This window comes from Phenylobacterium deserti, assembly GCF_003254705.1.
Classification (GTDB): Bacteria; Pseudomonadota; Alphaproteobacteria; order Caulobacterales; family Caulobacteraceae; genus Phenylobacterium; species Phenylobacterium deserti.
In genome coordinates this window covers 1,151,650-1,206,769 of sequence record NZ_QFYR01000001.1, presented here as the reverse complement: position 1 = coordinate 1,206,769, position 55,120 = coordinate 1,151,650, and the positions used below count along the sequence as shown (strand labels likewise).

Genomic DNA, 55,120 nt, shown 5'->3' with positions numbered 1-55,120 from the left:
GCACTTGGGCACGCGCGGCTGCCAAGCCGAGTTGCTGCTCGACTTCATTCGCCAAGTTGAGTGCGACAAACTGTATCTGGTCGGCGACATCGTCGACGGCTGGAAGATGAAGAGCGGCTGGTACTGGCCGCAGAGCCACAATGACGTGGTTCAGAAGATCCTGCGCCTGGCGCGCAAGGGCGTGGAGGTGATCTACGTCCCCGGCAACCACGACGACCGGATCCGCGACTTCATCGGCGTTCACTTCGGCGGGGTGGTGGTCGCGCGCGACGCGATCCACGAAACCGCTGACGGCCGGCGCTTCCTGGTCACGCACGGCGACGAATTCGACGGCGTGGTGCAGCACGCCAAGTGGCTGGCGTTCGTCGGCGACTGGTCCTACCGCGCGATCCTGTCCGCCAACACCTTGGTCAACCGCCTGCGCCGGCGACTGGGTTTCGGCTACTGGAGCTTCTCGGCCTTCCTGAAGACCCGCGTGAAGAACGCCCTGCACTTTATCGAGAACTTCGAGCAGGCGGTGGCCGACGAAGCCAGACGCCGCGGGGTGGACGGGGTGATCTGTGGCCACATCCACAAGGCCGAGATGCGGGACATTGACGGCATCGTCTACGTGAACGACGGCGACTGGGTGGAAAGCTGCACTGCGCTGGTCGAGCACTCGGACGGGCGGCTGGAGATCCTGGAGTGGGCCAAGCTCCGCTCGTGGTCCGTGATCGACCGCGCCGTTGAAGAGGTCCAAGCGCTGCCGCAGCCGCTCGCCGCCTGAGCCGCAAGCGTGGCGAGCCGCCCCGTTCGTTGACAGGCGTGGCTAATTGTTGACAGTGCCCCTGCCATGAAACCGCCCTCGGCCTCGTCTTCCACCGCACGCGACCGCCAGCGGGAAGAAACCCGCGAGCAGATCCTGCGCGCCGTCTCCCGCCAGCTCGAGCGGGGCCAGATGGAGGACGTCAGCTTCGCCGAGGTGGCCAAGGACGCCGGACTGGGCGAGCGAACCGTCTATCGCTACTTCCCGACCAAAGAAGCGCTGCTGGGCGCCTTCTGGTCCTGGATGCAGAGCCAGGCGGTGACGCCGGCCGAGAAGGCGCAGACCGACCGCCCCGCTCTGGATCGTCCGCGGCCCGCCCGCGCCCTGCCCCGCATCCGCGAAGCGATCAACGCCCCCCGCGACGTGCACCGCCCGATGCGCATCCTGCTGGCCACAGACGCCTGGGAGCCACAGGTCAACGGGGTGGTCCGCACCCTGACGCGTGTCGTAAAGGAGCTGGGGGAGATGGGCCACACGGTGGAGGTGATCCACCCCGGCCAGTTCAAGACCTTCCCGCTGCCGACTTACTCCGAGATCAAGGTCGCGATCGGCGTCTACGAGCCGGTGCAGGAGCGGTTCAAGGGGTTCGAGCCGGAAGCCATCCACATCGCCACCGAAGGGCCGATCGGCCTGGCCGCCCGTCGCATCTGCGTGGAATGGAAGCTGCCTTTCACGACCAGCTACCACACCCGCTTCCCGGAATATGTCTCGGCCCGCCTGCCGCTGCCGCTGGCGGCCGGCTACGCCTATATGAAGTGGTTCCACAAGCCGTCCGGCCGGCTGATGGTCGCCACGCCCACCATGCGGGACGAGCTGACCCAGCACGGCTTCCGCAACATCAGCGCCTGGTCGCGCGGCGTCGACACCGAGGTGTTCCATCCGCGGCGCGAGGACGAGCCGGACATCTTCGAGGGCTTGCCCCGGCCGATCTTCCTCTACGTCGGGCGCGTGGCTGTGGAGAAGAACATTGAGGCGTTCCTGGGCCTGGACCTGCCCGGGACCAAGGTGGTGGTCGGCCCCGGCCCGCAGTTCGACGAACTGAAGGCCAAGTATCCCAAGGCGGTGTTCACGGGCGCCAAATCGGGCGCGGACCTGTCGGCCGCCTATCAGTGCGCCGACGTCTTCGTGTTCCCCTCCCTCACCGACACCTTCGGCCTGGTGATCCTGGAAGCCATGGCGTCGGGGACACCGGTGGCGGCCTATCCCGCGCCCGGTCCCATCGACATCATCCCGAACTCCGGCGCCGGCGTCCTGGCGGCCAGCGCCACCGAGGGACTGCGGGAGGCCTGCCTGGAGTGCCTGAAGCTCGATCGAAAAGCCGTGCGGACCTTCGCTGAGCGCTTCTCCTGGCGAGCCTGCGCCGAGGATTTCGTGCGCAACCTTCAGCCGTATCCGGAGCCGGAAAAGACCCGCTTCTGGCGTCGGCTGCGCCGGCTGGCCCGGGTTCGCCGCCGCAGGCCCGAGGCCGCCTGACGCCGCTCTCGTATCGCGGGAATGTGGATGTCTGCCACCATAGATCCTGCGACAGTACGCCCGCCTACAGCTTAACCATTGCCGCGCCCTGACGCTGTACGAGGAGTGCAGCAACGGGAGAGAACATGGGCTGGCGGATCGGCAATGCCGGGTGGATCGGACGCCATTGGCGCACCGCCTGCGGTGTCGGCGCAGCTCTGGTCTCCGCCGCCACCATCGCCCTAGTCGGCGTCGCCGTGCAGCAGCGCGCCTATGACGCGCAGATCCGCGAAAGCATCCAGCAGTCCTACATCCTGCGCGCGGACATGCAGCGGACCTTCTCCCTGCTTCAGGACGTGGAGACCGGAGTCCGCGGCTATCTGATCAGCGGCAATCCGATCTTCCTGGAGCCTTTCGACGAAGCGCGCAGCGAACTGCCGGCGCAGCTGATGACCCTACGCGGCGGGGCGGTCACGCCGAGCGAGTGGGCCGCGTTCGATCGGCTGGCGCAGCTGAGCGGCGAGAAGCTGGCGTTCTCCGAGCGGCTGGTCGAACTGCGGCGCGAGGGCCGGACCGCCGAGGCACAGGCCCTTGTCCGAACGGGGCACGGCAAGCAGGTGATGGACCGGCTGCGCAAGGGACTGCGCGAGTGGGACCGGCAGGAAGCGGAAGAGCTTGCGGTTCTGCTGCAGCGCTCCAGCGCCTCATCTGCGCGCCTGAACCAGACCCTGGCCGCGCTGCTGGCCTGCCTGGCCGGGCTGCTCTGCGCCGGTGCGGCGGGCGCAGTCCTGCTGATCCGGGCGAGCACCCGGGCCGCAGCCGCCCTGGCCCGCAGCCGCGACGAGGCGCACGCCGCCAATGACGCCAAGTCCGGCTTCCTGGCCATGATGAGCCATGAGTTGCGCACCCCGCTCAACGGCGTGCTGGGCATGGCGCACGTTCTGGGCGCCACCGGATTGGACGAGCGTCAGCGGGGCTATGTGCAGGTGATCGACACCTCGGGGCGCAGCCTGCTCACCATCCTCAACGACATTTTGGACCTATCGAAGATCGAGGCCGGCAAGCTTGAAGTGGAAACCATCGCCTTCCCGCTGCGCGAGCTTCTGGAAAGCGTTGTGGCGCTGTGGTCGGCCCCGGCGGCCGAGAAGGGCCTGGACCTGACTCTGGTCGTCGCGGAAGCGACGCCGAACTGGGCCCTCGGCGATCCGACACGGCTGCGCCAGGTGTTCACCAACCTGCTGTCGAATGCGGTGAAGTTCACAGGCCAGGGCGGGGTTCGGCTGCTGATCAGCTACGCCGAGGGGCGGCTCAGCTTTCAGGTGAGCGACACCGGGGCGGGCATGACGAGCGCGCAGCAGAGCCGGCTCTTCGAAGACTTCGCCCAGGCCGACGCGTCTACCACCCGGCGTTTCGGAGGAACGGGCCTGGGGCTCTCGATCTCGCGGCGGCTGTGCCGGCTGATGGGCGGGAACCTGGAAGCCCGCAGCGAGGCGGGGTTGGGGTCGACCTTCTTCGGTTCGGTCCGCCTGCAACCTGCCGAGGCGCCGGCGGCGCCTGAGGAGCCGGCGGTGGTCGAGGCGCCCGCGCTTCGGGTGCTGGCGGTCGACGACAACGCCAGCAACCGGGCGGTGATCGAGGCCCTGCTCACGGCCATCGGCGCCTCAGTGCTGCTGGCCAACGACGGGCGCGAGGCGCTGGCCATGCTGCGCGCCTCGCAGGTGGATCTCGTGCTGATGGACGTGAACATGCCCGTGATGGGCGGCCTGGAGGCTCTGGCGGCCATCCGCGCCGGCCAGGCCGGAGATCCGAAGGTGCGGGTGGTGGCGCTCACGGCCGACGCCATGGCGGGCGATCGCGAGCGCTTCATCGCCCGCGGCTTTGACGATCACCTGGCGAAGCCGATCCGCCCGAACGCCCTGCTGCAGATCCTGACCGCGTCGGCCCTCAGCGCTGCAGCCTGAAGGCGGTCAGCCTTCCATGGTCTCGAGCTTGGGGCGGGCGGTCAGCTGCTCGCCGGTGATCTCGTAGTGGACGATCTCGGCGATGTTGGTGGCGTGGTCGCCGATGCGCTCGAGGTTCTTGGCCACGAACAGCAGGTGGGTGCAGGGCGCGATCGTGCGCGCATCGCCCATCATGTAGGTGAGCAGTTCGCGGAACAGGCTCTCGTAGTGCTCGTCGACCTCTCGGTCGTTGCTCCAGACTTCCTGGGCGAGCACGAGGTCGTCGCGGCTGTGGGCGTCCAGGGCGTCGCGAAGGCGGCGCAGCACCAGCCGGCCCATTCGCTCGATTGGGCGCATCAGCGGCGCCATCGGCTCGGTCTCGGACACGATCAGCGCCCGCTTGGCGATGTTCTTGGCGAGGTCGCCGCAGCGCTCGAGATTGGCCGAGAGCTTCAGGGCCGCGACCGCGCGGCGCAGGTCGATGGCGACCGGCTGGCGCAGGGCCATGAGGCGCGTGGCGCGATCCTCGATCTGCAGCTCCAGCTGATCGAGCTTCACGTCGCGCTCGACCACTTGCTGGGCCAGGCGGGGGTCGCGGGTGATCAACGAAGCCAAAGCGTCGGAGACTTCCGCCTCGGCCAGACCGCCCAGGCGAGACAGTTCGGCCTTCAGCAGGGCCAGCTCTTCGTCGAAGGCGCGAAGGGTGTGTTCCATGGCGGGTCCTAGCCGAAGCGGCCGGTGATGTAGTCGCTCGTCCGCTTGACGGCCGGGCGGGTGAACAGGTTGCCCGTGGGTCCGAACTCGATCAGCTCGCCCAGGAACATGAAGCCGGTGTAGTCCGACACCCGCGCCGCCTGACCCAGGTTGTGGGTGACGATGACGATGGTGTGGTCCGCCTTGAGCTGGGTCACGGTCTCCTCCAGTCGGGCGCTGGAGATGGGATCGAGGGCGGAGGTGGGCTCGTCGAGCAGCAGGACCTCGGGACGCACGGCCACGCCGCGGGCCACGCACAGGCGCTGCTGCTGGCCGCCGGAAAGGCCCAGGCCCGATTCCTTCAGCTTGTCCTTCACCTCGTCCCACAGGGCCGCACGGCGCAGGGCCTCCTCCACGCGGTTGTCCATGTCGGGCTTGGAGAGCGGCTCGTAGAGGCGGACGCCGAACGCCACGTTCTCGTAGATCGACATGGGGAACGGGGTGGGCTTCTGGAACACCATGCCGACGCGGGCGCGCAGCTGCGAGACGTCCACCTTCCGGTCCAGGATGTTCTGGCCGTCGAGCAGGATCTCGCCCGTCGCCTTCTGCCCCGGATAAAGGGCGTACATGCGGTTCAGCGTGCGCAGCAGGGTGGACTTGCCGCAACCGGACGGGCCGATCAGGGCGGTGACCTTGTTGCGAGCGAAGGGGATCGACACCGACTTCAGGGCCTTGGTCTGACCGTAGAAGAAGTCGAGGTTGCGGGTCGCCAGCTTCACCTGCGCCGGAGGGATGTCGGTGATGCTGGTCTCGAACGCCTCGGTGGGATTGAGGGTGTTCATCGGCGGGAAGGCTCCTTGGCCAGCAGGCGCGCCAGGATCGTGACGCCGAGCACGGCGGCGGCGATCAGAAGGGCGCCCGCCCAGGCGAGGCGGCGCCAGTCGTCATAGGCGCTGAGGGCGTACTGGAAGATCACCGTCGGCAGGTTGGCCGTCGGGTGGGACAGGTCGAGACTGAAGAACTGGTTGTTCAGGGCGGTGAACAGCAGGGGCGCTGTCTCGCCGCTGATGCGGGCGAAGGCCAGCAGGCCGCCGGTCAGGATGCCGCCGCGGGCCGAACGCCACAGGATCTCGCGGATCACCAGGGACAGCGGCGCGCCGAGCGCCACGCCGGCTTCGCGCAAGGTGGCGGCCTGCAACTTCAGCACGTCCTCGGTCGTGCGTGTGATCACAGGGGCCGCCAGCAGGGCCAGAGCCACGGCGCCCGCAAAGCCCGAGAAGCCGCCGAACGGGGCGACCAGGATCTCGTAGACGAACAGGCCGACCAGGATCGAAGGCGCGGACAGCAGAACGTCGTTGATGAACCGCACAGCCACGCCGTAGCGGCTGGAGCCGGCATACTCGGCGAGCCAGGTGCCGGCGAGCACGCCCACCACCGTGGCCAGGATCATGGCCAGCACGCACATCATGATCGAGCCGACGATGGCGTTGGCCAGGCCGCCTCGCGAGCCCGGCGCGGGGGTGGAGAGGGTGAAGACGTCGAGGTTCAGGCCTCCGAGCCCCTGGCTCAGCAGCGACCATAGGATGGCCGCCAGCGCCAACAGGGCGACGGCGGTCACGGCGAAGCAGAAGCCGGTAAAGGCGTAGTTGGCGATCTTGCGGCGGGCGATGCGCGCCGACCGGGCGGGATTGGCGAGGCTCACAGGCGGCTCTCCTGCCGGCGCAGCAGCAGGCGCGCCAGCGCCAGCACGGCGAAGGTGATCACGAACAGCACCAGGCCCAGGGCGATCAGGGCGGAGGTGTGCACCGGGCTGGTGGCCTCGGTGAACTCGTTGGCGATGGTAGAGGCGATGGTCGAGCCGGAGTCGAACAGCGAGGCCGGCAGGCCGTGCGCGTTGCCGATGATGAAGGTCACCGCCATGGTCTCGCCCAGGGCGCGGCCCAGCCCCAGCATCACCGCCCCGATTGCGCCGCCGCGGACGTAAGGCAGGGTCACCTTCATCACCACTTCGCCGGTGGTGGCGCCCAGGCCGTAGGCGCTCTCGCGCACCGCCGACGGCACCGTCAGCAGCAGCTCGCGCAGGGTCGCGGCCATGAACGGCAGGATCATGATGGCGAGGATGATGGAGGCGGACAGGATGCCCGAACCGTTGGGGATGCCGGTGGTGAGCTTCTCCAGCAGAGAGCCTGGCGGCGCGCTCATCATCAGCGGCATCTGGACGTACTTGGCGAACAGCGGGGCGAAGACGAACAGGCCCCACATCCCGTAGACGATGGAGGGGATGCCGGCGAGCAGCTCCACCGCGGTGCCGATCGGGCGACGCAGCGGGGCGGGGCAAAGCTCGGTCAGGAAGAAGGCGACGCCGCCAGCCACCGGCAGCGCCAGCAGCAGGGCCAAAAACGCCGTCACCAGCGTGCCGACGATCGGCCCCGCCGCGCCGTAGACATCGGTGACCGGGTTCCAGCTCGAGGTGACGAAGAACTTCAGGCCGAAGGTGCTGAGCGCCGGCCAGCCGCCAATGAACAGCGACACCAGCAGGCCAGCCAGGGTGGCCAGAAGCGCTGTTGCGGCGGCGAAGCAGAGGCCTTCAAAGATCCGGCCCACGAACGCGCCGCGGGGCTGGGTTCGCGGGCGACCCAAGAACGTCGTTGTAGCGGCGTCCGTCATAGTTGCTCGGCGGAGGCCCGAGGGGACGCGGGCGGGACTGCGATGGCTTGGATGCGCACCCCATGGCGCTTCCTCCGCGCCTTTAGCCCGCTTGTTTATCAGTTTCGTGACAGTCGTCCGTTCACGGACAACTGTCAGCCGCCCTCACGCCGCGGACGCAGCGGGGGAAACCCGGACGAAGAAGCGTCGTGCGCCTAGAGAAGACGGCTGCGCATGGCCTGCGAAAGCAGGTCGATCAGCGACACCGCCACGACGATCACCACCACGATGGCGGCGAGCTCGCCGTACTGGAAGCCGTTCAGGCTTTCGAACAGCACCTGGCCGATGCCGCCAGCCCCGATCAGGCCCAGAACGGTGGCCGAGCGCGAGTTCGATTCGAACCGGTACAGCGCGTAGGAGGTCCACAGGGGCGCGACCTGCGGGATGACGCCCCAGACCACTTCCTGCAGCTTGGTGGCGCCGGTGGCGCGCACGCCCTCCACAGGACCCTTGTCGATGGACTCGACAGCTTCGGAGAAGAGCTTGGCCAGAACGCCGCCCGTGTTGATGGCCAGCGCCAGGACGCCGGCGAACGGGCCAAGGCCCACGGCCACGATGAACAGGGTGCCGATCACCAGGTCGGGGATCGAGCGCAGCAGGTTCATCAGCAGGCGCATCGGCTGCTGAAGCCACACCGGCGAGACGTTGCGTGAACAGGCCAGACCGAAGGGTACGGCGAGCACCACCGCCAGGGCGGTGCCCCAAAGGGCGATCTGGATCGTCAGCCACATCTGCTGGACGTAGATGCGCCAGTGGGTGAAGTCCGGCTTCAGAAGCTCGGCGCCGTACTGGCGCATGTTCTCCGAATTGGCGAACAGGCGGCCGAGGTTCGACATCTCGACGGGCTTGAAGCTGATCAGCAGCAGCAGGATCACGCCGCCCCAGACCAGAAGGTCGGGCGCGCGTTGGGCCATGGTGCGCTGCGGGGCCGACGGGACCCCGGGGCTCGGATCGGCGAGGCTCATCAGACGTCCGGATTGACCGCGCGGCGCTGGGCGGCGGCGGCGTGGATCTTGTCGAACTCTTCCTGGGCGGCCTTGATGCGGGCGGCGTCGCCGCTGCGGCGCGCTTCGGCCAGGGTCTGGGAGGACTCCATCTCGCGGATGGGATCCAGGTAGCTGTCATCCGCCGGCTTAAAGCCGCCGTACTCCAGGTCCTTCAGCACCTTGCGCTGACGTTCGGCTTCAGGCCCTTCGCCCGTGCCGTAGGTCAGGAAGAACTGACGGAGCTTCTCCTTGACCGCCGGGTCGAGATCCTTGCGGGCGACGATGGAGGATTCCGGGATCGGCGGGGAGCGCCAGATCACTTCCACCTTCTCGGCGATCGCGGGGTTTTCCTTGGCCGCGAACACCAGGCCCACGGTGTTGTTGGTCGCTACGTCCAACACACCGTTGGCGACGGAGAACACATTGGCCTGGTGGCTGGCCGAGCGGACGGCCTTGAAGCACTTGGCCGGTTCGATGTTCCGGGGCGTGAACAGATAGGCCATGGGCGCCAGGGTGCCGGTGGTCGACTTGGCGTCGCCCAGGCCGAACGAGAACCGCCGGTCGCACTTCACCACGTCTTCGAGCGTGATGTTGCTGCCTTTGCGGGCGATCAGCACCGACTGGTAGGAACCCTCGCCGGTGGCGTCGACTACGCGGCCCAGCACCTCGCCGTCGGCGCGGCGCACGGCTTCCAGCGCCGGCAGGGCCGAGAACCAGCCCACCTGCACCTGGTTGAAGCGCATGGCCTCGATCAGGCTGGTGTAGTTGGTGGCGAAGTAGGGCTTCACCTTCACGCCGATCTGCTTGGACATGTCGTCCAGCAGCGGCTGCCACAGCGGGCCCATGTTCTGTTGGCTTTCCGCCGACAGGATGGAGAAGGTCAGTTCCTTGGGCGCGTCCCCGCTTTGGGACGGCTTGTCGCTGCAGCCGGAAAGGGCGCCCGCGGACATCAGGACGGCGGCGAGGCCGAAGCCCGCCAGCAGGCGGCGACGGATCATTGCGGAGCTCCTTCCCAGAAGACGTCTTCGAATTCGGGGCCGTAGATTTCGATCAGCTTGGGACGGTCCAGGCCCGTGGCCGGACCGTCGTAGACCATCTTGCCGCCCTTCAGGGCGACCACGCGGTCGCAGTAGCGCAGGGCGTAGTCCACCTGATGGAGGGTGACGACCACGGTCAGCCCGTCCTTGGCGTTCAACTCGCGCAGGATGTCCATCACGCGGCGGGCGGACACGGGATCGAGACTGGCTACCGGCTCGTCCGCCAGGATCACCTTGGCCTTCTGCACGAGCGCGCGGGCGATGGCGCCGCGCTGCTGCTGGCCGCCGGACAGGGTGTTGGCGCGCTGGGCGGCGTAGTCGGACACGCCGACCCGTTGCAGGGCCGCCATGGCGGCCTGCCGGGTCTCGGCCGGCCAGCGGCCGAACAGGCCGCGCGCGCGATCGATGCGGCCGAGGGAGCCCAGGGCCACGTTGGTGAAGAGGCTGAGCCGACCCACGAGGTTGAACTGCTGGAAGATCATGCCGATGCGGGTGCGCGCCTCACGCACCTTGCCGCTGATCCGGCCATTCTCCTGCACCGGCGCACCGAAGGCCTCGATACGGCCAGCGCCGCCGTCGATGGTCTGGAGGGCGCTGATGGAGCGAAGCAGAGTCGACTTGCCCGAGCCCGACGGGCCGATCAGGGCGATCATCTCGCCCTTGGCCACATCGAGGGACACCGAATCCAGGGCTCGGCGCGAGCCAAAACTCTTTGAGACGTTCCGTATGGACAGAACGGCGGCGTCAGACATGGAAGTCGGAAAGTCCCCGTGAGCACGCGCAAGCGGGCGCAACCGCCTGGATCGCCGCCTCTTGCGATGGCTTCATGGCACGCCGGGGATGCGCAGGTCCAGCCGACTCCGTCGGCGCGGAGCGGCCGCGCGGTCGCACCGCTCGCCTTTAAGGCAAGCCCAGCAGCGTTGCCGCCACCTGGACGTGCGACCCGCCGGAGAGAGAGGCGAATTTTTGCCTTGGACGCAGAGCGTTGCGCAAGCACCGGCTGCGATTCCTTGCCGCAGCGGGCAGCTTCACCCCGGAAGCCTGACGCTCGTCGACGCAAACCGGTCAAGCGCCGCCCCTCGCGCCATTCACCAGCGCAGCCTGTGGAAGCGCCGCGGCAGGTTAAGCACAATTCGTTCTTTACATCGGGTCGGGATGACCCTATCTGCCCGCCTTCCGGCGGACCCGATGTCCTAACAAGCGCTGCTAACGCCGGTCTGGGTTCAACAATCCGTTGGGGGTTGCGTGAGGTGCAGACGTACCATACGCCCCTGGACCTGGTCCGCGAGCGGTCCCCGGAACGTCCTGTCGCCTTTGCGCGACCGGACTCCGTGGCCGTAGCGGCGCGCTGGTTCCAGGATAATTTCAAAGGCGACGTCTTCTACGCTGTGAAGGCAAACCCTTCGCCGTGGGTCATCGAGACCCTCGCGAAGCACGGCGTGGCGTCCTTCGATGTGGCTTCGGTCCCCGAGATCGAGCTGGTGGCTAAGTACGCGCCGGGTTCGCGTATGGCCTTCATGCATCCGGTGAAGAGCCGTGCGGCTATCCGCGCGGCCTACTTCGACCATGGCGTGAAGGCCTTCGCCCTCGACACGCACGAAGAGCTCCAGAAGATCCTCGACTCCACCGATGGTGCGCGCGACCTGACGCTGATCGTCCGCCTGGGCGTTCAGGCGGAGGGTGCGTCCTACTCGCTGTCGGGCAAGTTCGGCGTGGACCTGCACGAGGCTCCGTCCCTGCTGCTGGCCGCCCGCCGGGCGACCGAAGGCAAGATGGGCGTCTCCTTTCACGTGGGCAGCCAATGCATGCGGCCGACCGCCTACCAGGCGGCCATGGCCCAGGCTTCGCGCGCCATCGTGCGCGCCGGCGTCATGGTGGACATCGTGGACGTGGGCGGCGGCTTCCCGTCCGTCTACCCGGGCATGGTGCCGCCGGACATGGCGGATTACCTCGACTCCATCGACCGCGGCTTCGCGGACATGATGGTTCACGAGGACACCGAGCTGTGGTGCGAGCCGGGTCGGGCTCTGGTGGCGGAAGCCTCCTCGATCCTGACCAAGGTCGAGCTGCGCAAGGGTGACGCGCTGTACCTCAACGACGGCAGCTACGGCTCGCTGTTCGATGCGGCGCACGTGAAGTGGCCATTCCCGGTGAAGCTGTATCGCGGCGAAGGCGGCGAGGCGGTGGAAGTGGAAGGCAACCTGCGGCCCTTTCGTTTCTACGGTCCGACCTGCGACAGCCTCGACCACATGCCGGGTCCGTTCTGGCTGCCGGAAGACATTCGCGAAGGCGACTATGTCGAGATCGGCATGCTGGGCGCCTACGGGATCGCCATGAACACGCGCTTCAACGGCTTCGGCGACGCCGAAACTGTCGCAGTTGAAGATGCGCCGATGGCCTCCATGTACGGGCTCGCACGGCGGTCCATCCCGCTGCGCAAGTCGGAGGTGCAGAACGTCGTGAAACTGACGCGTGCGCGCAGCAAGAAGCGGCGGAAGAAGTAGCACTTCCCAAGGTTTGAGTTCAGACGCGGCCGGTCGCTCCGTCCCGGTCGCGTCTTTCCTATGGACGGGCGATCACCCTCAGAAGGGAACTTCCGACGATGAACGCTCCCGTTCAGAACACCAATCGCAAGGCCGAACTGCTGGCCAACACCGTCGAGCACGTGGCGATCGACCAGTACGACGCCCGTCCGATCATCGACTCCATGCGCAAGATGAGCTTCACGAGCCGCGACACGGCGCGTGCGGCGGACATCTGGCAGATGTCGCTCGAGGACAAGGAATGCTCGACTTGGCTGACGCTGGCGGGCTCCACCTCGGCCGGCGGCTGCATGCACATCTACCGTGACATGCTGAAGTACGGGATGATCGACGTGGTGGTCGCCACCGGCGCCTCGATCGTCGACATGGACTTCTTCGAAGCGCTTGGCTTCAAGCACTACCAGGCCCAGTCCAACGTCGACGACCGCGACCTGCGCGACCTCTATATCGACCGCATCTACGACACCTACATCGACGAGGAAGAGCTCCAGGCGTGCGACGCCACGATCTACGACCTCTGCGAGATGCTGGAGCCGCGCCCCTATTCCAGCCGTGAGTTCATCTACGAGATGGGCAAGTGGCTGGCGGCGGGCAACGCCAAAAAGCCGGGTTCGCTGGTCGAGACCGCCTATCATGAAGGCGTGCCGATCTTCTGCCCGGCCTTTGTGGACAGCTCCGCGGGCTTCGGTCTCGTGAAGCACCAGGTCGAGCGGATGAAGGCGGGCAAGCCGTACCTGACCATCGACGCCGTGGCCGACTTCCGGGAGCTGACGATGATCAAGCTCGAGGCCGGCGCCACGGGCCTGTTCATGGTCGGCGGCGGCGTGCCGAAGAACTTCGCCCAGGACACCGTGGTGTGCGCCGAAATCCTCGGCCACGAAGTCGCTATGCACAAGTACGCGGTGCAGATCACCGTGGCCGACGTGCGTGACGGCGCGTGCTCGTCCTCGACCCTCAAGGAGGCCTGCTCCTGGGGCAAGGTGGACGTGACCTGGGAACAGATGGTCTTCGCCGAAGCCACCACCGTGGTTCCGCTGATCGCTTCCAACGCCTGGCACCTGGGCGCCTGGAAGACCCGCGAGAAGCCGCGCTGGAACAAGCTGTTCGAAAAGGCCGCCTAAGCGCCCTTCTCGCACTGAACCGAACGGCCGGGGAGCGATCCCCGGCCGTTTTTTCATGGCTTCAGCGGCTCGAGCTTGCGGGCCGCTCGCTTGCTGGGCGTCCGCACCCGGTCCGGGCCCAGAGCGCCGCCGCCGGTCCCGGTGTAGGGCTCGCCGTCGTAGTCGGGCGCTTCGTAAGGCTGAGTCAGGGGCGCAGCGTTCCTGTAGCGGCGATCGGCGTCCATCCCGCTGGCGACCCGGTCGAGGCGGGCGCGCATGGCGCTGTCCAGTCCGGCGCCGGGCGCGGCCGCGCCGGCGGGGGCGTCACGGCGCAGCATCCTCTGGTCGCAAGCTTCTCGTTCCGCGTCGCTGAGCGTCCAGCGCCGGGTGCAGCCGACCGCGGCCCGCAGCACATTGCGCACGTCCGGCGAGCCCTCAGGCGCAACAGGAGCGGAGGGCGCGGAAGGCGGAGCTGGCGAGGACGCGGTGTCGGCGATGCGAGGAGCCACGGAGGATGGGCTTGCCGCCACGCGCACGCGGGCTGGTGGCAGGCGATCGGCCGGCGTGGACCGAGGACTCGTCGGCGCCGATCTCGGCAGCAGCACGACCGCCATCGGCGGCGCAACATCGGCCTCTTGCGTGTGGGTTCGGGTGAGGTGCCGCGTCAGGGCGCCGATCAGCACCGCATGGGCCGCGAGGGAGACGCCCGCCACCGCATAGGTCCGCATCGTCCGCCGCATTGCGCCTCCGCCCTGCACCCGAAGAACGCGGGTATGGAGGCGCTTTCAAGGCATGGCCTCAGGCGAGTTCGGGCTCCAGCTGGCCCACGAAGGGCATGACAACGTCCATTGCGCGCCGGACGTAGAGGTCCTTCTCACCGACCGGCGCGACGTAGTGCAAAGCCGCCTCCGCAGCCGCAGCCCCTGCTCCGCGCGCGATCATCCAGGCCGCCAAGTACTGAGAAGCGAGGCAGCCGCCTGCGCTGGCCACGTTGTCGTGCGCGACGAATGGAGCGTCGAGCACCTTGACCCCGGCTTCGATCACCCAGGGCTTGGTGGTGAGGTCCGTACAGGCCGGCAGCTCGCCGATCAGGCCGAGCTTTGCCAGCAGCAGCACGCCCGAGCATTGCGCCCCGATCAGCTGTCGGGAGGGATCGAGCTGGATCTGGTCCAGCAGATCGCGATCCTGTGCGATTTGGCGCGTGCGGATCCCGCTGCCGACGATCACGGCGTCGGCCTGAGCCGCGAACGAAAGGGGCTTTTGGCGCGCAAGGGTCACGCCGTTCATCGAGGTGACCTGCTCGCTGGGCGCGGTGATCCAGGCGTTCCAGCCCTGCGGCTTCAGGCGGTTGAGGATGGCCGCTGCGACCAGCGAGTCCAGCTCATTGAACCCGTCAAAGGTCAGGACAGCGATCTGCATGGCGGTCTCCGCGAGCCGCCGGCGCGGCCCCGTTTCAGTAGCCCATATACCGTCCAGGCCGGTGATAAGCGATCATCACCAGAGAAAGGGCGACAGCGCTGAGGATCGAGAGGCCAAGCCGGTCCAGCGGCAGGATGAAGAAGGCGGCCCCGACGATCAGGACGTCGGCGCAGACCTGCACCTTGCCGGCGCTGATGCCGCGCTTTTCCTGCATCCAGAGCGCCAGCACCCCCACGCCGCCGACGCTGGAGCGGTGGCGGGCCAGGGCCAGGATCCCCATGCCGATGATGGTGCCGCCGAACAGGGCGGCGAACACGGGATCGACACCGGCGAAGGTCACCCACTGAGGGATCATCAGCGAAAGGCCGGCGAGCAGGCTGTTGGTGACCAGGGTGCGCGCGGTGAACACCGGCCCAAGCGCCCGCCAGGCCAGCAGGTAGAAGGGCACGTTGAGCGCGAAGAAGGTGGGCCCGACCGGGAGGCCGGTCAGATAGGAAACGATCAGCGCGGCGCCCGCGACGCCTCCGGTGACCAGCCCCGCGGCCTTGAGCATGACGATGCCGAAGGCGCAGAAGCTCGCGCCGATCAGAATGGCGTGGACGTCTTCGGCGGGTGTGTGACGCGGACCTTGGCTCATGGCCGGCGCCAGCTAGGGCGTCTCGCGCTGCAATGCAACATGAGAGCGCCGATCCCGCCCTTCAAGAAGCACGGAAGGGTGCTTAGCGCTCCAACGGCGGGCGAACGATGGCGAGCAAACCGCCCTGCGGGGCATTGGCGAAGAACAGGTCGCCTCCGAACCGGCGAAGCAGCCGCGCGGCCGTCGGGATGCCGAGACCGAACCCTGCCGTGTCGCGCGCCCGGGCGTAGTCGGCGCGGAAAAACGGCTCGAAGATGTGCGCCAGGTCAGCCTCGCTCATGCCCGGCCCCTCGTCACGGATGTGGATCTCCGGCCCGGCGGCGCGGTCGCGCAGGCTGATATGGACCTGACCGCCGTAGCGGACGCCATTCTCCAGGAGGCGGCGTAGGGCCTCCTCCAGCGCGGATCGGTGAACCGAGGCCGCAAGGCTCTCCGGTCCGTCGTACGTCGCCGCAGCGCCCCAACGGTCCGCGACCGAGCGGATCAGGGCCGGAAGGTCGACGATCTCCACTGCGCTGGGCTGGTGCTGCGCGCGCAGATAGGCGCTGAGGGAGTTCAGCATGCCGTCCAGCTCGCGCACGTTGGCTTCGATCATCTCGCGCGAGTCCGCCGGCTCCACGAAATCGGCGGCGAGCTGGAGGCGGGCGAGCGGGGTGCGCAGGTCGTGGCTGACCGCTTCCATGGCGCGCGCCTGATCCTCGATGAGACCAGCGATGCGGTCCTGCATGTCGTTGAACGCGCGGCCAAGTTCGCGCAGCTCGGCGGAGCCCTCCACCGCCACGGCCACGCGGCCGCGGTGTCCGATCTCGGCCGCAGCATCGGTCAGCCGCCGGAGCGGGCGGCCCAGCTGGCGCAGCACGAAGAACGAAAAGCCCAGGCAAAGGACGGCGAAAAGCACTGTGGTGAGGCCGACCCGCAAAGCGAGAGGCCAGACCTTGGCGTCGTCACGCGACCGGAAGCTCAGCCATGTGCGTTCGTCCAGGCGCATCACGCCCAGCAGATCGATGTGACCCGTACGGTCCGGGCGGGTCCAGAGAGATAGCTGAGCGTGCTCCAGCGTGGGCTCCCAGCGGACCATCGCCTGGCGAATGGCGTTGGCGGCGCTGTCGGTCTCGTCGGGCAGCCGAGGCGGGGCATGCAGCACCCGCGCTTCCAGGTAGCTGGTGGTCATCAGTTGGCCGACGTCTGCCGGGCCGCCTTCGGCGTGCACGCGCCGGCTCACCACCAGCAGCTCCGCTACACGGCGGGCGTGATCCTCGCGCAGGGCCTCGCGGTCGATCAGGGCATAGAAGGACAGGCTGGCTGCGAGCTGTAGGGCAAGGATCGCGGCCACTACCAGCATGGACCGGCCGATCAGGCCCATGGGCCGGCTAGCCTGGACCCGGTTACGAGGAGACGGCCGCGCACGCAGCACGGCCGTCGCAGGGCCTTGTCTCAGCTCTTCCTCCCGTCGTCCGGCCCAGTACCGGGCGCGAGGCGGGGCCCTCGCGCCCGGTCCGGGCTCTTGTCGCTAGTGGGCGCCGACCACCTCGAGCCGATCGCGGATCGGACCGCTAGCCTGCAGCTCCACCTGGCCGCCGCCCCTGCGGCGACCCTTCAGCCATTCGGTAAGCACTTCAGCACAGGTGTGGTCCAAAGCCGAGAGCCGTTCCAGGTTCAGGCGCACCATGCCCTTCGGCGGGGTGGCTTCCAGCACCTTGGCGATGCGGGGCAGTTGCACGAAGGTCGCGGCGCCCTCGAGGCTGACTTCCCGCGTCTCCTCGCCCAGGTCCTTGTCGCGGATCCGCAGGCGCAGACGCCGGAGGTGCGGCACGAGCTCCAGCACCGTCAGGGCCAGGCCGACCAGCACGCCCGTCAGCAGGTCCGTCGCCACCACGGTGACGAAGGTCACGGCCCAGATCGCCATCGGCAGGGCGCCATAGCGTTGGAACAGGTGCTTGGCGTGCTGCAGGCTGACAAGGCGCCAGCCGGTGACCACCAGCACGCCGGCGAGGGCGGCGCTGGGGATCTGCCGCAGGACGAACGGCAGAAGAGCGACAAAGCCGAGGATCCACACGCCGTGCAGAATGGCGGACAGGCGGCTTTGAGCGCCGGCCTGAACGTTGGCCGAGCTGCGCACGATCACGCCGGTCATCGGCAGAGAGCCAGCGAGACCGCACAGCAGATTGCCGACGCCCTGCGCAAACAGCTCCTTGTCATACTTCGTCCGGGGTCCGGAGTGCATCCGGTCCACAGCCGCCGCCGACAGAAGCGTCTCCGCCGAGGCGATGAAGGCGATCGCCAGCGCCGTGATCAGGATCGCGGGGCTCGCGAGGCGAGCCAGATCGCTGGCCTGCGGCGGCGCGATGGCGGCGACGATGGACTCCGGGATGGCGATGCGCTGGACGTCCAGCCCGAGAGCCGCAGCCAGCAGGGTGCCCGCCACGACCCCAAGCAGGGCGCCGGGAAGGAGCTTCAGCTTCGCGGGACGCAGCTTTTCCCACAGCAGCATCGCGCCGATCGTCACGACGCCGACCAGGAACGTCTGCTCCGCACGACCGATGTCCAACGGGCTGAGGCTCAGGAACGCGCCAGGGATCGCCATGAGGTTCTGCAAGCCGTTCGGCCGCGGCCCGTCGCCGAAGAGAACGTGGATCTGCCCGACCACGATCAGGAGGCCGATGCCCGCCAGCATGCCGTGAACCACGGCAGGCGAGATGGCTCGGAACCATTGGCCGAGGCGAAGCACGCCTGCCAGCAATTGGATGATGCCCGCCACCACCAGGATCGGGCCAAGCATGGCGAGGCCGTAGCGCTGCACCACCTCGAACACGATCACGGCTAGGCCCGCGGCCGGCCCGCTGACTTGCAGGGGAGACCCGGCCAAGGCGCCGACGACGATGCCGCCGATGATCCCGGTGATCAGGCCCTTTTCGGCCGGAACGCCGGAGGCGACAGCGATGCCCATGCACAGGGGGATCGCCACCAGGAAGACCACGACCGAGGCGGTGAGGTCACGGACGAAGCCGCCGGAGGCGCGCGCCTCGCCGGCAGCTTCTGAGGAGGCGGGGACGGCGGTCATTCTGCGGCGATCCGGAACTGGTCCGCGGCGGCCAGACGAGGCGCGGCGGGCACGGCCACCGGGAGGCTTGCACCTTCCGTGACCTGGACAAAGCGGCCGGTTTCACCGTCGAGAGCCAGGATGTTGCCCGTCTCGATCTCGAAGAACCAGCCGTGCAGCGTCAGTTCACCCCGGGCCATGGCCGAAGCCACCGACGGGTGGGTGCGCAGGTGCTGGATCTGAACGACGACGTTCTCCAGCGCGGTGGCGCGGGCCGCGGCCTTCTCGTCCAGGCCGTGGTAGGCCGAGCAGACCACGCTGTGCGCGGCGTGGGCGTGACGCAGCCAGGCGGCCACGTTCGGCATCTTCTCGAGAGCCGCCGGATTGCTGAAGGCTTTCATGGCGCCGCAGTCCGAGTGGCCGCAAACCACGATGTCACGAACACCCAGAGCCACCACGGCGTATTCCACCGCCGACGAGACGCCGCCGTTGGCTTGGCTGAACGGCGGGACGATGTTGCCGGCGTTGCGACAGACGAACAGGTCGCCCGGCGCGGCCTGGGTGATCTGTTCAGGGACGACCCGGCTGTCGGCGCATGAGATCATCAGCGCGCGAGGGTTTTGACCGTCGCTCGCCAGCCGTTTGTAAAGAGCGCTTTGCGACGGGAAGACCTGGTCGCGGAATAGCGTTGCGCGTTCGAGTACGTGTTCCAAGGCAACCTCCGTCTGGGGGATGCGACAGCGGCCTCAGGACGACCTCCAGGACCGACAAGGGGGTGGCCTGAAGGGCGGGGGAATTCGGCCGCTGTCGCATGTCAGTTGTCGGGGTCGCGGTTTGCTGCACCGCACCAGCTGTGTGACAAACTGTGTCTGAGGCCGTTTTCCGCGCGGCAAGCGCTAGCGGTTCAGCGGCAGCGTGAGGGCGGCCCGCAAACCCCCTTGTGGGCGGTTCGACAAGGTGAGCCGGCCGCCTTCCCGCTCAGCGACGTCCCGAACGATGGAGAGCCCAAGGCCAAGGCCTGTGGTGTTGCGAGCCCGCGCGGCGTCCAGTCGGTGGAAAGCCTCGGTCACGCGGCTGAGCTGCTCCTCCGGGATGCCTGGACCGTCATCCTCGACGGCGATGGTCAACTCCCCAGGCCCTGCTTCCAGCCGGACATCCGCTCGGCCGGCATAGATGATGGCGTTCTGGATCAGGTTATCGAGCGCTCGCTTGATTGCAGTGGGTCGCACTGTCGCCAGCAGGTGATCGGGTCCTGCGTAGGTGGCCAGGTCGCCGGCGTCCTCAGCCGCGTCGACGAGGGTCAGGCAGATGGCCGCCACATCGGTGAGCCGCGCAGCTTCGCTTTCGTGCCGGCCGCTCAGATAGGCGAGCAGCGAGTCCAGCATCTCGCTCATCTCGTCGAGATCCTGCTCGAGCGCCGCCCGGGTGCCTACGTCCTTGACCATGCCCGCTCGCAGGCGCAGCCGCGCAAGGGGCGTGCGCAGGTCGTGACTCACCGCGGCCAGCGCCTGCATGCGAGTGGCGAGAAGCTCGCTGATCCGCCGCTGCATGGTGTTGAACGCCCGAGCCACGTGCCGAAGGTCGCCCGCGCCTTCCTCCGGCACGTCGACCTGGCGACCCTCCCCGATTGCTTCCGCCGCGTGGGCGAGCGTGCGCAGCGGCGCGCCCATGCTGCGCAGGAGCAAGGCGGCGGTGCCCAGCACCCCGGCGCACAGGATGGCTGCCGAAGTCAGGCCGCCGACCACCACCGCCCAGAAACTGGTGCGCAGGTCTGAGGCGACCGCGACCCAAGTGCCGTCGCTCAGCCGCGCCGCCGCCACAATGCGGGTCTTGCCGAGGACGCCGGAGGACTTCGCCAGTCCCACCCGCAGGCCGCTGCTGGCCAGGGCCGGCTCCCATCCCGCCATGCTGTTCCGAAGCCGCGCCGAGAAGCGGTTCTGCGGGTCCGGCGGAAGGGAGGGTAGCCCTTTCCACACCACTTGGACCTTGCCCGCGCCGAGCGTGGAGGCGAGGGCGGAGCGGTTTTCCATAGGAGCCGTGTCGAGCACGCGCACGGCCGTGACGAGTTGCTCGGCCATGCGGTGAGCCTGCTCGGTCCGGGATGCGTGGATCTCGACTCGCTCGTACAGGATCGAGCTGCCCAGGAACTCGATCAACACGGCGCACATCAGCACCAGGGTGGCGCGTCCGATCAGCCCCTGCGGCAGAAGGTGTAGGCGCTTCAAATCCGCTCGACCGGCAGGGCGAACATGTAGCCGACGCCGCGCACGGTGCGGATAATCGCGCCCTTGTCGTCGCTACGGCTGAGCTTGCGCCGGAGCCGGCTGACCAGCACGTCGATGCTCCGGTCGGACGCATCGGCGATGCGCGCCCGTGACAGCTCAAGCAGACGCTCGCGGCCGATCACCCGCTGCGGCTGGCTGACAAAGGCGAGCAGCAGATCGAACTCGGCGCCGGACAGTTCCACCGCCGCGCCCTCGGGCGACAGGAGCTCCCGCCGAGCCGGGTCCAGCGTCCATCCACCGAATGCCAGTTCGCCGCGGGCCACATCGGTGCGCCGCACCGAGCCGGTCGCCCGGCGCAGGGTGGCGCGGATGCGAGCGATCAGCTCCCGCGCGCTGAAGGGCTTCGGTACATAGTCGTCGGCCCCGAGCTCAAGTCCGAGGAACCGGTCAGCCTCGTCGCCACGGGCGCTGAGCATGATCACCGGCACGTCGCTGGTGCGCCGCACGGCCCGGCAGAGGTCAAAGCCGTTGGTTCCGGGGAGCATGACGTCGAGGAGGATCAGGTCCACGCCTTCGGCCTGGAGGCAGCGCGCCATTTCCGGGCCAGACCCCGCGCCGATCGGCCGATAGCCGTTCTCCCGAAGGGTGCGCATCAGCAAGGTGCGCAGCGCAGCGTCATCTTCCACCACGAGCACCGTGGGCGATCCGGGCTCGGCGAAATCAAGCTCTAGGTCGAACATACCGCCCCTTGTACGCATCCGCGGCCGAGCCTGGCCGTTTATCTAGGCCTTCGGCGGTGGCTCGCAAGGTGGCGCCATCGCCGAAGCGGGATCAGCCCCCCCTGCCCGGGCGCCGGTTCCGCCGATTTAGCTCCCGCTCAAGCCTGCCGGGCGCAAGCCGCGCGGACCGTAGAGCGGACCGCCGGCTGGGCAGCGGCCGCGTGACCTGGCCGGTGAAAAGAGTGCCTGAGCTCCCCCTTGTTCACCTGAACATCCTTTACGCTAGCCCATCGCCGACAACCGCTGCAGCGTCGTGCAGGCAACCCGTGTCGGCATGACGAACCACCACCTAGCCGTTGCGAGCCACGGCTTCGGGTGTGGAACAGGCCTGAGCCGATTGGCCTTGCGAACGCGGGCTTGCAACAGTCGTCATAGCGAAAGCGGAAACCAGCACGACTTTCAATCTGCGACCTCCGGGGCAGCGGCGAGGGCCGCGGTGCGGACGGCGGCGCCGGACGTGGCGCGATGCTGATCAACGGCCCACAAAAGCCCCTGGATCTCAGCGCGGGGAATGGAGACACGCAGGTCCTTGCCGGCGGCCGGCTTGAACTTCAGCTCCCAAGCGCCGGCGCTGTCGGTGGCGGCTTCAGCGAGGCGCCGGAGATCGGCCTCCCCGATCTCGAAGGCGGCTGCTTCGAGACATTCCATGCCTGAGTCCCAGGCCTGGCAGTGGTCGCGGTTGTTCTCGATCTGAGTGAGCACGGCCGTTTGGGGCAGCCCGTCGGTCGCATAGCTGACTCGATCGTAGCCGCGGTGCGGGCCCGCGTAGTTGAAGGTCTGATGAACCTCGAAGCGCACCGCCCCTGTGGCCTTGTGCACGTGAGCCTTTAGGTGAGCATCGTTGAAGCGCGACTTGAAGAGACCCCGTGTGCTGGGCGCAACGCGCTCCGTGCTCAACACCACTTCCACTTCCAAGGGGTCGTTGATGGTGACTAGGTTGCTCTTGGCGCTCTCGAGCGTCAGCGTCGGGGCCGCCGCCGCCGGTATCGCCGTAACCAGACCCGCCGCCGCCATGCCGCACACCCAGACCCCGCTTTGGCGGGAGGTGACGATAGGCTTCATGGTGCCTTTCCTCCGTGCGCCACACGCAGGCGGCATGGCTCCAGATCGCAGATTGAGGTCCAGCTTTGCTGCTGCGTTTCGGCATTTGTGACAAACTGTGGCTGCGACAAGCGCTAGTGGGCGCAGGTCCTCGGACCTGCGAGGCCGTTCTGGGCTGCAGGTTGCGCGGTCTAGGGCGTCAGCAGCCATCCACTGCGTGAGACCCAATCAAACAGGGTCGCTGTGCGGCGCGATCGGTGGGAAGAGGCTCGGGCTGGCAGTCCCTAGGGGAGTCGAACCCCTCTCTTCAGGTTGAAAACCTGACGTCCTAACCGATAGACGAAGGGACCACGGCGCGAAGCGGCGGGCATAAACAGCTTCGCCGCCGTCGGCAAGCGCACAGCGCCGAAGCGTGCCCGGAAGCTGTGCAACGCTTGGCCGCGCGGGAGCTTTTTAGGTGAGCCGTGCTTTGCGCGGCGCAACTTCAGGAGACTTCATGCGCGCCATCATTTTCGCCCTGTCCGCCGCCTGCGCCCTGGCGCTGACCGCCTGCAGCGGACCCGCAGAAGACGCGGCTCACGAGCAGGCTAACGCCGTGGACGCGGCGGGCGAGCGCCAAGCGGACGCGCTGGAGCGGCAAGCCGCCTCGACCAGCAATGAAGCCGAAGAGAAGGCGCTGAACCGTCAGGCTGACGCGGTGGAGAATGCGGCCGACGGTCAGTCGGACGCCATGCACCGTCAGGTGGACAAGGACTTCTAGGCCAACGTGCGGTCTCGGCGGCGAGGTGTTCGCCGCCGAAGACAGCTCCGGCTCAGGAGACCGGCTTCAGGTGCAGGATCGGACGCGCCGTCTTGGGCGCAGCGCTGCTCAGCGCCGGGCGGCTCACCGCCGGCTTGGAGGTCTGCCGCAGGGGGCGGCGGACGATACGAGTAAAGGACATTTGCTTCTTTCGAGGGTCGCCGAGAGGCAGGCCGTCGTGGCGCGCCTTAGTCGGCGTCGGTGAGCGCCGTCTGCGGCTTGAATGCCGCCGTGCAGATAGCGTCCAGGTGCTTGCTGAGGTTCCGTGGCGCAAGCAGCGCATCGACTGCGCGGCAGCCCTCCGCCTTCAACTGCTGCTTCAGCAGCTTGAGATTGGGGACTTCGCCCGAGCGTGCGAGCTCATAGGCGCGTTCAATGGTCGAGGGGGCCGTGGTCGAGGACGTCACCGGATCAACAGGGGTTACTAGGGTTGGAGTTTAGGTCGGGGAGCGGCCGCTCGGAAGTGTGGGCGCGAACGCCCCTCCCGAGCGGCCTTGATCCTTAAGCCGCTTGCAGCTGGCCAGCGGACATCTTGCCGCTGCGCGCGTCGCGTTCGAGCTCGAAACCGAGCTTTTGGCCTTCATGGATCGAGCCGAGGCTGGAGCGTTCAACCGCCGAGATGTGCACGAACACGTCCGGGCCGCCGTTGTCGGGCTGGATGAAGCCGAAGCCCTTGGTGGCGTTGAACCACTTCACAGTACCAGTCGTCATAGTCGTCGTCTTTCAGATACGAGTATTCACGCGCCCAGGTTGGGCACGAAATCAAATTATCGATGAGGATCTTGGAAGGCTCGGGCCCGGATCAGAAGAACTAGGCGTGCGGAGCGACCGAACCAAAGCGAATTCGATGACGGCAGAATGACAGCAAACTCCGAGCAACGCCAGCAGAATCGTCGGGTGTGCGGCGTATAGACGTCAGCCCTGGTGTTTCACTCGGCGAAGACCTACATCGGGCGATGCAAACTTTTAGAGCCTACGTGCAGGACGCCGCCGGAACGATCACCTGGGCGGCGTGGATCGAAGCTGCGCACCAGGACGACGCGCAAGCCCGCGTCAACGCGATGTCGCCGCAGCCTGGGGCGGTGCTCGAGCTTTGGGCCCTGCACCGCGAGACCTTTGACGCCAGCCGGCTGGAGCCGGTCTAGAATAAGGGCGGCCGGACCTTGAGGTCGTCGGCCGCCCCCTTCTGCGTCAGCTCGTCGGGAAGCCCTTGTCCCGCAGATAAGCCTTCGGATCCGGATCACGACCGCGGAATGCGCGGTAGCCTTCGCGCGGGTCGACGGAGTTGCCGACACTCATGACGTTGTCGTGCAGGCGCTTGGCGACCGCTTTGTCGTAGAGCTTGCCCGGCGCTTCGCGGAAGGCTTCCACCGCGTCCAGCGCCATCACCTCCGACCACAGATAAGAATAGTAGCCGGCGCTGTAGCCGTCGGACGAGAAGATGTGGGCGAACTGCGGAGTGCGGTGCCGCATCGGTAACTCGTTCGGCATGCCCAGCTTTCCCAGTTCCACCCGCTCGAAGGCGTCCGGATCGATGTCTGCGTCGCCAGCCAAGTGCAGCTTCATGTCGGTAAGGGCGCTGGCCAGGTACTCGGTCACGTCGAAGCCCTGGCGGAAGGTCGAGGCCTTCTCGATCTTGTCCACCAGCGTCTGCGGGATCGGCTGGCCCGTCCGGTAGTGCAGCGCGAACTGGTTCAGCACCTGCGGGGTGCGCAGCCAGTGTTCGTTGATCTGCGAGGGAAATTCCACGTAGTCGCGGAACACCGCCGTGCCCGACAGGGACGGATAGGCCACCTGCGAATTCAGCCCGTGCAGGGCGTGGCCGAACTCGTGGAACATGGTCTCCGCATCGTCCCAGGAGATCAGCACCGGCTCGCCGGGCGCGCCCTTCACGAAGTTCGAGTTGTTGGACACGATCGTGGTGATCTTGCCGTTGAACGACTCCTGCCGGCGGTAGGCGTTCATCCAGGCGCCCGACCGCTTGCCTTCGCGGGCGTAGGGGTCGAAGTACCAAAGACCGATGTGCTCGGGCCCGCGCTTCACTTCCCAGACACGGACGTCCGGATGCTGGACGGGCACGTTGGTGACCGGAACGAAGCTGAAGCCGTAGAGCTGGCCCGCGGCCCAGAACATGCCCTCACGCAGCTTCTCCATCTGCATGTACGGCTTCACGTCGTTCAGATCGAGGTCGTAGCGGGCGGCCCGAACCTTCTCGGCATAGAAGCGGTAGTCCCAAGGCGCGATCTTGATCTTCGCCCCTTCCTTGTCCGCGATGGCCTGCATCTCGGCCACTTCTTCGCGCACCCGGGCGATCGCCGACGGCCAGACCCGCATCATCAGGTCCATGGTGGCTTCCGGCGTGTCGGCCATGGAGTTGTTCTGCAGGCGCCAGTGGGCGTGCGTCTTGAAGCCCAGAAGCTTGGCGCGCTCGGCCCGCAGCTTCAGGATCTTCTGGATGATCGCGTTGTTGTCGTAGGCGTCGCCGTTGTCGCCGCGGCTGTAGAAGGTCTTCCAGACCTCCTCGCGCAGGTCGCGCCGGCTCGAATAGGTGAGGAACGGGTCCACCGACGAGCGGGTGTTGGTGATGGCGTATTCGCCCGGCCGCTTCTTGTCGGCCGCCGCGCCCGCGGCGGCCGCCTTCACGTCGGCCGGCAGGCCCGCGAGGTCGGCCTCGTTGAGGAACAGGACGTACTCGTTCTCGTCATGCAGCAGGTTCTGGCTGAAGGCGGTGAACTGACCCGCCAGCTCCTTGTTGATCTGCGCCACGCGCGTCTTGGCCTCAGGCGACAGCTTGGCCCCTGCCCGCACGAAGCGGTTCCAGTGCAGCCAAACGAGACGCTTTTGAACCGGATCAAGCTTGAGCGCGTCACGCTGGCCGTAGATCGCATCGATGCGGCGGAACAGGGCCGCGTTCTGCAGGATGCGGTCGGAGTGCGCGGCCAGCTTCGGCTGCATTTCCTTCTCGACGGCCCGCACCTCCGCCGTGGAGAGCGTGCCGCCCCAGATCGAATAGATGGTTCCGACCCGCTCCAGCGCCTCGCCCGAGCGCTCCATGGCGGCGATGGTGTTCTCGAACGTTGGCGGCGCCGGGTTGTTGGCGATCGCCTCGATCTCGCGGATCTCCTCGGCCATGGCGGCTTCGAGGGCCGGCGCGAAGTCGGCCACCTTCACCTTGTCGAAGGCGGGCACGCCGCCGTACGGCCCGGTCCACTTGGCCAGCAGCGGATTAGGAGTTTGCGCCCCCGCGCTAAGGGGAAGCAGGGAAGCGGCCGCCGTAGCGGAGGAAGCGGCAAGGAAGGTGCGCCGGCGCATCGTGGCTCCAAGGTAGATTTCGATGAAACTTAGGGGCCGTCTTGCCTCACGTCACCTGAATGGGACGTAATGTTACATCTCTTCGCGCCCCGTTTTGCGGCGCAAGGCCTAGGCGGCCGCGGATCAGGGGGCTAACACCAGCGCATGGCCATTGGCGTGTTCGACTCCGGCGTGGGCGGCCTGACCGTCCACCACAGGCTCGTGGAGCGCTTCCCCGACGCCGACTTCATCTATCTGGCCGATCAGGCCAACGCGCCCTATGGCGGCCGGCCCGGCGAGGAGATCGTCGAGCTGACCAAGGCCGGTTGCGTGCGCCTGTTCGACCAAGGCTGCGACCTGGTGGTCCTGGCCTGCAACACCGCCTCGGCTATCGCCCTGCGCCGCCTGCAGCAGACCTGGCTGCCTGGTTACCGCCGCGAGACCGGCCGCAAGGTCAACGTCCTCGGCATCATCGTGCCCACCATCGAGGCGGCCACCGGCATGCCTTGGGAGCACGAGGCCGAGCGCCGGGGGGACAAGGTCGAGAAGCTCGACATCCTCGGCGTCTTCGCCACAGCCGGCACGGTGAGCAGCCGGGTCTATGAAATCGAGATCGACAAGCGCCGGCAGGACGTCGCCGTGTTCTCCGAGCCCTGCCCAGACCTGGTGCCGCTGATCGAGGGCGGCGCCGGTCCGGTGGAGCTGGCCAAGGCGGTCGAGGCGCACGTCGCCACCCTGTCAAAGCGCATCGGCCGCACGCCGGATCGTGCGATCCTCGGCTGCACCCACTACGAGATCATCGCCGACATCTTCCGCGCGGCCCTGCCGCCCGGGACGCCGCTGATCCATCAGCCGCAATCCACCGCCGACGCCCTGGCCCGCTACCTTGAGCGGCATCCGGACTACGTCGCGGGCGCCTCCGGCAAGCGGCGCTTCCTGACCACCGGCCAGCCGGGTCCGCAGAACGGCCTCGTCCAGACTTTCTGGGGCGGGCCCTTGAGCTTCGAAGCCGCCTAGATCCCGGCGTACCACTCGTAGCCGCGGTCTTCCCAGAATCCGCCCTTGCCGCCGCGGATCTGGTCGAAGCTCTCTACGGCCTCGATGCGCATGACGTACTTGGCGTGCTTGTAGCCAAGCTGCCGCTCGACCCTCAGGCGGACCGGCGCCCCGTGCTTCACCGGCAGGGGCTCTTCGTTCATGGCGTAGGCCAGGAGGGTCTGCGGGTGGTAGGCGTCGATCAGGTCGATGCTCTCATAGTAGCCGTCGCGCACCGGGTCCGGCCCCAGCGTGTCGGCGCAGTGGAACACCAGGTAGCGGGCGTTCGGCTTCAGCCCCGCGCGGTCGAGGATCGGCCCCAGGCTCGCCCCCGTCCACTTGCCGATGGAGGACCAGCCCTCCACGCAGTCGTGCCGCGTGATCTGGCTGCGGCCGGGCGCCGACCGTAGATCCGCAAGGCTCAAGGCCAGCGGCCGCTCCACAAGCCCGTCGACCACCAGCTTCCAGTCGGCGAAACCGTTCGCCTGGTGCTGCAGGTAGTCCGCATCCGCCACGCTGGTCGAGCCGTTGGCCCGAAAGTCCGGAGAGATGTCGGCGGGGCTGAACTCCCGCGCCAGCGCCTTGCGGTCGGTGGCGAGGCGTTGGACCCGGCGGGTCAGCCCTTCGGCGCTGGAGAGCACCGCCGTAGCCGCGGGGCTTTCGTTGACGCGGTCACAGGCGGACAGCCACAGGCCTGACAGGCCAAGCCCGGCCGCGCGGAGCCAGCCACGCCGGTTCAGGTCGCTCATTCCGCGGCCTCCTTCTCGGGCTCGATGGCGTACTTGCCGGTGATCATGCTGCGCAGGTTGTTCCAAGTTCCCGAGGCCACGACCATCGCCACGTGCACCAGGGTGAAGAGCACGATGAGCCCGGCCGAGATGAAATGGACGGTGCGAGCGGACTGTCGCCCGCCGAACAGCTCCACCAGCCACGGCGCCGCCGCGTTGAACCCCGGCGACATGGAAAGCCCCGTCAGCAGCATCAGCGGCAGCAGGAGCAGGACCATCGGCAGATAGCTCAGCTTCTGAAGCACATTGTAGACCCGCGCCTCCTCGCCCTTGGCGAAGCGGAACCGGGCGTGGTGGACCACCTCGCGCCAGAGGCTCTTGATCGCCAACTGCTGCCGCGTCGGGAACAGGTCCTCGCGGAAGTGACCGCTGAGCACCCCCCAGGCGAGGTACACCAATCCGTTGATCACAAAGAGCCAGGCGAAGAAGAAGTGCCACCGCCGGCCGCTCGCCAGGTCCCGGTAGCTCGGAATGGTCGCCCAGCTCGGGAAGCCGCGAACCTCGCCTTTCGAATAGCCGAGCACGCCCGTGGTGACGAACGCCTCACCGGCGACCACCGTCACGCCCACGGGCCGACCTCGCGCATCGGCTGCGCCCATCGTGATCCACGGCCGACTGAAAGTCGACTTGGCGCCCCAGTAGAGCGCCGGGTGCGCATTGAAGATTTGCAGCCCGCTCATCAAAAGCAGGCTGAGCGCAAGGACGTTGATCCAGTGCGTCACGCGCACCACCCCGCTGTGGCGCTTGTAGAGAACCTTGCTCCGCATCCAGCTCCCTTCCGCGACCGCGCGACCTTGGCACAGGCAAGTTACGACGGCGAGGGCGCGGCGGATGCGGAACGCTGGCTTCCGCCCAGCGCTTTTCCTGCCGTACCCAAGCAAGGAGGCGCACCCATGGCGGACGAACGCGAAGAAGGCACCACCGGCCAAACGGCCGACACCGACAAGGTCCAGACGGACGGCCGCCAGGCCAACGGGGCCCAGGCGCTCAACGCCGGCTCCGATAACGGCGGCGTAGAACGCTACCCTTCTGTCCGGCAGGATGATGCGGTGGAAGCAACCGGCCGTACGGAACAGGTGACTGGCGAGAGCCGCAGCTTCGATGCTTCGGCCGATGCGTCGACCCCGGAAGGTGAACAAGCGCCGCCCGACGCCAGCGTTCCTCCTTCCGCTAACGAAGGTCGGCTCGGGCCGGGCGCCGATCCGGTGGAAGGCGCACGCTAGCCGGCGCACCGTCGGGCGCCTAAGCTCCCCCGCCACAACGGGGGAGCCGCGCGCGTGAGTGAAGTCGAGTTGTGGAGAGGCGGCGTCGCAGCCTGGGAATGCGACGCCATGGGCCACCTGAACGTCGGCTTCTACGTCGCCAAGTCGATGGAGGCGCTGGTCGGCCTGGCGGCCGAGATCGGCATGCCGCACGCCTTTGCGCCGCACGCCGAGGCGACAATGCTGGTGCGCGACCAGCACATTCGTTTCCTCAAGGAGGCGAGACCCGGCGCGGCCCTGTCGATGACGGGCGGGGTTCTGGAGATGGGGCATACGGACGCCCGCCTGCTGATGATTCTGCGCCATGCGTCCGGCGAGGCGGCGGCCGTGTTCCAGACACAGGTCACGCACGCCACCGCACGCCAGGGATCAGCTTTCCCCTGGACCGCGTCCCAGCGACGGCGCGGCGAGGATCTCAAGGTCGAGTTGCTTGCCGAGCTTGCCCCCCGCAGCATCGACACCGGGCCGGTGGTCAGCCAGGCGAGCCTTGAGCGCGCCGACCAGCTCGGCCTCGTCCACACAGGTCTCGGCGCGGTACGGTCGGTGGACTGCGATGCATTCGGACGCATGCGACCCGAAGTTTTCATGGCCCGCATCTCGGATGGAATTGGCCATCTGATCACAGATCGGGGAGGGGAACCGGGACGGCGCATCGGAGGCGCGGCCTTGGAATACCGACTGCTGCACTTCGGCTGGCCGCGATCAGGCGACCGGGTCGCTCTGCGATCGGGCTACGCTGGAGGAGACGCCCGCTTTCGCCGGTTCGTCCACTGGTTGGTGGATCCCGTCACCGGCAAGGCGTGGGGCTCGGCGGAGGCGATCGCCGTCTCCTTCGATCTCGATACGCGCAAGATCGTCACCCTGACCGACGAGCAGCGCGCCGAAGTCGACCGCCGGATCACGCCAGGGCTGGCGCTCTAATCTCCGGCGGCGCGCCGCAGCTCGCGGCGCAACAACTGGGGATGCTCCATGGGGAGGAAGTGGCTCGCGCCAGGGACGGTGCGCAGTTCGATCCGTCCCGTTGTGGGCAGGTCGTCGCCGGTGATCTGCACGGTCGAGTGATGCTCGCCCCGCAAGACCAAGACCGGGCAGCCGGTGGCTGCGAACGCCGCAACCGGATCGTAGCGGTGCATCCGATAGCTCGCCGCTTCCCATTCCGGCGCGCAAGCCAGGCCCACGCCGCCGTCCGGCTGATCCACGAACCCGGCCTCGACATAGTCGGCCAGCTGCTCCTCGCTCCAGGTGCGGAAGGCGCCGCGGCCACGATAGGATTGCAGCGCCTCCTGGCGACTGGCGAACCACCGCCGTCGGCGCAGGGCTCCGTCCGAGAGCATCGATCCACCGCCGGCGCCGGGCTGGGCTTGGTGAATGCCCGGGAAGATCACCGGCTCGAACAGCAGCAACTCACGCACGCGATCCGGCTGGCTCGCGGCGGCCAGCAAGCTTGCGGTCGCGCCCATCGAGTGGCCGGCCAGCACGACCGGCCCGGATGTCTCCGCCTCCAGCACAGCCAACAAATCGTCCCGGAACACCGTCCAGCCCGGGTGCGCACCAGCTTCCGCCGGCAGGCGTGTGCGCCCTTGCCCCCTAAGGTCATAGGCGAGGATCCGAAGCTCTGAGCTCAGCGGCGCCAGGATCGAGCGGTAGGTCGCCGCGTTGAAGCCGTTGGCATGGCTGAACACCACATCGACCGGGCGGTCCCCTGGCCCGAACTCCAGGGCGGCGATCTCCCCGCCACGGCTCGGCAGGGCTATGGTCCGGGTGCGCGGCGCGATTGCAGGCTGATCCATCATTGTCCGGCCTTAGCGTCGCGGCGGGGACGGAGGAAGCCATGAGCCGCCTGACCACCATCGGCTACGAGAACGAAACCCAGGCTGCGGTCATTGAGCGCCTGAAGCAGGCCGGCGTGGAGGTCGTGGTGGATGTGCGCGCCGTGGCCGCGTCGCGGCGGGCTGGCTTTTCCAAGACCCTGCTGGCGGCCAGTCTGAACGAGGCAGGCATCGGCTACGTCCACCTGCGCCAGCTCGGAACGCCGAAGCCCGGCCGAGACGCCGCACGCAAGGGTCATGTGGCGGAGATGCGGGCCATCTTCGAAGATCATCTCGCCGAGCCCGGCGCGCAGCTGGAGCTGGCGAAGGCGGCTGAGATGGCGCGGGAGAAGACGATCGCCCTGCTCTGCTACGAAGCGGACGCCTGCGGCTGTCACCGGGCCATCGTCGCTGATCGCATCTGTGAGGCGATCGGCTGCGAGATCGAGAACCTTTAGGGCTTCAGACTTCCAGCTCGGCGGCGGTCATGTCGCAGCCGGCCACGCGCATGTGCGTCAGGTCCGCCTCAATGAAGCGCGCGCGCTGGGCGTTCGCGCCGCGCAGGTCGGCGTTGCGCAGGTTGGCTCGGGTGAAATCGGTCCGCACGAAGCGACCTTCGGAAATGCGCAGCGGGCCCATCTGGGCGCCCCGCAGGTCGGCGCGGGCGAGCTGGCAGTCGCTCATCCGCGCGCCGCGAAGGTCCGCATCCCTGAGATTGGCGCCTCGGAAATCACAGCCGGAGAGATCCGCGCCCTGCATCTGCACGCCTTGCAAGTCCATGCCGAAGAAGATGGAGCGCGGCGCGATCAGCGCGGTCAGCTTGCGTCCCTTCAGGTTCCGTAGCGGCCGGAAGTCGACCTCCGGCAGGTTCATGACCGCACCCTTGCGGCCGTCGGAGTCGCAGTAGAGCTCGTGCTCCGCCAGGATCTCGGAGAGGGGGCGGTCGTCCACATAGACGAGCGGCGGCGGGCCGCGCAGCACGTCCGTCAGGTCGGCGTCGTCCAGGCGCGTGTGCTCGAGGTTCACGCCGGCTAGGACCGTGCGCTTCAGCGAGGCGCCCGTAAGGTCCGCCCCCCCGAGATCTGCGCCTGAGAGGTCTGCGCCGTCCAGCACCGCCCGGGTAAGGCGCGCGCCGGCCAGCATGGCTCCGGCGAGCACCGCATCGGTGAAATCGCTGGCCGTCGCGACCGTGCCGCTCATCTGGGCTCCGGTCAGGTTGGCGCCCGAAAGGATGGCGTAGTTCAGCTCGCCGGGGCGATGCTCGTGCCGCAGCACGCGGAAACCGTCGAGCTTGTCCTGCAGGGCGATGCGCCCCTCCCGCAGGTCGCAGCCGGCCATCTCCGCGCAGGCAAGGTTGGCGCCCCGCAAGCAGGCGCCGCGCAGATCAGCGCGCTTGAGGTTCACCCGGCGCATGTCGGCTTCACGGAGGTCCGCGCCGAACAGGATGGCGCGCGACAGGTTCGCGCCGGCCAGCATGGCGCCGGTCAGCCGCGCGCCCGCCAGATCGGCTTCGCGCAGGTCAGCGCCTTCCAACGAACAGTTGGAGAGATCCGCATAGGTGAGGGACAGGCGCCGGCCGCCCGTCCTGCCGGCCAGGTAGCGCTGATGCGCGTCGACGGCCTCACGGATCGCCTGAGCGTCCATCGGAGCCGTATGGTGCTGTGGCAGTGGGGTGGACATCGCGCGCCTTGTTCCACCCCACACTGCGGCTCGGCGCTTAAGGAACGGTTTCGCCTAGAGCCAACCGCGCTTCCGGAACCACCAGAGCGGCACGACTGCCGCAATCACCATCAGGCCCAGGGCCACGGGATAGCCGAAACGCCAGTCCAGCTCGGGCATGTGGTGGAAGTTCATGCCCCAGATCGAGGCCAGCAGGGTCGGCGGCAGGAAGATCACCGCATAGACCGAGAACCACTTGATGATGCTGTTCTGCTCGATGTTGATCAGGCCGAGCGCCGCATCCAGCAGGAAGGCGATGTGCGTCGCTTGGTAAGCCGAGTGCTCGGTGAGCGACTGCACGTCGGCCTGCACGGTGCGCAGGTGCGCCTGGCATTCCGGATCGCCGGCGATCTCCTGGGCAAGGCCCGCGAAGGACAGCATTCGACCTAGGCTGACGAGAGTGTTGCGCGTGGTGGACGTCACCGACTGCGCGCGGGCCAGTTCGGTGAGCAGGGGCTGGAACCCGCCGCTGGTTTGCCGCTGCCGGAAAATGGTCGTCGAGGCGTTCTGAACGTGGGCCGCAGTGTCCTCGATGATGTCCGCCAGCCGTTCGACGATGGCGTCCAGCAGCCCCATAAGCGCCGCTGTCCCGCTGCCCACGTGGGCTGCAGGGGCCCGGTCAGCGAACACCGTGAACGCCCGCAGATCGTCATAGCGGATCGTCGCCAGCACGCTTTTGGTGAGCACGAAGGTGACCGGCGCGGGCGTCGGCCCCTCGTCGCTGCGGGCCAGCAGGGTGGCGGTCATGAAGGTCGCGCCGTTCTCCTGATAGAGCCGGCTGGACGGCTCGATGGCCGCCATTTCCTCACGCGTTGGGATATCGAGGCCAAGCGCCCGCTCCACCGCGAGCTCTTCCTCGCGGGTGGGGTTCTTGAGGTCGATCCAGATCGAACCTTCAGGCGGCGTCCAGCCGTCGAGCGGCGTGTGGCGCTCGCATTCGGCGGCGTCGCGCCGGAGGATGTTGAGCATCGAAACTCCGCAGAAGACGCCTTGCCGTGACGTCTTCCGCTGAAGCGGTCAAGCTGGCTGTTAGTTGCCGCCGGCCGAGTCGCCGCCGCGGGTGGCGGCCGAGATCAGAGCGCCGATACGGTCGGTGGAGTCAGCCACCTGGCTGAGGATCGAAAGCGCGCCGGCGCCCGGACGGACCGCGGCAGCCATCTGGTTGGCCGCGGACTGCGCCATGGTGATCGCGGTGTTCTCGGCGCGGGTGTAGCTCGTGGAGGCCAGCATCTTGGCCTTCGAGTCCTGATAGATGAAGCCGTAGGTCGCGTAGGTGGAGCCGCCGAGATCACGGCTCGGGTCGTACCAGACCTTCACCTGGCTCCAGTCGCCGTTCGGCGAGACGTCGACCAGGGTGACGTCCTTCTCGATCTTGCCGCGCGAGCCGCCGATCGGCGACCAGTTGGCGTGCGTGATCTGAACGATGCGGTCGGTCAGGACCTGGCTGACCACCGCCACGTGGCCAAGGCGCATCCGCTCGGTCGGCTTGAAACACAGAACTGCGCCGGCCTGCGGCTGGATGCCGGTCTCGTACTTGCCGATGGCCTGCTGCCACCAGGTGCGGGCGTCGCCGAAGATCTGAATCCCGGAGATCAGCCGCGCGAAAGGCACGCACTGCCAGTACGTGTCCGCATAAGCGCCCGCAGTGGGCGCGAGGCTCATGACGGCCGCGGCGGCCAGGGAACCCAGAAGGATCCTCGTCCGTTTAAGCATGCTGGAGCACTCCCCGACGCAACGTCGTAAGGGATAACCGTACGCCTCCTTGAGTGAAAAGAGGGTTTACGCGCCTGCGACCGCCGGTCGCCGGTCATCTCCACGAACCACGCCGCACATCGGTTGGCTATATGCTCGCGTCCCTGAAGTTGAACTCGCTGTATACCCGCGTGCTTCGTGCAAACTAAAGTCACGACGCGTTGCGGTGACGCTAGCACGGCCCGAAATAAGCTGGAGCTCGCGGCCTGATGTTCTTGACGTCTACTTCCTTGATCCCGGCGCAGATCACTCCTCACCCACCTGTAACGTTTTGAAACAAGACGTCGTCGGCCATTTTCGGCAAAGCGGCTAGAGCTCAGGCATGCGGTTCACAAAAACGCGAGCGGCGCGTGGCTTGTGGATGAAACTGTGGACGGCAGCGACGCCTTAGCTTTGGGCGACAAGTGCGTTAGGACGAAGCAGGCTTCAGGGAGAGCTGAGAGATGGGTGAAATTGCAGAGCTGCTGGTCAGTCCGGCGGCGTGGGCGGCGCTGATCACCCTCGTGGTGATGGAGGTCGTGCTCGGCATCGACAACCTGGTCTTCGTCTCGATCCTTTCCAACAAGCTGCCGGAAGCGCAGCGCAAGAAGGCGCGCCGCATCGGCATCGGCCTGGCCCTGGTCATGCGCCTGGTTCTTCTATCGACTCTCGCCTTCATCGTCGGCCTTGTGCAGCCGGTTCTGACGCTGCCCTTTCCGGTTCCCACGGACGCACAAGGCCACCCTGTCGTAGACCTGGCGTTCTCCTGGCGCGACCTGATCCTCCTGGCAGGCGGTCTGTTCCTGGTCTGGAAAGCCACCACCGAGATCCATCACACGGTGGACCCGGTTGGCGGTGACGACCTGCTCGACAAACGAACGGTCAAGCCCGTCAGCTTTAGCTCGGCCATCATCCAGATCATCCTGCTCGACCTGGTGTTCTCGATCGACTCCATCCTCACCGCCGTCGGCATGACCGAGCACCTGCCGATCATGGTGGTTGCGGTGGTGATCGCCGTCGGCCTGATGCTGGTGGCCGCGAACCCGCTGGCGGAGTTCATCAACAACAACCCCAGCGTGGTCATGCTGGCCCTCGGTTTCCTGCTGATGATCGGCGCGATGCTGATCGCCGATGCGTTCGGCGTGCACGTGCCCAAGGGCTACATCTACGCCGCCATGGCCTTCTCCGCCTTGGTGGAGGGCCTGAACATGGCTGCGCGGCGCGGAGCTCGGAAGAAGGGCGGCGGCGGCCACTGAGCCGCCTGGACGCCCTCACGATTGAAGCGGGGCCGCTGACGCCCTAGCCTTCGCAGGCAGGCGAATCAGCTGCGGCGTGGGGGCGTCATGCCCATTTCCTATCTCTCGACGGCCCAGATCGCAGGGCTCGACCGCAGCATTCTGCAGAACCTGACGACGACGCACATCCGCGGCCTTGGTGCGAGCCAGGTTGCGGCCCTGACCGTCTCGGCCATCGAGACGCTGAGCGTTCAGCAGATCGGCTCTCTGACCGCCAACCAGGTCAAGGCGCTGACGGTCACGCAGATCCCGCACCTGCCGCAAACGCTCGGTCTCGACACCAACCAGCTGCTGGCGCTGAACGGGACCCAGCTGAACGCCCTTTCGGACACACAGATCAGCGCTTTCGATGCGACGCGTCTGGGCTCTCTCGGCGCCGGGCAAGTGGCCGCGTTCTCCGCCACCCGCTTCTCGGAATTGGACGCCAGCCAAATTGCGGGCCTGACGGTCACCCAGATGCGAGGCCTGTCCACCACCCAGATTGGTGCGCTGACGGCTAGCGACATCCAGGAGTTCTCGGCCACCCAGCTGGGCGCGCTTACGGCGGGCCAGATGACGGCCATCAATGCGACCCATGTCGCCCAGCTCAGCCTGGAGCAGCTGGCCGGGCTTGGCTCCACTCAGATCTCCGGACTGAACGCGACGGCGCTGTCGTCCCTGAGCGGCGCCCAGGTCGCCACCCTGACCGAGACGCAGGTCGCCGGCCTGAGCCGGTCGCAGATCGCCGGCCTCAGCGCGACGGACTTCGCCGAGCTCAGCGCCACCCAGATCACCGGCCTGTCGACGACGCAGATCGGCGCCGTCAGCGCCTCCAACCTCTGGTCGCTGTCCGGCGAGATCATCGGCGCGCTGACGCCCACCCAGTTCGGCGCCATCAGCGCAACCCAGTTCGCCGCCCTGCCTGCCGCTCACTTCGGCAAGCTCTCCTCGACCCAGGTGGCGAGCCTCTCGGCGTCCCAGTTGGGCGGACTGAGCGCTACGCTCATTTCGTCCTTCAGCGACACGCAACTGGCGGCTCTGAATGCCACGGCGATCCGCTCGCTTGGCGCCGAAGCCATAGGCGCGCTTTCCCCGAGCGAGTTCGGCCGCCTGTCGCGCGACCAGATCGCCGCCCTCACGCCTACCCAAGTCGGCGCTCTGTCGCTCACCAACTTCCAGGCTCTGGACGCCACGCACATCGCCGCGTTCACGACCACGCAGCTGCGCGGGATCTCGCCTTTCCAAGCCCGCAGCCTGCGTCCGGAAGAGATCGCCGAATTCTCGGCCAGCCAGATCGCCGGCCTCGCTGCGACGCAGGTGGGGGCTCTGAACCCCACCGCCCTCGCCTCCTTCAGCGTCACTCAACTGTCGGCGCTCAGCGCCGCACAGATGGGCGGGCTTTCGGCGACGAATTTCGGCGCGCTCGACGCATCTCAGGTGGCGGGCCTCACGACCACGCAACTCCAAGGCCTGAGCGCGACAACCGTGCGCGGCCTGCTGGCCGGCGATTTCGCGGAAATCGCGGAAGCGAAGCTCGGCGTCCTGACCGCGTCCCAGCTGGGGGCCTTGTCAGCGACCAACCTGTCCAGCCTGACCGCCACTCAGGTGGCCAGCCTCACCGCCACTCAGCTGCAGGGGCTGTCCCGCACCCAGTTCGCGGCCCTGGAGGCCGTAGACATCGGCGAGTTCACCGCCACGCAGATCGCCGGCCTTTCGGCCAATCAGGTCGGCGGCGTATCCGCTACCGGCCTGGCCGGCCTCACCACGGACCAGATCTCGGCGCTCACGCCAGCGCAGATCGGCGCGATCTCCGCCACCAACCTGCCCGCCCTGAACGCCACCCAGGTGGCGATGCTGTCGGCGACCCAGATCGGCGGCTTCAACGCCGCCCAGGTGCGCAGCCTCAGCACCACCGACTTCGGGAAGTTCACCTCCACCCAGCTGACCGCATTTACCGGCGCGCAGATGGGCGCCCTGTCCACGACCAACCTCTTCTCGCTGAGCAGCACCGCTTTCGGCGCACTGACGACCACTCAGGTGGCGAGCCTCACGTCGACCCAGATCGGCAGCCTGCAAGCCACCGAGTTCAGCCGGCTGACAAACAGCCAGATCAGCGCCCTGACCGCCGCGCAGGTGAAGTGGCTCACTCCCTCGGTGATCGCGTCCATGGGTCTCGAGCAGATCACCGCCCTCGCCCCCTCGCAGATCCCAGCTCTGACGGTCACCCAGGTTCGGGCGCTGAGCACCACGCAGGTGGCCGCCATGTCGCCGGCGCAGCTGAACGCCATGACCGGAGAGCAGGTGATGAACCTGCCGCTGCTCGCCTAGAGGAAGCTATAGGGATCGATGTCGATCGCCAGCCGCACGGAGGCTGGCGGCTTCACCCGGGCCCGCCAGGTGGTCATGTAGGCCGACAGGTCGACCCCGCGGTCTGCTCTTACCAGGAAGCGCTTGCGGCGGCGCCCGCGCACCAGGCTCAGAGGCGCATCGGCAGGCCCGTAGACCTCCACCCCTTCCGCGTTTGGGGCCGCTTCGGCCATCTGCCGCATGAAAGCGTCGAGCTGCCCCGGGTCCGCTCCGGACGCGATCACCGCCGCCAGCCGGCCGAACGGGGGCAGCTTGGCGAACAGGCGCTCCTCCATCTCCGCCGCCACGAACGCGTCGCGGTCCTGCGCCTGCAGCGCCTGCATGACGGAGTGTTCGGGCGCGTAGGTCTGCAGCAGGGCGCGCCCAGGCCGGTCCCGACGCCCCGCCCGGCCGGTGGCTTGCGCCAGAAGCTGGTAGGTCCGCTCGGCCGCACGCAGGTCGCCGCCGCGCAGTCCAAGGTCGGCGTCCACGACGCCGACAAGGGTGAGCTTTGGGAAGTTGTGGCCTTTGGCGGCCGCTTGGGTGGCCACGAGGATGTCGATCTGTCCCTCGGCCATCGCCTCCACCAGCCGCCGCGCCTCACGGGCGTCGAACACCGTGTCGGAGGAGAAGACGGCCACTCGCGCGTCGGGGAAAAGAGCGCGGGCTTCCTCCTCCACCCGCTCCACGCCGGGACCGATGGAGACCAGGCTGTCCTTGGCGCTGCAGTGCGGGCAGCGCTCCGGCTTGGGCATGGAGAAGCCGGTCAGGTGGCAGACCAGACGGCCCGAGTAGCGGTGCTCCACCAGCCAGGAGTCGGTGTCGGGCGCGGTCATGCGCTCACCGCACGCCTTGCAGAGCACCAGGGGCGCATAGCCGCGGCGGTTAAGGAACAGCAGGGTCTGCTCGCCCCGCTCAAGGGTCTCCGCCATCGCCCGCACCAGGGGCGGAGAGAGCCAACGCCCGGTCTCAGGCGGCGTCGCCCTGAGGTCCACCAGCTGGATCTCCGGCAACTGGGCGATGCCGTGACGACTGGAAAGCCGCAGCCAGCGGTAGCGGCCTTGCTCGGCGTTGCGCAGGGTCTCCAGAGACGGGGTCGCGGAAGCCAGAAGCACGCACGAACCTTCGATCTTGCCGCGCACCACAGCCAGATCACGCGCCTGGTAGATGAAGCCCTCCTCCTGCTTGAAGGAGCCGTCGTGCTCTTCGTCGACGACGATCAGGCGCAGGTTGGTGAAGGGGAGGAACAGGGCCGAGCGCGCGCCCACAACGATCCGGCAGCGCCCGCCGGCGACCGCTTCCCAGACCCGGCGACGGGCCGGCGGGGCGACATCGGAGTGCCACTCGCCGGGCTGCACGCCGAAACGCGCCGCGACGCGGCCGATGACCGCCTGCGTGAGAGCGATCTCCGGCAGCAGGACCAGCACCTGGGCGGTCGGATCTTCGGCCAAGGCTGCGGCGGCGGCTTCCAGGTAGACCTCCGTCTTGCCCGAGCCGGTCACCCCGTCGAGCAGGGCGACCTGAAAGCCGCCCGCCTGCAGCATCTCCTTGAGCACGTCGGCGGCCGCCGCCTGGCTGTCGCTGAGGCGCGATCCAGGCCGGCTGAGATCCGGCTCATCGAAGCGCGCCACCGCCTCAATCTCGTGCAGGGCCAGCACGCCTTCGTCGATCAGCCCTTTCACCACCCCAGATGAGACCCCGGCCGCGCGGGCGAGGTCGGCTGGGCTGAGGTCTGCCCCAGCGGCGGCTTGGAGAACCTTGCTGCGCGCCAACGTGGGCCGCGCAGGCTCAGCGCCCGTTGTTCGCACGACTTTCACCGGCTTGGGCTTGGGCGCCCGCGCGCCCCGCAGGGCGATGGCGAGAGGCTGGCCTGGAAAGTCGACGGCGTAGCGCGCCGCCCATTGGACGAACTCGATGGATCCCGGCGGCAGGCGCGGCTCGTCCAGCTTGCGCTCGATCGGCTTCAGCGGCCGATTGCCGCCGACGCCATCACGGATGCCGACCACCACGCCGCGCATCAGCCGAGGACCAAGCGGCGCGGCCACCTGGTCACCGACTTCCAGGCCAAGACCCTCCGGCTCGGCGTAGTCGAACGCCTCCGGCAGGGGCATGGGCAGAAGGACGGACGCTATGCGGGTCATCGGGAGGGTTTTGCGCACGGCCGCAGGGCGGCTACAAGCGCGCCAAGCAACGCAAGGCCCGACCGATGCATCTCTTCCTCGACACCACCGACGTCGCCGTTCTCAAGACCCTGGCCGCCACCGGCCTGGTGGACGGCGTAACCACCAACCCGACGCTGATCGCCAAGTCCGGACGTCCGATGCTCGAGGTCATCGCCGAGATCTGCGAGATCGTCGAGGGCCCGGTGAGCGCCGAAGTGGCCGCAACAGAAGCCGAGGCCATGCTGGCCGAAGGCCGCAAGCTGGCCGAGATCGCCACCAACGTCGTCGTGAAGGTGCCGCTCACCCGGGACGGCCTGATCGCCACGGGTCAGTTCACCCGCGAAGGCATCCAGACCAACGTCACGCTTTGCTTCTCGGCCGCCCAGGCTCTGCTGGCCGCCAAGGCGGGCGCCACCTTCATCAGCCCCTTCATCGGTCGTCTGGACGACTACGGCGCTGAGGGCATGGATCTGATCACCGAGATCCGCGCCATCTACGACAACTACAGCTTCGATACCGAGATCCTTGCGGCCTCGGTCCGCACCCCGGCGCACGTCACCCAGGCCGCCATCGCCGGCGCGGATTGTGCGACCATTCCGCCTGCCGTGTTCGAAGCCCTCTTCAAGCACCCGTTAACCGAAAAGGGTCTTGAACAGTTCATGAGCGACTGGGCCAAGACGGGGCAGTCGATCCTGTAGGGTTAATTCGGGGGACGGCATGGACGGGTCTCAAGGCAGCCTTTTCGAAGAGGCTCGGTTGGAACCCGCCGCCGTCCGCCGCTTCCTGGCCGACAACCCAGAGTTCCTGCTGGATGACGAGGGCCTGCTAGGCGAACTGGGGCTCAAGGTTACGGCGGACAACGTCGTCGACTTCGGCCAGGCCGCCTTGGCTCGGGTGCACGCCGCCCATGAGCGCGAGGCGATGCAGCGCCAGCAGATCGAGGAGATCGCACGCGCCAACTTCTCGGCCCAGGCCCAGATCCACGGCGCGGTGATCGACCTGCTGGACGCGCGCAACCATTCCGACCTGGCGTTCCGTGTCGATGAACTCGCCCGCCAGCGGTTCGGCCTGGCGGCCGGCGTCGTGGCGCTGGAGGGGCCCGAGCGGGTGCCTGCCGGCTGGGGCGTGTTGGTCGAGGGGCAGGTGGACCTGATCCTCGGCGCCCCGCAGCTGATGTCCCGCATGGGGTTTGCGCCCACCGCCCGCGGCCTGTTCGGCGACCGGGCTGAACAGATCCATTCTATGGCCATGGTGCGCATGGCCATGTGGGAGCCCTCCCGCGAGGCGCTGCTGGCCTTCGGGTCCGAAGACCCGGAAGGCTTTACGCCGGAAATGGGCGCAGAACTGGTGGTCTTCCTGGCCCGGGTAGTCGAGCGCACGGCCGAACGTTGGCCGGTCCTGTAAGCACCGCCTTCGAGGCGCGGGCGCTCTGGCTGGAGCACCTGGCCAACGAACGCCGCGCCTCGCCGCGCACGCTGGAAGCCTATGGCTTCATCGTCGCCCGCTACATCGCCTTCCTTGAACAGCACCGTGGTGAGGCGCTGACGGTTCGCGGCTTGAGCGAAGTGTTGGCCGGCGACGTCCGCGCCTGGCTTGCGCACCTGCGCTCCGGGGAGACGCCGCTGTCGCCGCGCTCCCTGTCTCAGTCGCTCTCGGCGATCCGCACGTTCCATCGCTTCCTGGACCGCCGCCTCGATGCGCCGAACGCCGCGATCGCCTTGGTGCGTGGCCCACGTGTGACGCCCGGCGCTCCGAGCCCGGTCAGCGAGGATCAGGCGCGCGGCCTCATCGAAGAGCCGGCGCTCGATCCAGACCGCGAAGATTGGGAAGTCGCCCGTGACCAAGCGGTGCTCACCTTGCTGTACGGATGCGGCCTTCGCATTTCCGAGGCGTTGTCGCTGATGCGTTCGGACGCGCCCCTCCCCGACGTGCTGCGCATTGTGGGCAAGGGTTCAAAGACGCGGGTCGTGCCAGTGCTGCCGGCTGTCCGCGAGGCGATTGACGCCTATCTCGCCAGCCTTCCTTTCGTGCTGGCCCCGGGCGACGCGTTGTTCCGGGCCAAGCGCGGGGGACCGCTCAGCCCGCGCCACGTGCAGGCCACGGTGCAGAACCTGCGCAGTCGGTTGGGTCTGCCGGACAGCGCCACGCCGCACGCTCTGCGGCACTCCTTCGCGACGCATCTACTTGGCGCGGGCGCCGACCTGCGGTCCATACAAGAACTGCTGGGCCACGCCTCGCTTTCGACGACGCAGCGCTACACCCAGGTGGATGCCCAGGCGCTGCTTAGCGCCTATGCTAACGCCCACCCCCGCGCCTGAGGCGATAGTCCTCGGACGGCGGTTGCGGCTGGTCCGGCTCCACGATCCCGTGAACCACCGTAGCCACCGGACAGCCATTCACCCTGCGGTTGACCGCGAGCTGAAGCGCGCCGGGCGGCTGCCTATTCAAGGTCTGGAACACGGGCCGGCCAAAACGATCGACCACCTTGTAGGGCGCGTTCTCGCAGTGTGCGGGCGCGGAGTAGAAATTGGGTGTTCGAACCTGAGTTCCGGCGGCTTCGGGACTGACGACCGCCGCGGACATAAGAATCGCGGCGAGGATCATTTCCGAAGCCCCGTCGCCAGACAGGCTGTGGCTGGCGGCTCGTCGGCCAGCTTCTTCACCTTGGCGTCTTCGCGCGCGGACCGGAACACGAGATCGTCCGTCGCAAGCGTGTGAGACAGCCGCCCCTCGGGGCACCTCGAGGGGCTTGGCAGAGTATAGACCCGGCCGCCGACCCTTCCGACCAATGGCGGAGCGGCTACGGGTGCAGGGGCGGCGGCCAGCAGGTTTGAGACCAGCAGCAGAGCGATCATGTGCAGCTCCTACTCAAGGAACTAGAACCTGAGCGCGCAACCGCAGATTGGCAACTCAAGTTTCGGCGCGCACTCGCACGAGCCGCCGCCAATCGATGTCCGAGCCCCAGTCGCGCCCTTCTTCGACGCAAACGAAGCCCTCACGCTCATAGAACCGCTGCGCCTTGTGATTGGCGGACTGGACCTTCAGGGAAACAGGGCCGCTCGCCTGGGCGCTGACATGGTCGAGCAGCGCCTTGCCGACGCCGCGGCCGCGATCCAGCACATAAAGAGAATGGAGAAAGTTCTGCGGTCGGTAGAAGCCGGCGAGGCCGACGACTTGGCCGTTCTCGACCGCGACGTAGATGTCCTCGTCGCGCACGGAATTGAGGAAGTCCTCTCGCCGGTGCCGCTCCGGCTCCAGCCAGGTGAAGGTGTCGACGAGGACCTTCAGGTAGAGGTCGGCGCAGGCCGGAATTTCTTCCGGCCTCGCCTTTCGGATCTCTAGGCTTTCGATCAAGCCTGCATGGTCCACCCTTCCACGCCCATGGCCGCCTGGCGCAGGGCTTCGGAGCGGGTGGGGTGCGGGTGGCAGGTGCGGGCCACGTCTTCCGACGCCGCCTTGAACTCCATGGCGACACAGTACTCGCCGACCATTTCGGAGACCTGCGGCCCCAGGAGGTGGGCGCCGAGGATTTCGTCCGTCTTGGGATCGGCCAGGATCTTCACGAAGCCCTCGGCCTCGTGATTGATCTTGGCGCGGCTGTTGGCCGTGAACGGGAACTTGCCGACCTTGTAGGGCACGCCCGCGGCCTTCAGTTCTTCCTCGTTGCGGCCGACCCACGCCACTTCCGGCACGGTGTAGACGACGCTCGGGATCAGGCCGTAGTTCACGTGGCCCGCCTTGCCCGCGATCGTCTCGATGGCCGCCACCGCCTCATCTTCGGCCTTGTGCGCCAGCATCGGGCCATGGGTCACGTCGCCGATCGCCCAGACGCCCGGCGCGCTGGTGCGCCAGTGGTTGGTCTCGATGAAGCCGCGCTTGTCGGCCGTGATGCCGACGTTCTCCAGGCCGAGCCCTTCCGTGTAGGGCCAACGACCGATGGCCAGCAGGACGTAGTCGGCTTCGATCGTCTCGGCCGCGCCGCCGGCGACCGGCTCGACGGTGAGGCTGACGCCCGTCTTAGACGCCTTCGCGCCGGTGACCTTCGCGCCCAGCTTGAACTCCATGCCCTGCTTGGTCAGGGAGCGCTGGAAGGTCTTCGCCATCTCGGCGTCCATGCCGGGCGAGATGCGGTCCAGGTACTCGACCACCGTCACCTTGGCGCCAAGGCGGCGCCACACGGAGCCCAGCTCCAGTCCGATAATGCCCGCGCCGATGACGATCAGGCTTTTGGGCACTTCCGGCAGCGACAGGGCGCCGGTGGAGTCCACGATGCGGTTGTTGTCGACGGTGACGCCCGGCAGGCCGGCCGGCTCAGAGCCCGTGGCGATCACGATATCCTTGGATTCCAGCACGCGGACGGAGCCGTCCTCGGCCGTGACCTCGACGCGATTGGGCCCCGCGATCTTGCCGGCGCCCTTCACCCAGTCGACCTTGTTCTTCTTGAAGAGGAACTCAATGCCCTTGGTGAGCTGGCCGACCGAGTCGGCCTTCTGCTTCATCATCTGAGGCAGGTTGAGCTTGGGCTGCACCTCGATGCCCAAGGTCGCGAACTCGGTGTTGGCCGCATCGAACAGCTCCGACGCGTGCAGCATCGCCTTGGAGGGAATGCAGCCCACGTTCAGGCAGGTGCCGCCAAGGGTCGTGCGCTTCTCCACGCAGGCGACCTTCAGGCCGAGCTGGCCGGCCCGGATCGCGGCGTTGTAGCCGCCGGGGCCGCCCCCGATGATGACGACGTCGTAGGTGGTGGTCTCAGCCATGTTGCGCCTGCCTGGATGTGAAGAAGGCGGAGGTCGCCTGCCGATCGGCCGCGCCCTCCGCCATGAGAAGCGATGTGGGTCTTAGACGTCCAGCAGCAGGCGCTGCGGGTCTTCAATGGCGTCCTTCACGTGCACCAGGAAGGTCACCGCGCCCTTGCCGTCGACGATCCGGTGATCGTAGCTGAGCGCCAGGTACATCATCGGACGGACGACGATCTGGCCGTTCACCACCATCGGACGCTCCTGGATCTTGTGCATGCCCAGGATGCCCGACTGCGGAGCGTTCAGGATCGGCGTCGACATCAGCGAGCCGTAGATGCCGCCGTTGGTGATCGTGAAGGTGCCGCCCTGCAGGTCTTCCAGCGAAAGTTGACCGTCGCGGGCCTTCTTCGCCAGGGCGCCGATTTCCTTTTCGATCTCGGCGAGTCCCAGGGCGTCGGCGTCACGGACCACCGGAACCACGAGACCCTTCTCAGTGCCGACAGCGACGCCGATGTCGTAGTGGTTCTTGTAGATGATGTCCTGGCCGTCGATCTCGGCGTTGACGTCCGGCACCTGCTTCAGCGCGTGAACCACGGCCTTGGTGAACAGGCTCATGAAGCCCAGCTTCACGCCGTGACGCTTCTCGAAGCTGTCCTTGTACTGGTTCCGCAGCGCCATCACCGCGCTCATGTCCACCTCGTTGAAGGTGGTCAGCATGGCGGCGCTGTTCTGGGCTTCCTTCAGCCGGCGCGCGATCGTCTGGCGCAGGCGGGTCATGCGGACCCGCTCCTCGCGAGCGTGGATTTCACGCGGGGCCGACGGAGCAGCGGCCGGCGCCGGAGCGTTGGCGCGAGCTTCCAGAGCCGCCAGGGCGTCGCCCTTGGTGACCCGACCGCCCTTTCCGGTGCCCGAGATAGCTGCAGGGTTCAGGTTGTTCTCGGCCGCGACGCGTTGGGCTGACGGGGCCAGCACCGGCTCGCTCTTGGGCGCGCTGGTGTCCGGCACGGCTGTGGAGGTCGGCACGGGCTTGCCGGGGGTCGCCTCCGGCTGCAGCTCGCCCGCCGGAACCGGCGTCGGCGTGGAAGACGGCGCCGCCGTCGGGGCGGGGCTGGCGGTCGGGGCGGAACCAGCGCCGGCGGAGCCGGCCGCACCTTCGGTCACGCGGCCCAGCACCGTGCCGGGCTCAACCGTCGCGCCTTCCGCCGCCGCGATCTCGGCCAGAACGCCGTCGGCGGGAGCCGCGACTTCCAGCGAGACCTTGTCAGTTTCCAGCTCGACGAGGATCTCGTCCTTGCGCACCGCGTCGCCGGCCTTCTTGGTCCAGCGCGCCACCGTGGCTTCGGTGACGGACTCGCCAAGCACTGGCGTCATGATGTCGGCCATTGGGGGTGCGCTCCTTGAGGTCTTTTGCTCTGTCTACGGATCAGGTCAGGCGAAGGCTTCGGTGAGGAAGGCTTCGAGTTCTTTCAGGTGGCGGCTCATCAGGCCGGCGGCCGGAGAAGCCGAGGCCGGACGGCCGACGTAGCGGGCGCGCTTGGAGGCGACGTTGATGCGCTCCAGGGTCAGCTCCAGCCACGGATCGACGAAGGTCCAGCCGCCCATGTTCTTCGGCTCTTCCTGCACCCAGGCCAGCTCGGCGTTCTTGAACCGCTTCAGCTCGTTGGAGAGCGACTTCAGCGGCCAGGGGTAGAACTGCTCGAGGCGCAGGATGTAAACATCGTCGCGGCCGGTCTTCGCGCGATGCTCGATCAGGTCGTAGTAGACCTTGCCCGAGCAGATCAGCACGCGCTTGATCTCCGCGTCCGGCTTCAGCGTCACCCCGCCCACGTCGGCGCCCGTCTGGGCGCCGTCCAGCAGGACGCGATGGAACTTCGAGCCTTCGGCGAAGTCGGCCATAGTCGAGACCGCACGCTTGTGGCGTAGCAGGCTCTTGGGCGTCATCACGATCAGCGGCTTGCGGAACTCGCGGAGCACCTGACGACGCAGGGCGTGGAAGTAGTTCGCAGGCGTGGTCGGATAGATGACCTGCATGTTGTCTTCGGCGCACATCTGCAGATAGCGCTCGAGACGCGCGGAGGAGTGCTCCGGGCCTTGGCCCTCGTAGCCGTGCGGAAGCAGCATGACGAGGCCGCTCATGCGCAGCCACTTGCGCTCGCCCGACGAGATGAACTGGTCCACGACCACTTGGGCGCCGTTGGCGAAGTCGCCGAACTGGGCTTCCCACATGGTCAGGGTGTTCGGATCGGTCAGCGAGAAGCCGTACTCGAAGCCCAGCACCGCCTCTTCCGACAGCGCCGAGTTCAGCACCTCGAAGTGCGCCTGGTTCGGACCTAGGTTGCGGAGGGGGAAGTAGAGCTGCTCGGTCTTCTGGTCGATCAGGCCGGCGTGGCGGTGGGTGAAGGTGCCCCGAATGCTGTCCTGGCCGGACAGGCGGACCGGATAGCCCTGGTCGAGCAGGGTAGCAAAGGCCAGGTGCTCGCCCGTCCCCCAGTCGATCCCCTCACCCTTTTCGATCGCATCGCGGCGACCGTTGATGACGCGTTCGACCGTCTTGTGGACGGTGAGCGCCTCGGGGATCGAGGTGATCTTGCGACCGAGGTCCAGCAGCTTGGTCTTGGCGACGCCGGTGACGCCGCTTTCTTCCGTGCCCGGCAGCTTCAGGCCGGACCACTTGCCGTCCAGCCAGTCAGCCTTATCGGCCTTGTAGCTCTTGCCGGCGTCGAACTCCCTGTCGAGGTACTCGTCGAACTCGGCCAGCAGGGTGTCGACTTCCGGCTGGCTGACCACGCCATCGGCGACGAGGCGGGTCGAGTACAGCTGGCGCACCGACGGATGGTCCTTGATCTTCGCGTACATCAAGGGCTGCGTCATCGTCGGATCGTCGCCCTCGTTGTGGCCGAACCGGCGATAGCAGAACATGTCGATGACGACGTCCTTGCCGAACTGCTGCCGGTACTCGGTGGCCACCTTGGCGGCGAAGACCACGGCTTCCGGATCGTCGCCGTTCACGTGGAAGATCGGAGCTTCCACCATCATGGCCACGTCGGACGGATAGGGCGACGAGCGCGAGTTCTTGGGGCTCGTCGTGAAGCCGATCTGGTTGTTGACGATGAAGTGGATGGTGCCGCCGACGCCGTAGCCCTTGAGGCCAGACAGGGCGAAGCACTCGGCCACCACGCCTTGGCCGGCGAAGGCCGCATCGCCGTGCAGCAGCAGCGGCAGCACGTGGCCGCGGCCCGCGTCCGGGGTTTCGCGCAGGGTGAAGGCTTGCTTGGCGCGCACCTTGCCGATGACGACCGGGTTGACGATCTCGAGGTGCGAGGGGTTCGCCGTCAACGACAGGTGGACGCTGTTGCCGTCGAACTCACGGTCCGACGAGGCGCCCAGGTGATACTTCACGTCGCCCGAACCCTCGATGTCCGAGGGGACAGACGAGCCGCCTTGGAACTCGTGGAAAATGACGTGGTAAGGCTTGCCCATCACGGCGGCGAGGACGTTGAGGCGGCCGCGGTGCGGCATACCCAAGACGATGTCCTTCACGCCCAGGGCGCCGCCCCGCTTGATGATCTGCTCGAGCGCCGGGACCATCGCCTCGCCGCCGTCGAGACCGAAGCGCTTGGTGCCCGGGAAGCGGCGATGGAGGAAACGCTCGAAGCCTTCGGTGGCGATCAGCTTCTTCAGGATGGCGATCTTGCCTTCCTTGGTGAAGATGATCTCCTTGTCGCGGCCTTCGATGCGCTCCTGCAGCCAGGATTTCTCCTTGGGGTCGGAGATGTGCATGTACTGCACGCCGACGTTGCCGCAGTAGGTGCGGCGCAGGATCGTCAGGATCTCGCGCAGGGTCGAGGTCTCGAGACCCAGCACGTAGTCAAGGAAGATCGGACGGTCGAAGTCGGCTTCCGTGAAGCCGTAGGTCGCCGGATCCAACTCCGACGCATCGCCCGGCGTGGTGGCGATGTTCAGCGGGTCGAGATTGGCCTTCAGATGGCCGCGCATGCGGTAGGCGCGGATCATCATGATGGCGCGCAAGCTGTCGAGGGTCGCGGCGCGCACAGCGTCGGCCGAAGCCGCCGGAGCGCGGTCGGCGATCTTCTTCTCGACCTTGGCCTGAACGGCCGGCCACATGCCGTCGAGGGCCGACAGCCACTCGGGCCGCGGCTGGGGCGCGGAAGGTTTGCTCCAGGCGGGCTTTGCGGCCGCGCGCTTCACTTCCTCGGCCCGGTCGGCCAGGGAAGCGAAGAACGCCTGCCACGAGGGCTCGACCGAACTCGGGTCGGCCGCCCACTGGGCGTAGAGGTCCTCAACGAAGGCCGCATTGCCGCCGTAGAGGAACGAGGTCTCCGCCAGAACCTCGTTGATAAGACCCGCGTCGTCCGCCATCTCGTCCGCCTTCCGGAGGTCCGGGCCGCGGAGCTTCTGATCAGAGGAGCCGAGCGCGGACCGCCCTTACGTCAAAATATGGGTCTCAGGCGCCCTTGAGCACCTCGACCAAGGTTTCACCCAGCTTCGCCGGCGACGGCGAGACGCGGATGCCCGCGGCTTCCATCGCAGCAATCTTGTCCTCGGCGCCGCCCTTGCCGCCGGAGATGATCGCACCGGCGTGGCCCATCCGGCGGCCCGGAGGCGCCGTACGACCCGCGATGAACCCGACCATAGGCTTCTTGACCGATGAATTCTTGATGAATTCAGCGGCTTCTTCCTCGGCCGAACCACCGATCTCGCCGATCATGATGATCGACTCGGTCTCAGGGTCCTTCAGGAACATGTCGAGCACGTCGATGAACTCGGTGCCCTTCACCGGGTCCCCGCCGATGCCCACGGCCGTCGTCTGGCCAAGGCCCACCGCGGAGGTCTGGAACACGGCCTCATAGGTAAGCGTCCCGGAGCGCGAAACAACGCCCACGGAACCCTTCTTGAAGATGTTGCCAGGCATGATGCCGATCTTGCTTTCGCCCGGCGTCAGGATGCCCGGGCAGTTCGGGCCGATCAGGCGCGACTTGGAGCCGGACAGCGAGCGCTTCACCTTGACCATGTCGGCCACGGGGATGCCCTCGGTGATGCAGACGATGAGCGGAACTTCCGCATCGATCGCTTCCAGGATCGCGTCGGCCGCGAACGGCGGCGGGACGTAGATCACGCTGGCGTCCGCGCCGGTTTCCTTGACCGCCTCCTGGACGGTGTCGAACACCGGCAGGCCGAGGTGGGTCGTGCCGCCCTTACCGGGCGTGGTGCCGCCGACCATCTTGGTCCCGTAGGCGATGGCCTGTTCCGAGTGGAACGTGCCCTGCTTGCCCGTGAAGCCCTGGCAGATGACGCGGGTGTCTTTACCGATGAGGATCGACATCGAACTTACGCAGCTCCCCGAACGGCTTGGACGATCTTCTCTGCCCCGTCGGACAGGTCGTTGGCGGAGACCACGTTGAGCCCGCTGGCCGCGATGATTTCCTTGCCCTTTTCGACGTTGGTGCCTTCCAGACGGACGACCAGCGGCACCTTCAGGCCCACTTCCTTGACCGCCTCGACCACGCCTTCCGCGATGATGTCGCAGCGCATGATGCCGCCGAAGATGTTCACCAGGATGCCCTTCACGTTGGGGTCCGCGGTGATGATCTTGAAGGCCGCCGTGACCTTCTCCTTCGAAGCGCCGCCGCCGACGTCCAGGAAGTTGGCCGGCTCGGCGCCGTAGAGCTTGATGATGTCCATGGTCGCCATGGCCAGGCCGGCGCCGTTGACCATGCAACCGATCTCACCATCGAGGGCGATGTACGACAGGTCGTACTTGGAGGCCTCGATCTCCTTCGGATCCTCCTCGCTCTCGTCGCGCAGGGCGAAGATGTCCGGATGACGGAACAGGGCGTTGGAGTCGAAGGAGACCTTGGCGTCCAGGACCCGCAGTTGCTCGTCAGCGGTGACGATCAGCGGGTTGATCTCCAGCATGCTCATGTCCTTGGCCATGAAGGCGTCGTAGAGCTGCGAGAGGAGCTTGGAGGCTTGCTTGGCCAGGTCGCCCTTCAGGCCCAGGGCCTTGGAGAGCAGCAGACCGTGGTGCGGGAAGGCGCCGGTCGCCGGGTCGATCGAGAAAGTGACGATCTTTTCCGGCGTGGCGTGGGCCACATCCTCGATGTCCATGCCGCCTTCGGTGGAGGCCACGACCGAGACCCGGCTCGTTTCGCGGTCGACCAGCAGCGACAGGTAAAATTCCTTGGCGATCGCCGCGCCTTCTTCGATGTAGAGGCGGTTGACCTGCTTGCCCTTGGGGCCGGTCTGGTGGGTCACCAGCACGCGGCCGAGCATTTCCTCGGCATTGGTGCGGACCTCATCCACCGACTTGACCACCCGAACGCCACCCTTGGCGTCCGCGCCAAGGCCTTCGAAGCGGCCCTTGCCGCGGCCGCCAGCGTGGATCTGGGACTTCACGACAAAGACGGGTCCGCCGAGCTGCTCGGCTGCCTTCACGGCTTCGTCGACGGAGTACGCGGGATAACCGCGCGGGACCGCCACGCCGAACTCAGCGAGGACGGCTTTGGCTTGGTGTTCGTGAATGTTCATGAGCTCGCGGGCGCTTGCCTATAAGCCTCGCCCTTGCGGCGAGTGGCGGGCGTTATAGGCGCCACGCCTTGGGCTGGCAACCGCACGTGCGACCGAAAAACGCAGTCTTTTCTCGGCGACGAGCCCGCAAGGTCAGGCGAACTTAGCCTTAGTGGTCAGATGTTTAACGGCTTTTCGTCTTGGCGGATGGTAGCGGTAACACGTGAAGCAGCCCTGCAATGATTCCGCCGAGCACGAGACCAAGCACGCCGGAAGCCACTGCGAACGCCAGCCAACCGGTCACTGGCCCGATAACGGGCACGCCCGCGGCGGCATGAGCGAAGCCCTCCACCAGGTGCGGGATAGGTGTCAGGTGGAAGTGCTCCAGACCGTGGATCAGGATGCCGCCGCCGACCCATAGCATCGCGGCCGTGCCCACGGTCGCCAGGCCGGAGAGCACGATCGGCATGCCCTTCACCAAGGCGCGACCGACACTCTGCGACGCGCGGCTGGGCCGTTGGCTCATGTGCAGGCCGATGTCGTCCAGCTTCACGATGAGGGCGACGACGCCGTAGACGCCGACTGTGATCAGCAAGGCCACGAGCGCCAGAGCGGCGGCCTGGATGGCCAGCGGTCGCGTGGCGACCTCGGAAAGCGCGATGGCGGTGATCTCGGCGGACAGGATGAGGTCTGTGCGGATGGCGCCGCTGACCTGCTGCTTCTCCAACTGGGTCGCGTCGAGCACGGCCTGCTCGACCAGCTCCTCGTCGTGCCCCTTGTGGAAGCTCTCGAGGATCTTCTCGGCGGCTTCGAAGCAGAGGTAGGCCCCCCCCAGCATCAGCAGCGGCGTCACCGCCCAGGGCGCAAAGGCGCTGAGCAGCAGGGCGCCCGGCAGCAGGAAGATGAACTTGTTGCGAAGCGAGCCGATCGCGATCTTGAAGACGATCGGCAGCTCCCGGTCGGGCGAGAAGCCCATGGCGTAGCCGGGCGTCACTGCCGTGTCGTCCACCACCACGCCGACCGCCTTGGAACTGGCCTTGCCGGCCGCGCCCGTGACGTCGTCGAGGGAGGCGGCGGCGACCTTGGCGATGGTGGCGACGTCGTCGAGAAGAGCGAGCAGGCCGGAGGACATGAAAACTCTGGGTCGGGGCGCCGCGCCGATATCGCCGGCGCCTGACCTGCTACGCAGTCCCGCCCGGCGCGTAAAGGCCCGGACTCAGCCGAAGAACAGCTGCCACATGGTCCGGCCGGGAATGAAGGCGAAGGCCAGGTTGATGACGAACCCGCCGTAGAAGAGGCCCATCATGGCGCGGCGGTGGCGCTGCACCTGGTGACGCTTGGCCCACAGCACCGCTAGCGGCAGGGTGATTAGGGTCCAGCCGGTGAGTAGGTGCAGGATCGACAGCCCGCCGCCGTTCGCGCCCCTGATGAACATGGACGAGCCCGCCACCAGCGCCACCAGGCCGACCCAGGTCCAGCCGCCCGCCCGGTGCAGGATCCGCCCTTTCCGCAGCCACATCAGGGCGGCGCCAAGCAGGATGGCGCCAAGCGCGCCTAGGATGTGAAGCTGGATGGCCAGCGGCAGGTGCGCGAACAGCTTCAGATCCGGCAGGTGCGGCTGAGCGTTAAGAGCCAAGCGGTAGATGCGCGGCCCAGAAGGCGCCAGGGCGATGAAGATGATGAGGGAGCCGATCGCGGCGCTCAGCAACAACCGGGTCCCGAACGGCATGAGGACCGGCGGCGTTTGCGATTGAGATGACATCCTTTATCTCCGCTCAAAAGGCGCTGCGGCGCCGTTGACGTCGGGGATGCGGCCGGGCGGCTGCGGAGGCAAAGGCGCATGCGTCGGCTGACAGCTTCGCTTCGTGAGCGGCGGGCGGACGCCGTTGGCGCTTCGCGAACGGCGGCGCTTCGATGACGGCGCAGCGCCGCGCGTTTTCACGGGGGCGTCTGGGCCCCTACACCCGCCGGTCGGGATGGGTGCGCGGCGTCACCATCAGCTTGTTCGCCGCCCTCTTCCTGGCCCTTTCCGGCGCTTTCGGGTCAGGCGATGCGCCGTTGAGCCGCCGCCTCGTCTACTGGGTCCCCTTGATGCTGGTCGGCTGGATCTGGGGCTCCTTCGTGGCGGGCCTCTTCCGCTTCGGCTACGGGGAGCGCCGGCGCATCTGGCTGCGGGTGGTCGGCGCCTCGCTGGCCATGGCCCTGCCCTTCACCTTGGTGGTCGCCGCCTTCTCCAGCCTCCTCTACGGGGCGCAAGTGGGCCTGGAGGATGCGCCCGGCCTGCTTCTCGCGGTCACGTCGGTGGCCCTGGTCATGACCAGTCTGAACGTCCTTACCGAGCAGCGCTTGGTCACCGAGGCGGCGCCTCCGGCGGCCGCGCCGCCTCGCTTTCTGGAACGGCTGCCTCTGAAGCTGCGCGGCGCGGAGGTCTGGGCAGTGGAAGCCGAGGACCATTATCTGCGGCTGCACACCTCCCGGGGGCAGGACCTCATTCTGATGCGGCTTTCGGATGCCGTGGCGGAACTCGAGGGGATTGAAGGCGCCCAGGTGCATCGCTCCTGGTGGGTCGCCCGCGCAGCCATCACCGACGCACGGCGAAGCGACGGCCGCGCCACCCTCACACTCAAGGACGGCTCGGAGGTTCCCGTCAGCCGTACCTACGCGCGCATTCTTCGGGAGCGCAGCTGGATCTAGGCGCGGCGCCGCGCGCGCCATTGGTCCCGCGTCTGACCCCAAAGATCCATCAGCGGACCCTCGTAGGGCGGCGGCAGATGCGCCCGCCGAAGCACGGTCGCGCCGAGGCGCTTGGCGACGGCTTGGCTGGCGGTGTTCTGGGGATCGATCACGTGGACCACCTCGGTCCAGCCCAGATGGTCAAAGGCGTAGTCGATGGCTGCGGCGACACCCTCGGTGGCGTAGCCCTTTCCCCAGGCCTCGCGCGCCAGGCCGTAGCCGACCTCCGCGGCGGGCCAGTCCGCAGGCTTCCACGGCCCCAGACGACCGACCCAGCGGCCAGTGGACTTCTCGATCACCGAGAACATTGAGAACCCTGTCACCGACCAGGCGCCCACCAGGGTGCACATCTGCCGCCAAGCGAGGGAACGCGGCTGCACGCCGCCGACGAAGCGCGTCGCTTCCGGGTCAGCGGCGAAGTCCGCGAAGGCGTCGAGGTCTTCGGCCTGCGGCGCGCGCAGGATGAGGCGATCTGTCTCAAGAACCGGCGCTGGCGTCGGCA

Annotated in this window: 54 protein-coding genes, 1 tRNA gene and 1 pseudogene (2 of these 56 running past the window's edge); 18 read left to right on the top strand and 38 right to left on the bottom strand. The window is 67.5% G+C overall.

Annotation, left to right across the window (positions count from 1 at the left end; all coding sequences use genetic code 11):
• The 4 genes and pseudogenes from DJ018_RS06040 to DJ018_RS06030 form a co-directional block, all read left to right on the top strand.
• On the top strand, window positions 1–766 hold the 3' portion of the coding sequence (locus tag DJ018_RS06040) for a UDP-2,3-diacylglucosamine diphosphatase (protein WP_111513949.1). Its footprint begins 50 nt before the window's first position; 766 of the gene's 816 nt are visible here — the last part of the coding sequence; the start codon falls outside the window, past its left edge; the stop codon is at window positions 764–766.
• A gap of 66 nt (window positions 767–832) precedes the next feature.
• A pseudogene (locus DJ018_RS19535) lies at window positions 833–1,024 on the top strand (TetR/AcrR family transcriptional regulator); the annotation flags it as partial.
• Between the two features lie 156 nt (window positions 1,025–1,180).
• Window positions 1,181–2,278: a glycosyltransferase family 4 protein gene (locus DJ018_RS06035; protein ID WP_240609499.1), complete on the top strand. Its 1,098-nt coding sequence runs from the start codon at window positions 1,181–1,183 to the stop codon at window positions 2,276–2,278.
• A gap of 125 nt (window positions 2,279–2,403) precedes the next feature.
• Window positions 2,404–4,218, top strand: coding sequence for a CHASE3 domain-containing protein (locus DJ018_RS06030; protein ID WP_111513947.1), 1,815 nt, complete (start codon window positions 2,404–2,406; stop codon window positions 4,216–4,218).
• Window positions 4,219–4,224: 6 nt separating this feature from the next.
• Here the strand turns inward: DJ018_RS06030 and phoU are convergent, their stop codons facing one another.
• From phoU to phnC, 7 genes are all read right to left on the bottom strand, one after another.
• Window positions 4,225–4,911 carry a phosphate signaling complex protein PhoU gene (phoU, locus tag DJ018_RS06025; RefSeq protein ID WP_111513946.1) on the bottom strand — a complete coding sequence of 229 codons (687 nt, stop codon included), beginning with the start codon at window positions 4,909–4,911 and terminating at the stop codon, window positions 4,225–4,227.
• An 8-nt stretch (window positions 4,912–4,919) separates the two neighbouring features.
• Window positions 4,920–5,732: a phosphate ABC transporter ATP-binding protein PstB gene (gene pstB, locus DJ018_RS06020; RefSeq protein ID WP_111513945.1), complete on the bottom strand. Its 813-nt coding sequence runs from the start codon at window positions 5,730–5,732 to the stop codon at window positions 4,920–4,922.
• Complete coding sequence (pstA, locus tag DJ018_RS06015; protein ID WP_240609462.1) at window positions 5,729–6,592, bottom strand: phosphate ABC transporter permease PstA; 864 nt, start codon at window positions 6,590–6,592, stop codon at window positions 5,729–5,731. Before pstA ends, pstB begins: the two co-directional genes overlap by 4 nt.
• A complete protein-coding gene (pstC, locus tag DJ018_RS06010; protein WP_240609461.1) occupies window positions 6,589–7,494 on the bottom strand; it encodes a phosphate ABC transporter permease subunit PstC in 906 nt (301 codons plus the stop codon). Before pstC ends, pstA begins: the two co-directional genes overlap by 4 nt.
• 257 nt (window positions 7,495–7,751) lie before the next feature.
• Window positions 7,752–8,561, bottom strand: coding sequence for a phosphonate ABC transporter, permease protein PhnE (gene phnE / locus DJ018_RS06005; RefSeq protein WP_111513943.1), 810 nt, complete (start codon window positions 8,559–8,561; stop codon window positions 7,752–7,754).
• Window positions 8,561–9,580: a phosphate/phosphite/phosphonate ABC transporter substrate-binding protein gene (phnD, locus tag DJ018_RS06000; RefSeq protein WP_111513942.1), complete on the bottom strand. Its 1,020-nt coding sequence runs from the start codon at window positions 9,578–9,580 to the stop codon at window positions 8,561–8,563. The genes phnE and phnD overlap by 1 nt, the downstream gene beginning before the upstream one ends.
• A complete protein-coding gene (phnC, locus tag DJ018_RS05995; RefSeq protein WP_111513941.1) occupies window positions 9,577–10,371 on the bottom strand; it encodes a phosphonate ABC transporter ATP-binding protein in 795 nt (264 codons plus the stop codon). The genes phnD and phnC overlap by 4 nt, the downstream gene beginning before the upstream one ends.
• Window positions 10,372–10,869: 498 nt before the next feature.
• Here phnC and DJ018_RS05990 point away from each other — a divergent pair, with 498 nt between their 5' ends.
• On the top strand, window positions 10,870–12,123 hold the full coding sequence (locus DJ018_RS05990) for a type III PLP-dependent enzyme (protein WP_111514694.1): 1,254 nt from the start codon (window positions 10,870–10,872) through the stop codon (window positions 12,121–12,123).
• 98 nt (window positions 12,124–12,221) lie between these two features.
• The gene (locus DJ018_RS05985) at window positions 12,222–13,283 is read left to right on the top strand and encodes a 1,9-bis(guanidino)-5-aza-nonane synthase (protein ID WP_111513940.1); all 1,062 of its coding nucleotides are present in this window, start codon (window positions 12,222–12,224) and stop codon (window positions 13,281–13,283) included.
• 53 nt (window positions 13,284–13,336) lie between these two features.
• On the opposite strand, the gene DJ018_RS05980 is transcribed toward DJ018_RS05985, so the two are convergent.
• The 10 genes from DJ018_RS05980 to DJ018_RS05935 all read right to left on the bottom strand — a co-directional run bounded on the left by DJ018_RS05980 (window position 13,337) and on the right by DJ018_RS05935 (window position 22,753).
• Window positions 13,337–14,002 carry a hypothetical protein gene (locus DJ018_RS05980; RefSeq protein WP_111513939.1) on the bottom strand — a complete coding sequence of 222 codons (666 nt, stop codon included), beginning with the start codon at window positions 14,000–14,002 and terminating at the stop codon, window positions 13,337–13,339.
• 58 nt (window positions 14,003–14,060) lie between these two features.
• Window positions 14,061–14,681 (bottom strand): DJ-1/PfpI family protein, encoded by a 621-nt coding sequence (locus DJ018_RS05975; protein WP_111513938.1) that lies wholly within the window; start codon window positions 14,679–14,681, stop codon window positions 14,061–14,063.
• A gap of 34 nt (window positions 14,682–14,715) precedes the next feature.
• On the bottom strand, window positions 14,716–15,318 hold the full coding sequence (locus DJ018_RS05970) for a YitT family protein (RefSeq protein ID WP_111513937.1): 603 nt from the start codon (window positions 15,316–15,318) through the stop codon (window positions 14,716–14,718).
• 82 nt (window positions 15,319–15,400) lie between these two features.
• Window positions 15,401–16,681 (bottom strand): ATP-binding protein, encoded by a 1,281-nt coding sequence (locus DJ018_RS05965; protein ID WP_111513936.1) that lies wholly within the window; start codon window positions 16,679–16,681, stop codon window positions 15,401–15,403.
• 147 nt (window positions 16,682–16,828) lie between these two features.
• A complete protein-coding gene (locus tag DJ018_RS05960; RefSeq protein ID WP_111513935.1) occupies window positions 16,829–18,379 on the bottom strand; it encodes a SulP family inorganic anion transporter in 1,551 nt (516 codons plus the stop codon).
• Entirely contained in the window at window positions 18,376–18,963 is a 588-nt protein-coding gene (locus DJ018_RS05955) for a carbonic anhydrase (protein WP_276309811.1), read from the bottom strand. Before DJ018_RS05955 ends, DJ018_RS05960 begins: the two co-directional genes overlap by 4 nt.
• Window positions 18,964–19,254: 291 nt before the next feature.
• Window positions 19,255–20,583, bottom strand: coding sequence for an ATP-binding protein (locus tag DJ018_RS05950; RefSeq protein ID WP_111513933.1), 1,329 nt, complete (start codon window positions 20,581–20,583; stop codon window positions 19,255–19,257).
• Window positions 20,580–21,323: a response regulator gene (locus DJ018_RS05945; protein ID WP_111513932.1), complete on the bottom strand. Its 744-nt coding sequence runs from the start codon at window positions 21,321–21,323 to the stop codon at window positions 20,580–20,582. Before DJ018_RS05945 ends, DJ018_RS05950 begins: the two co-directional genes overlap by 4 nt.
• 438 nt (window positions 21,324–21,761) lie before the next feature.
• Complete coding sequence (locus DJ018_RS05940; protein ID WP_111513931.1) at window positions 21,762–22,424, bottom strand: hypothetical protein; 663 nt, start codon at window positions 22,422–22,424, stop codon at window positions 21,762–21,764.
• A gap of 254 nt (window positions 22,425–22,678) precedes the next feature.
• Window positions 22,679–22,753: transfer RNA gene (locus DJ018_RS05935), tRNA-Glu, on the bottom strand.
• A gap of 146 nt (window positions 22,754–22,899) precedes the next feature.
• Here DJ018_RS05935 and DJ018_RS05930 point away from each other — a divergent pair.
• Window positions 22,900–23,163, top strand: a complete 264-nt coding sequence (locus DJ018_RS05930; protein ID WP_111513930.1) for a hypothetical protein — start codon at window positions 22,900–22,902, stop codon at window positions 23,161–23,163.
• Between the two features lie 52 nt (window positions 23,164–23,215).
• Here DJ018_RS05930 and DJ018_RS19530 read toward each other — a convergent pair whose 3' ends face one another.
• The 3 genes from DJ018_RS19530 to DJ018_RS05920 all read right to left on the bottom strand — a co-directional run bounded on the left by DJ018_RS19530 (window position 23,216) and on the right by DJ018_RS05920 (window position 23,913).
• Entirely contained in the window at window positions 23,216–23,344 is a 129-nt protein-coding gene (locus DJ018_RS19530) for a hypothetical protein (RefSeq protein ID WP_276309810.1), read from the bottom strand.
• Between the two features lie 46 nt (window positions 23,345–23,390).
• A complete protein-coding gene (locus DJ018_RS05925; RefSeq protein ID WP_111513929.1) occupies window positions 23,391–23,609 on the bottom strand; it encodes a hypothetical protein in 219 nt (72 codons plus the stop codon).
• A 94-nt stretch (window positions 23,610–23,703) separates the two neighbouring features.
• Window positions 23,704–23,913 carry a cold-shock protein gene (locus DJ018_RS05920; protein ID WP_111513928.1) on the bottom strand — a complete coding sequence of 70 codons (210 nt, stop codon included), beginning with the start codon at window positions 23,911–23,913 and terminating at the stop codon, window positions 23,704–23,706.
• Between the two features lie 245 nt (window positions 23,914–24,158).
• On the opposite strand from DJ018_RS05920, the gene DJ018_RS18950 reads away from it, so the two are divergent.
• Complete coding sequence (locus DJ018_RS18950; RefSeq protein ID WP_133254226.1) at window positions 24,159–24,347, top strand: hypothetical protein; 189 nt, start codon at window positions 24,159–24,161, stop codon at window positions 24,345–24,347.
• 46 nt (window positions 24,348–24,393) lie between these two features.
• Here DJ018_RS18950 and DJ018_RS05915 read toward each other — a convergent pair whose 3' ends face one another.
• Entirely contained in the window at window positions 24,394–26,514 is a 2,121-nt protein-coding gene (locus tag DJ018_RS05915) for a M3 family metallopeptidase (protein ID WP_111513927.1), read from the bottom strand.
• A 144-nt stretch (window positions 26,515–26,658) separates the two neighbouring features.
• On the opposite strand from DJ018_RS05915, the gene DJ018_RS05910 reads away from it, so the two are divergent.
• Entirely contained in the window at window positions 26,659–27,510 is an 852-nt protein-coding gene (locus tag DJ018_RS05910) for a glutamate racemase (RefSeq protein WP_111513926.1), read from the top strand.
• Here the strand turns inward: DJ018_RS05910 and DJ018_RS05905 are convergent.
• Window positions 27,507–28,277, bottom strand: a complete 771-nt coding sequence (locus DJ018_RS05905) for a molybdopterin-binding protein (protein ID WP_111513925.1) — start codon at window positions 28,275–28,277, stop codon at window positions 27,507–27,509. The genes DJ018_RS05910 and DJ018_RS05905 overlap by 4 nt on opposite strands.
• The gene (locus DJ018_RS05900) at window positions 28,274–29,083 is read right to left on the bottom strand and encodes a cytochrome b/b6 domain-containing protein (RefSeq protein ID WP_111513924.1); all 810 of its coding nucleotides are present in this window, start codon (window positions 29,081–29,083) and stop codon (window positions 28,274–28,276) included. The genes DJ018_RS05905 and DJ018_RS05900 overlap by 4 nt, the downstream gene beginning before the upstream one ends.
• Window positions 29,084–29,209: 126 nt before the next feature.
• On the opposite strand from DJ018_RS05900, the gene DJ018_RS05895 reads away from it, so the two are divergent.
• The gene (locus tag DJ018_RS05895; protein WP_111513923.1) at window positions 29,210–29,539 is read left to right on the top strand and encodes a hypothetical protein; all 330 of its coding nucleotides are present in this window, start codon (window positions 29,210–29,212) and stop codon (window positions 29,537–29,539) included.
• A gap of 54 nt (window positions 29,540–29,593) precedes the next feature.
• Window positions 29,594–30,499 (top strand): thioesterase family protein, encoded by a 906-nt coding sequence (locus DJ018_RS05890; protein ID WP_276309809.1) that lies wholly within the window; start codon window positions 29,594–29,596, stop codon window positions 30,497–30,499.
• Here the strand turns inward: DJ018_RS05890 and DJ018_RS05885 are convergent.
• Entirely contained in the window at window positions 30,496–31,368 is an 873-nt protein-coding gene (locus DJ018_RS05885; protein ID WP_240609460.1) for an alpha/beta fold hydrolase, read from the bottom strand. The two genes, DJ018_RS05890 and DJ018_RS05885, sit on opposite strands and share 4 nt — an antisense overlap.
• A gap of 41 nt (window positions 31,369–31,409) precedes the next feature.
• Here DJ018_RS05885 and DJ018_RS05880 point away from each other — a divergent pair, with 41 nt between their 5' ends.
• Window positions 31,410–31,844 (top strand): DUF488 domain-containing protein, encoded by a 435-nt coding sequence (locus DJ018_RS05880; RefSeq protein ID WP_111513920.1) that lies wholly within the window; start codon window positions 31,410–31,412, stop codon window positions 31,842–31,844.
• 4 nt (window positions 31,845–31,848) lie between these two features.
• Here DJ018_RS05880 and DJ018_RS05875 read toward each other — a convergent pair whose 3' ends face one another.
• The 3 genes from DJ018_RS05875 to DJ018_RS05865 are packed head-to-tail and all read right to left on the bottom strand — an operon-like array spanning window position 31,849 to window position 34,818.
• Complete coding sequence (locus DJ018_RS05875) at window positions 31,849–33,066, bottom strand: pentapeptide repeat-containing protein (RefSeq protein ID WP_111513919.1); 1,218 nt, start codon at window positions 33,064–33,066, stop codon at window positions 31,849–31,851.
• A 54-nt stretch (window positions 33,067–33,120) separates the two neighbouring features.
• Window positions 33,121–34,074: a magnesium transporter CorA family protein gene (locus DJ018_RS05870; protein WP_111513918.1), complete on the bottom strand. Its 954-nt coding sequence runs from the start codon at window positions 34,072–34,074 to the stop codon at window positions 33,121–33,123.
• A 60-nt stretch (window positions 34,075–34,134) separates the two neighbouring features.
• Window positions 34,135–34,818: a CHAP domain-containing protein gene (locus tag DJ018_RS05865; RefSeq protein WP_111513917.1), complete on the bottom strand. Its 684-nt coding sequence runs from the start codon at window positions 34,816–34,818 to the stop codon at window positions 34,135–34,137.
• Between the two features lie 482 nt (window positions 34,819–35,300).
• On the opposite strand from DJ018_RS05865, the gene DJ018_RS05860 reads away from it, so the two are divergent.
• Entirely contained in the window at window positions 35,301–36,092 is a 792-nt protein-coding gene (locus DJ018_RS05860) for a TerC family protein (RefSeq protein WP_111513916.1), read from the top strand.
• Between the two features lie 87 nt (window positions 36,093–36,179).
• Window positions 36,180–38,438: a hypothetical protein gene (locus DJ018_RS05855; protein ID WP_111513915.1), complete on the top strand. Its 2,259-nt coding sequence runs from the start codon at window positions 36,180–36,182 to the stop codon at window positions 38,436–38,438.
• Here DJ018_RS05855 and DJ018_RS05850 read toward each other — a convergent pair.
• Window positions 38,435–40,597 (bottom strand): primosomal protein N', encoded by a 2,163-nt coding sequence (locus tag DJ018_RS05850; protein ID WP_111513914.1) that lies wholly within the window; start codon window positions 40,595–40,597, stop codon window positions 38,435–38,437. The genes DJ018_RS05855 and DJ018_RS05850 overlap by 4 nt on opposite strands.
• Window positions 40,598–40,662: 65 nt before the next feature.
• On the opposite strand from DJ018_RS05850, the gene fsa reads away from it, so the two are divergent.
• Genes fsa through DJ018_RS05835 form a run of 3 tightly spaced genes read left to right on the top strand, consistent with a single transcriptional unit; the run spans window position 40,663 to window position 42,936 of the window.
• Entirely contained in the window at window positions 40,663–41,316 is a 654-nt protein-coding gene (gene fsa, locus DJ018_RS05845; protein ID WP_111513913.1) for a fructose-6-phosphate aldolase, read from the top strand.
• A gap of 19 nt (window positions 41,317–41,335) precedes the next feature.
• The gene (locus DJ018_RS05840; protein WP_111513912.1) at window positions 41,336–42,022 is read left to right on the top strand and encodes a DUF484 family protein; all 687 of its coding nucleotides are present in this window, start codon (window positions 41,336–41,338) and stop codon (window positions 42,020–42,022) included.
• Window positions 42,007–42,936: a tyrosine recombinase XerC gene (locus DJ018_RS05835; RefSeq protein WP_111513911.1), complete on the top strand. Its 930-nt coding sequence runs from the start codon at window positions 42,007–42,009 to the stop codon at window positions 42,934–42,936. The genes DJ018_RS05840 and DJ018_RS05835 overlap by 16 nt, the downstream gene beginning before the upstream one ends.
• Before the next feature lie 282 nt (window positions 42,937–43,218).
• Here DJ018_RS05835 and DJ018_RS18945 read toward each other — a convergent pair whose 3' ends face one another.
• The 9 genes from DJ018_RS18945 to DJ018_RS05790 form a co-directional block, all read right to left on the bottom strand.
• Window positions 43,219–43,473: a hypothetical protein gene (locus tag DJ018_RS18945; protein ID WP_133254225.1), complete on the bottom strand. Its 255-nt coding sequence runs from the start codon at window positions 43,471–43,473 to the stop codon at window positions 43,219–43,221.
• A 55-nt stretch (window positions 43,474–43,528) separates the two neighbouring features.
• A complete protein-coding gene (locus DJ018_RS05825) occupies window positions 43,529–43,972 on the bottom strand; it encodes a GNAT family N-acetyltransferase (protein WP_165842805.1) in 444 nt (147 codons plus the stop codon).
• Window positions 43,969–45,375 (bottom strand): dihydrolipoyl dehydrogenase, encoded by a 1,407-nt coding sequence (lpdA, locus tag DJ018_RS05820; RefSeq protein ID WP_111513909.1) that lies wholly within the window; start codon window positions 45,373–45,375, stop codon window positions 43,969–43,971. Before lpdA ends, DJ018_RS05825 begins: the two co-directional genes overlap by 4 nt.
• Window positions 45,376–45,456: 81 nt before the next feature.
• On the bottom strand, window positions 45,457–46,740 hold the full coding sequence (gene odhB, locus DJ018_RS05815) for a 2-oxoglutarate dehydrogenase complex dihydrolipoyllysine-residue succinyltransferase (protein WP_111513908.1): 1,284 nt from the start codon (window positions 46,738–46,740) through the stop codon (window positions 45,457–45,459).
• A gap of 45 nt (window positions 46,741–46,785) precedes the next feature.
• Complete coding sequence (locus tag DJ018_RS05810; RefSeq protein WP_111513907.1) at window positions 46,786–49,737, bottom strand: 2-oxoglutarate dehydrogenase E1 component; 2,952 nt, start codon at window positions 49,735–49,737, stop codon at window positions 46,786–46,788.
• Between the two features lie 85 nt (window positions 49,738–49,822).
• Window positions 49,823–50,701 (bottom strand): succinate--CoA ligase subunit alpha, encoded by an 879-nt coding sequence (gene sucD / locus DJ018_RS05805; protein WP_111513906.1) that lies wholly within the window; start codon window positions 50,699–50,701, stop codon window positions 49,823–49,825.
• 5 nt (window positions 50,702–50,706) lie between these two features.
• Entirely contained in the window at window positions 50,707–51,906 is a 1,200-nt protein-coding gene (gene sucC / locus DJ018_RS05800; protein ID WP_111513905.1) for an ADP-forming succinate--CoA ligase subunit beta, read from the bottom strand.
• A 163-nt stretch (window positions 51,907–52,069) separates the two neighbouring features.
• Window positions 52,070–53,017 carry a DUF808 domain-containing protein gene (locus DJ018_RS05795; protein WP_111513904.1) on the bottom strand — a complete coding sequence of 316 codons (948 nt, stop codon included), beginning with the start codon at window positions 53,015–53,017 and terminating at the stop codon, window positions 52,070–52,072.
• A gap of 84 nt (window positions 53,018–53,101) precedes the next feature.
• Entirely contained in the window at window positions 53,102–53,647 is a 546-nt protein-coding gene (locus tag DJ018_RS05790) for a DUF2306 domain-containing protein (RefSeq protein WP_133254224.1), read from the bottom strand.
• A gap of 152 nt (window positions 53,648–53,799) precedes the next feature.
• Here DJ018_RS05790 and DJ018_RS05785 point away from each other — a divergent pair, with 152 nt between their 5' ends.
• Window positions 53,800–54,579, top strand: coding sequence for a LytTR family DNA-binding domain-containing protein (locus tag DJ018_RS05785; RefSeq protein ID WP_111513902.1), 780 nt, complete (start codon window positions 53,800–53,802; stop codon window positions 54,577–54,579).
• Here DJ018_RS05785 and DJ018_RS05780 read toward each other — a convergent pair.
• Window positions 54,576–55,120, bottom strand: partial view of a GNAT family N-acetyltransferase gene (locus DJ018_RS05780; RefSeq protein WP_111513901.1) — the 3' portion only. It continues 1 nt past the right edge of the window; 545 of the gene's 546 nt are visible here — the last part of the coding sequence; the start codon is cut by the window's right edge — 2 of its three bases fall inside, at window positions 55,119–55,120; it ends in the stop codon at window positions 54,576–54,578. The two genes, DJ018_RS05785 and DJ018_RS05780, sit on opposite strands and share 4 nt — an antisense overlap.

Bases quoted from the DNA above. Each gene is read 5' to 3' on its own strand.
- DJ018_RS05850 (WP_111513914.1), bottom strand. From the start codon at position 40,597: ATGACCCGCATAGCGTCCGTCCTTCTGCCCATGCCCCTGCCGGAGGCG.
- DJ018_RS05985 (WP_111513940.1), top strand. From the start codon at position 12,222: ATGAACGCTCCCGTTCAGAACACCAATCGCAAGGCCGAACTGCTGGCC.
- sucD (WP_111513906.1), bottom strand. From the start codon at position 50,701: ATGTCGATCCTCATCGGTAAAGACACCCGCGTCATCTGCCAGGGCTTC.
- DJ018_RS05975 (WP_111513938.1), bottom strand. From the start codon at position 14,681: ATGCAGATCGCTGTCCTGACCTTTGACGGGTTCAATGAGCTGGACTCG.
- phnE (WP_111513943.1), bottom strand. From the start codon at position 8,561: ATGAGCCTCGCCGATCCGAGCCCCGGGGTCCCGTCGGCCCCGCAGCGC.
- DJ018_RS05915 (WP_111513927.1), bottom strand. From the start codon at position 26,514: ATGCGCCGGCGCACCTTCCTTGCCGCTTCCTCCGCTACGGCGGCCGCT.
- DJ018_RS18945 (WP_133254225.1), bottom strand. From the start codon at position 43,473: ATGATCGCTCTGCTGCTGGTCTCAAACCTGCTGGCCGCCGCCCCTGCA.
- phnC (WP_111513941.1), bottom strand. From the start codon at position 10,371: ATGTCTGACGCCGCCGTTCTGTCCATACGGAACGTCTCAAAGAGTTTT.
- DJ018_RS05970 (WP_111513937.1), bottom strand. From the start codon at position 15,318: ATGAGCCAAGGTCCGCGTCACACACCCGCCGAAGACGTCCACGCCATT.
- odhB (WP_111513908.1), bottom strand. From the start codon at position 46,740: ATGGCCGACATCATGACGCCAGTGCTTGGCGAGTCCGTCACCGAAGCC.
- DJ018_RS05860 (WP_111513916.1), top strand. From the start codon at position 35,301: ATGGGTGAAATTGCAGAGCTGCTGGTCAGTCCGGCGGCGTGGGCGGCG.
- DJ018_RS05965 (WP_111513936.1), bottom strand. From the start codon at position 16,681: ATGGGCCTGATCGGCCGGTCCATGCTGGTAGTGGCCGCGATCCTTGCC.
- sucC (WP_111513905.1), bottom strand. From the start codon at position 51,906: ATGAACATTCACGAACACCAAGCCAAAGCCGTCCTCGCTGAGTTCGGC.
- fsa (WP_111513913.1), top strand. From the start codon at position 40,663: ATGCATCTCTTCCTCGACACCACCGACGTCGCCGTTCTCAAGACCCTG.
- pstB (WP_111513945.1), bottom strand. From the start codon at position 5,732: ATGAACACCCTCAATCCCACCGAGGCGTTCGAGACCAGCATCACCGAC.
- DJ018_RS05795 (WP_111513904.1), bottom strand. From the start codon at position 53,017: ATGTCCTCCGGCCTGCTCGCTCTTCTCGACGACGTCGCCACCATCGCC.
- DJ018_RS05885 (WP_240609460.1), bottom strand. From the start codon at position 31,368: ATGGATCAGCCTGCAATCGCGCCGCGCACCCGGACCATAGCCCTGCCG.
- phnD (WP_111513942.1), bottom strand. From the start codon at position 9,580: ATGATCCGTCGCCGCCTGCTGGCGGGCTTCGGCCTCGCCGCCGTCCTG.
- DJ018_RS05785 (WP_111513902.1), top strand. From the start codon at position 53,800: ATGACGGCGCAGCGCCGCGCGTTTTCACGGGGGCGTCTGGGCCCCTAC.
- phoU (WP_111513946.1), bottom strand. From the start codon at position 4,911: ATGGAACACACCCTTCGCGCCTTCGACGAAGAGCTGGCCCTGCTGAAG.
- DJ018_RS05955 (WP_276309811.1), bottom strand. From the start codon at position 18,963: ATGATCTCATGCGCCGACAGCCGGGTCGTCCCTGAACAGATCACCCAG.
- DJ018_RS05870 (WP_111513918.1), bottom strand. From the start codon at position 34,074: ATGCTCAACATCCTCCGGCGCGACGCCGCCGAATGCGAGCGCCACACG.
- DJ018_RS06035 (WP_240609499.1), top strand. From the start codon at position 1,181: ATGCGCATCCTGCTGGCCACAGACGCCTGGGAGCCACAGGTCAACGGG.
- DJ018_RS05840 (WP_111513912.1), top strand. From the start codon at position 41,336: ATGGACGGGTCTCAAGGCAGCCTTTTCGAAGAGGCTCGGTTGGAACCC.
- DJ018_RS05960 (WP_111513935.1), bottom strand. From the start codon at position 18,379: ATGACCGCCGTCCCCGCCTCCTCAGAAGCTGCCGGCGAGGCGCGCGCC.
- DJ018_RS05895 (WP_111513923.1), top strand. From the start codon at position 29,210: ATGGCGGACGAACGCGAAGAAGGCACCACCGGCCAAACGGCCGACACC.
- DJ018_RS05880 (WP_111513920.1), top strand. From the start codon at position 31,410: ATGAGCCGCCTGACCACCATCGGCTACGAGAACGAAACCCAGGCTGCG.
- DJ018_RS05855 (WP_111513915.1), top strand. From the start codon at position 36,180: ATGCCCATTTCCTATCTCTCGACGGCCCAGATCGCAGGGCTCGACCGC.
- DJ018_RS19530 (WP_276309810.1), bottom strand. From the start codon at position 23,344: ATGTCCTTTACTCGTATCGTCCGCCGCCCCCTGCGGCAGACCTCCAAG.
- DJ018_RS05905 (WP_111513925.1), bottom strand. From the start codon at position 28,277: ATGAGCGACCTGAACCGGCGTGGCTGGCTCCGCGCGGCCGGGCTTGGC.
- DJ018_RS05810 (WP_111513907.1), bottom strand. From the start codon at position 49,737: ATGGCGGACGACGCGGGTCTTATCAACGAGGTTCTGGCGGAGACCTCG.
- DJ018_RS05920 (WP_111513928.1), bottom strand. From the start codon at position 23,913: ATGACGACTGGTACTGTGAAGTGGTTCAACGCCACCAAGGGCTTCGGC.
- DJ018_RS05900 (WP_111513924.1), bottom strand. From the start codon at position 29,083: ATGCGGAGCAAGGTTCTCTACAAGCGCCACAGCGGGGTGGTGCGCGTG.
- DJ018_RS05945 (WP_111513932.1), bottom strand. From the start codon at position 21,323: ATGTTCGACCTAGAGCTTGATTTCGCCGAGCCCGGATCGCCCACGGTG.
- DJ018_RS06030 (WP_111513947.1), top strand. From the start codon at position 2,404: ATGGGCTGGCGGATCGGCAATGCCGGGTGGATCGGACGCCATTGGCGC.
- DJ018_RS05790 (WP_133254224.1), bottom strand. From the start codon at position 53,647: ATGTCATCTCAATCGCAAACGCCGCCGGTCCTCATGCCGTTCGGGACC.
- DJ018_RS05910 (WP_111513926.1), top strand. From the start codon at position 26,659: ATGGCCATTGGCGTGTTCGACTCCGGCGTGGGCGGCCTGACCGTCCAC.
- DJ018_RS05940 (WP_111513931.1), bottom strand. From the start codon at position 22,424: ATGAAGCCTATCGTCACCTCCCGCCAAAGCGGGGTCTGGGTGTGCGGC.
- DJ018_RS05930 (WP_111513930.1), top strand. From the start codon at position 22,900: ATGCGCGCCATCATTTTCGCCCTGTCCGCCGCCTGCGCCCTGGCGCTG.
- DJ018_RS05980 (WP_111513939.1), bottom strand. From the start codon at position 14,002: ATGCGGCGGACGATGCGGACCTATGCGGTGGCGGGCGTCTCCCTCGCG.
- lpdA (WP_111513909.1), bottom strand. From the start codon at position 45,375: ATGGCTGAGACCACCACCTACGACGTCGTCATCATCGGGGGCGGCCCC.
- DJ018_RS18950 (WP_133254226.1), top strand. From the start codon at position 24,159: ATGCAAACTTTTAGAGCCTACGTGCAGGACGCCGCCGGAACGATCACC.
- DJ018_RS05875 (WP_111513919.1), bottom strand. From the start codon at position 33,066: ATGTCCACCCCACTGCCACAGCACCATACGGCTCCGATGGACGCTCAG.
- DJ018_RS05865 (WP_111513917.1), bottom strand. From the start codon at position 34,818: ATGCTTAAACGGACGAGGATCCTTCTGGGTTCCCTGGCCGCCGCGGCC.